Source organism: Methylosarcina fibrata AML-C10 (assembly GCF_000372865.1).
Taxonomy (GTDB): domain Bacteria; phylum Pseudomonadota; class Gammaproteobacteria; order Methylococcales; family Methylomonadaceae; genus Methylosarcina; species Methylosarcina fibrata.
In genome coordinates, this window is the sequence record NZ_KB889965.1 from 4590418 (window position 1) to 4646866 (window position 56449).

Below are 56449 nucleotides of genomic sequence, written 5' to 3' on the forward strand. Positions count from 1 at the left end.
CGAACAGTTACACTGGTTTGTAGTAGCTTATTCGCTGGCATCGCCTTGCTTCTTAACTTTGGAGTTGCGAGGAGAAGCAATCGTATTGCGGTTTCATCAAAGCTTACCGAGCTTTCAAAACTCCTAAGCGACGAACTTGTGGCACGTGTCGAGATGCATAGCTTACTTGAAAAGGAGCTTAAAGAAGCCAAAAGCTATCCGGATCAAGCAATAGCAGCTGAGAAAGTCCGATTTCTACAGGAATCGCTGGAGCGAAACATCAAGCGGCAGAATGAGCTAGATTCTGAAACCGATTATCTCGAGAAAGCATTCTTGAATCTTGATAAGGTTGACATTGGTGGCCTAGATGCAAAGATCGCACGCTCATATCGGATGCAACGGATAGCAGAATCAACACTCACAGGACTTACGCAAGGCTCATGCGTAGAGATGGATTTCTGAGCTGTTGGCAGAGGTAGTCATCGAGTAGCTTCTGTTTCAATTGATAGACCGTCCGTCCCGAGGTGTAGGCCAATTGCTTCAGTCGAACCCAAACCAGGAAAGCGCAGGCAATATGATTGCGCTGAATGCGGGCAGAGCGGCACTGGCAGCGTTCCCTTCCGGTGACCTGTTTGCCTTCGCGGTGCAGTTGCTCGATCTTCCAGCGATAGCCGCACGCCTGTTGTGCGGCCGCCGTGGAATGCTGAGTGGGCTCGTTGGTCACGACCCAATCCGTGCGGTGGGTGGACACCTCAACCCGGAACAGGTGCACCTTGTGGTGTTTGGGAAAGCCTCTGATCTTGATGGTTTTACCGTGCGCCCGCTCGGTCGGGCTCCAGATCAGCGAGTCGACCCGTTGGTAAGGTCGCTCGCCGCCGGAATCATCCACTTGGCGGTTAGCCTTGAGCGGACAATAATAGACTTTCTGCAAGGATTCGATGAATAACATCAGGTCTTTCGTGGCGTACCAGCTATCCATCAGCACGGCGTGAAACGGCAAACGCTTGTGATGCACGGCATTGCCGAGCATGTCGTGGACATGATCCAGTTTGGATTGGCCGTCGCCATCGGGATCGTAGAGCCGGTAGTCGATCAGCCAGAACTGATCCAACTCCGGATTGACATAGACGCAGGTCACGACGCCGATACCGCGAATCAGGCCATGGGCATTGCCGCTGTACTGGTGACGTACTAGGGCAATCTTTCGGGAGAAGTCCTTATCCAGCACGGTGTCGTCGAAGATCAGGTAGCCGGCCGGTGTGAGGACGATGTCGTTGCGGACGTTGTCCCATATCAGCCGCGGGGTCATCCGTTCTCGTTGCAGGTAGCGGTTGATGGCATCGTGGCTGAAGGTGTCATGGTGATCGGCAAAATAGGTCAGCGTATAATTGATCTGGCTGACCAGCAGAAATTGGCAATAATCCAGGCGAGTCATAAAAGATTTGATCATAACTTAATGTCGCTTTTGACCTCAGTCTTTGATTCATGTGCCTTCAGCGATCAGATATTTTGCGTAAGTCCTGACTCAGTTTTGCTGAGAAGCTAAAATTGCAATGAAACGCATAACGAGGCGGTCAACTGGACTACTTTTCCGCTGTCGCTACAAAGCGTCTGGTTACCTTTATGTTGAGCGAGCAATTTGTGATCTATAGCAGTCACTGGAAAATGCACAAAAGACCGGCAGAAATTGGCCGAATTGAAACCGCCGTTAGTGCCAGGTAAAATCCAAACTGAAGTTGGATTCTGCCAGATCAGGGCTAGAGTTTTGCAACTTAAGCGCATCCCGCTATTTTTTCGCTCCGTCGAGCTGAGTCCTTTCTTATTATATTAAATCGGAACCACAGCGCTTTATAACCGAAAGATATTAAAGACAGCGCCTTCTTCCGATTGAACCGCATCGATGATTCAACCGGAATAGATCAATAAGGGGTTAAAACTCAAACTTCGTTTTATGCCAGACTTTTGCTGGCGACTTCGTAAACATCCCTGGAAATCGCTTCTGTTGCCACAATCCGCTCCAGTTGCGCTTTCATCAGCGCCTGCCGGTGGTCGTCGTAGCGGCGCCAGGAGATGAGTCCGCCCAGCATCCGAGAAGCCACCTGCGGATTTAACGCGTTCAGCGCAATGATCTGATCGGTAAGAAATTGATAGCCCTGGCCGTTTTCGGCATGAAAATGCACCGGATTGGACTGGCTGAAGGCGCCGATCAGGGCTCTGACCCGGTTCGGGTTATGCAAATCGAAGGCCGGGTGCTTCATTAATTCCAGTACCCGTTCGAACGTGCCGGGCATGGGGCTGCACGCCTGGGTGGCAAACCATTTGTCGACGACCAGGTCTTCTTTCTGCCATTGTCGGTAAAAACGGTCGAGGCACTCCTGCCGAGCCGGATGCGGATGATGAACGATCATGGTTAATGCCGCCATCTGATCGGTCATGTTTTTCGCGTCATCGAATTGTTGCAAGCTCCATTGCCGGATTTCGGCATCGTCCAGTTTGGCCAGATAACCCAGGCAGGTATTTTTAATGCGCCTGCGGCCGATGGCTTCCTTATCGAAGCGCCCGGACTCGTCTCGGTGATGTTGCCGGTACAACCGCTTGAATGGTTCCTGCAGTTGTTCCGCCAGGGTCCGAATGACGCATTCGCGGGCGTGATGGATTGCATTGACGTCGACCACGCGCATCTGTTCGGTCAGATAGATCTCCGACGGTAAATTGAGTAATAAGGCAAAGAACGAAAGATCGGCCCAGGATTGTTCCAGCACTTCCTTGACGGCATCGACCAGTATCGGATTGACACGCATTTCCCGGCCGTGCTGATAATCGGCAATGAGCCCTAAAATGATCTGCAAGGCCAGTTGCTGTCCGGCCTCCCAACGATTAAAGGCATCGCTGTCGTGTTTGAGAAGGAAGGCCAATTCCTCCAGGCTGCGTTCAATCAACAGCTTGACCGGAGCCGAAAATCCTCTCAGAACGGAAACGATCGGCGGTTGCGCAAGTCCTGCAAAAATGAAAATCTGTTCAGGCTGGGTCAATTGCAGAATGACTTGGTCGTTGACGGCACCGCTGTCTTGCAACTGGCAGGGAGCGATGGATCCGTCCGGATAGAGCAGGCCGGTCGCTACCGGAATGTGCAGCGGTTCTTTGACCGGCTGGCCGGGCGTGGGGGGTGTGCTTTGCGTCAGCGTCAGGCTCAGAGTTTGCCGCGCCGGATCGTATTCCTGCTGAACCTGGACATGCGGCGTGCCCGCCTGCGAGTACCAGCGCCGGAATTGGCTTAGATCCACGTTGTTGGCCGCTTCCATCGCATTGACGAAATCGTCGCAGGTGACCGCCTGGCCGTCGTGGCGCTGAAAGTAAAGGTCGCTGCCTTTGCGGAATCCTTCGGGCCCCAGCAGGGTGTGCAGCATGCGGACCACTTCTGCACCTTTCTCGTACACGGTCAGCGTATAGAAGTTGTTGATCTCGATATAGGCGTCCGGCCGGATCGGATGAGCTAACGGGCCTGCATCCTCGGCAAACTGACGGGTGCGCAATAGGTTAACGTCTTCGATGCGCTTGACTGCCCTTGACGTTCGGTCGCCGGTGAATTCCTGGTCGCGGAAAACGGTAAACCCTTCCTTCAGGCTCAACTGAAACCAGTCCCGGCAGGTGATTCGATTGCCGGTCCAGTTATGAAAATACTCGTGGCCGATCACGCCTTCGATGTGTTCGTAATCGGAGTCGGTGGCCGTGTCGGGCGTCGCCAATACATACTTAGTGTTGAAAATGTTCAGGCCCTTGTTTTCCATCGCTCCCATGTTGAAATGGCTGACCGCGACGATCATGTACAGGTCCAGATCGTATTCGCGGCCATAAACTTTCTCGTCCCAGGCCATGGCATTCTTCAGGGATTGCATCGCATGGCCGCATTTGTCGAGGTCGTGTTTTTCGACGAAGATCTGCAAGCTGACGGTCCGTCCCGACCGGGTGGTGAACGTGTCTTCGATGCATTCCAGTTGCCCGGCCACCAGCGCGAACAGATAACAGGGTTTGTTGTAAGGATCTTCCCAGGTCACCCAGTGGCGGTTATCCAGCCGGCCGTCCGCTATTTTATTGCCGTTGGACAGCAGGACGGGATAACGTTCCTTATCGCCTATCAGGGTTGTGGTGAATCGCGTCATCACGTCCGGACGGTCGAGAAAATAAGTGATTTTTCTAAAACCTTCCGCTTCGCATTGAGTGCAGAGCATGCCGTTCGAGAGATAAAGCCCTTCGAGCGCGGTATTGGCTTTCGGGTTGATCGTGTTCTCGATAGTCAGGGTAAACGGGCGATGCTGAGGGACGTCGTGCAGGATTAATGAATCGGACGTTTGCAGATAATCTTGCCCGGTTAATTCCTGCTCGTCATTTAAAACGGCGCGGATCAAACACAGATTTTCTCCGGCCAGGGTCAGCGAGGTGTCGCTGGACCGGCTTGCCGGGTTGCGGCTCAGGGTTAACCTGGAGATCACGCGGGTGTTTTCTTCGTCAAGCTCGAATTTCAGTTCGACATGATGAATCAGATACTCGGGGACGGTATAGTCTTTCAAATAAGTGGTATGGGGCGTTGCGTCGCGCATTAGGAATACCTGCCGGAGGATTGTTTTCGGGTTGCAAAAACGGCAATCAATAACCAGGCTGTTAAAAAGCTCAGGCCGCCGAAAGGCGTGATCATGCCGAACCATTTAACCTCAAGCATCGTCATGAAATACAAACTGCCGGAGAAGAGCACTATGCCTAAGAACATTAACCACCCGGCCCATTGAAGCAGCCGGGAGTGGGGGGCCTGACGATGGATCTGGGCGATGCCGCAAAGTCCCAGGGCGTGCCATATCTGATAATTGACCCCTGTTTGATACACCGCCAGTTGTTCGGTGCTTAAGACGCCTTTCAAACCATGAGCGCCAAAAGCGCCCATGGCCACTCCGATAAAAGCGGCCAAGGCGCCGAAAAACAAAAAATTCGATCGCATCTTATTTTTCCATTAGCCGGGGCATCAACTCCACCAGATTGCAAGGTTTCGTACGGTAATCCAGTTGGTCTTTAATGAGTAAATCCCAGGCCGTGCGGCAGGCTCCGGAAGAGCCGGGCAGACAGAAGAGATAGGTGGCGTTGGCGACGCCGGCCAGTGCCCGGGACTGAATTGTCGAGGTCTTGATGTCCTGATAGGACAACATGCGGAACATTTCTCCGAATCCGTCCAGGACCTTGTCCAGCAAGGGCAGGATGGCTTCCGGCGTGCCGTCCCTGCCGGTGACGCCGGTGCCTCCAGTGGTAATGACCACCTGGACGTCATCCTGGGCTATCCATCCGGAAACGGCCGCCCGAATCCGGTAGATGTTGTCGGGTACGATTTTTTTCGCAATGACGCGATGGCCGGCAGCCTCCGCCTGTTCCACTAGCAGTTTGCCGGAAACGTCGTCGCTCTCCGTGCGGGTATCGGAAACCACCAGTACGGCAATGTTTAAAGGAATAAATTGGTTCATTTGAGTGTCGGAGCGAATTCAAAAAAACAGCACAGACTGGCATTATAAATGAAAACCAGTCCTTATTTCCTGCTGGCGCTTTTTATGCTCACGGTCAGCGCAGCACGACGAAAAAGCCTTCCTGACCGCGTTGAATGTTGATCATCAACGAATTGCCGGCATCGACGGAACGCTTGAGTTCGTCAAGATTATGGATGCGATACCGATTGGCCATGACGATCACGTCGCCGGGACGCAGACCGACGCGCCACGCATAGGAGGCGGTATGGATTTTTTCAAATAAAACGCCCTCGATTTGATCCTTTTGGGTAGAGCCTAACACCGTGCCCTGCAGAGTGGGATGCAGTTTCTCGCCGGCCAGTTGAACCCGTTCGGGTTTGCCGATGACGGCCGTCGTTTCGTTCTTTTCATTGCCGCGGAAATAGTCGATGGCAACCTCGTCGCCGATTTGCAGCAGGCCGATGATGTTCCGGATGTCATGGCTGTCTTTGACGTCTTGACCGTTCGCTGCCACGATGACGTCGCCCGGTTCCAGACCGGCTTTCGCGGCCGGCGAATTGCTCTCGATCCGGCTGATCACAGCACCCCGGCTGATTTGCAGGTTAAACGCCCTGACCAGTTCCGGAGTCAGATCCTGGGTGGTGACTCCGAGCAAGCCGCGCCTGACTTCTCCATGCTTGATCAACGAGTCTTTAATGGTGGTGACCATGTTGGACGGAATGGCGAACCCGATGCCGACATTACCGCCGGTAGGAGCCAGAATGGCGGTGTTCATTCCGATAAATTCGCCGTTCAGATTGACCAGGGCGCCGCCCGAATTGCCGGGATTGATCGACGCATCGGTTTGAATGAAATCCTCATAACCTTCTATGCCCAGACCGGAGCGACCCAGGGCGCTGATGATGCCGGAGGTCACCGTCTGACCCAGACCGAAAGGATTGCCGATGGCGACGACAAAATCGCCGACCCTGAGCCGGCTGGAATCGGCAATCGGCAGTTCAGCCAAATGGTCCGCCGGTATTTGAATCACCGCCACGTCGGCCTCCGGATCGGCGCCGATCAGTTGGGCGTTGAGTTGGCGGCCGTCGTTTAACGTGACCATGATTTTGTCGGCTTTATCGATGACATGGTTGTTGGTTAAAACATAACCTTGTCTGCTGTCGATGATGACTCCGGAGCCTAAACTGTTTTTTTGTTGTTGCCGCGACCGATTGGGCATTTCAAAGAAATGCCGAAAAAACGGATCCTGCATCAAAGGATTTTCCACGACCTGAATGTTGGTCGAGGTTGAGATATTGACCACGGCAGGCATGCTTCGTTCAAGCATGGGAGCCAGTGAGGGCAAAGCTTGTCCTTCTGCATAAGGAGGCAGTCCGATGGCTTTCGCGATCAGGGGCTGAAAACCCAGTAAAAACAGGATGACAAATAATCGTTTTACTATCTTAATGTCCATTAGGATGTTCCATGGTTGATATGAGTAGCAGCGATAGACAATATAAGGACAAAAATGTTTAATAACAAGACGTGCATGAGTTCAAGCAATTCAAACAATAGGCAGTTTATGGACTATTATTTTAGGGTTTTTCTGCTTAAATACTTTAATGTCTGTCGATATTCTTTCTGAAGAAGGACGACTTATCCGAAAGTTCGTCCCGTTTGTAACGATGCCGGCTTCTTCGTTCAATGCCTTATGTACGGAGATGGTCATTGAAGAAGTTACGGATGGCCTTTTGTTTAAAAGGGGAGAGGTCGACAGTAATTTGATCTATCTTTTAAGCGGAGAAGTGGTTCTTCAGGCGGACGATCTTGTCGTAGAGACAATCGTTGCCGATACCGAGGCAGCCAGATTTGCTCTGGCGCACCAGATTCCAAGAAAAATAGATGCAGTGGCAAAGGGAACCGTTCGTTTTTTGCGGCTTGAGGCCGCGAAGGTGATCAATTTGCCTCCCTTTGAGTATAAAGAGGAAACGAGTTTTATGAGCGTTGATGAGTCCGACGACAGCAGCGACGACTGGATGACAGCATTATTGAAATTACCCATATTTCAACGTCTTCCGCCTGCCAATTTACAAAAGATTTTGATGGGATTGGAGCTTGTCGAGTACGAGAAAGGTGCGACCGTTATCGAACAGGGCGCCATCGGGGATTATTACTATTTAATAAAGAGCGGACAATGTCTGATCAGTCGGAAGCCTTCCGCCAGCGCCAAAGAAATCAAATTGGGAATGATGGATAAGGGCGATACGTTTGGAGAAGACTCCCTGCTTACCGGCGGTCTCCGAACGGTAACGGTTACCGCGTTGACCGATCTCAGTTTGCTCCGTTTGAGCAAGCAGCAATTCATCTCTTTAATAAAGGAACCTTCGTTAAAATTTATCGAATACAAGGATCTGGAAACCGTTTCCAAACAGGGAGGAATTCTGATGGATATTCGTGCTCCGGACGAGTATGAAAAACGGCATCTGGAAGGCACGGTCAATTACCCTTTTTTTTCCTTGAGAATGCAGCTTAAGACGCTAAGCCGGGACAAGCCGGTCGTCGTCATATGCGCCGACGGCAAGGTCAGCGAAGCGGGCGCTTTTTTGTTGCTGAAAAACAAGTTCAATGCGCTCATTCTCAAAGGAGGAATGGAAGCGGTGCCGCAGAGTCTGGCTCGTGAAGCCGCGCAGTTCGCCATCGACGACGGAATTGAGACGATGGTCAAATTACATGAGCCCGAGCATCCGGAAGACCGTGCGGAATTGGCGGATCATCCTTCTGCCGGCGACGAAAACAGCTCTTGGGAAGAGCAAATAAAATTTCTTAAATCGGAAAATGAAGCGCTGAGAAGAACCGGGCAGTTGCTGAACGAAAAGTATGAGAAACTGAAAACCGAAAAAGACGATCTTGAGAAAGAATACCGCATCGTGTGTCAGAAGTTGGCGGATCTGACGCGTTTGGCCGAAAGCCGGTAAGAAAAATTCCGGGCCGATTTGCGCTTGCCGGATTATAAAGAAACGGAAGCAATTGCTTGTAAAACCACAGCCGATCGAAGCCGTGGTTTTCAGGCAATGTTAAAGAAGTCGTAAAATTTAAATGAAAGTTATTTGATTTTGGCTTCTTTATAGATAACATGCTTGCGGGCGACAGGATCGAATTTTTTGATCTCCATCTTTTCCGGCATGGTTCTTTTGTTTTTTGTGGTCGTATAGAAATGACCGGTGCCTTCGGTAGAAACTAATTTAATTTTATCGCGCATTTTAATTCCCCTTATACTTTATCGCCGCGTTTACGCAAATCCGCCAGTACGGCATCGATGCCTTTTTTGTCGATGATGCGCATGCCTTTGGTGGAAACCCGAAGGCGCACCCAACGATTTTCGCTTTCCACCCAGAATCTGTGATGCTGAAGGTTCGGCAAGAAACGTCGGTTGGTTTTATTGTTGGCGTGGGATACATTGTTACCGGTAACGGGTTGTTTCCCGGTTACCTGACATACTCTGGACATGATTAACCTCTTAGTGTGCCTAATTCAAAAGATAGCCGAACTTTATACCAAAAAATCTTTTCAAGGTAAATGACAAATTATAAAATAAAACAATTAAAATATGAACTCCTGGGTGCACCGATAAGGTGAAGAAGGATTCGATGCCCGCTTTGCAATATAATCGGCGGGCGGAAGTCGTTTTATTGCCTTCGGATTTTGCCGGAATCCCACTGTGAAACAAGCTTCTGACCTACAAAAACCGATGCCGGCAAGTCGCCGGTTTCAACAAGACAAATTCGAAGAGGCAGTTATGCCGTCCAGCCAGGCCTCACCTTGAAGGCTGTGCAATTCGCTTCACCCGAACGAGACTGCATTTCATCCTGCCTCTCAGTACGGAAGAAAAACCGCACTGCGTAGGACAAATTTAAACTATCGAAACAATACGAGAGACTCATGCCTATCAAACTCGGTATGGTGATGGACTTCATAGGCCATATCAACATCAAGAAAGACACCAGTTTCGCCATGCTGCTCGAAGCTCAGGCCAGAGGCTGGGAGCTTCATTACATGGAGCTCAATGATCTTTATTTAAGAAACGGCAGGGCTTATGCCCGTACCCGCCTCGTGAACGTGCAGCGGGATGAACATAGCTGGTACCGCTTTGACGGGGAGCAGGACATTCCGCTGGATCAATTGGACGTTATTCTGATGCGCAAGGATCCGCCTTTCGATCAGGAATACATTTATGCCACTTACCTGTTGGAGCGCGCCGAAAGTCTGGGCGTGTATGTGGTCAATAAACCGCAGTCCCTGCGCGATGCCAACGAAAAGTTATTTACGGCCTGGTTTCCGCAATGCTGCGCCGAAACCCTGGTAGCGCGGGAGCCGGCCCGAATCAGGCATTTTTTGCAGGAGCAGGGTGAAATTATACTAAAGCCTCTCGACGGCATGGGCGGCACCTCCATTTTTCATTTGCGGCAGGGCGACCCGAATCTGAGCGTCATTCTCGAAACGATGACCCAGTACAACAGCCGCTACGTCATGGCGCAAAAATATCTGCCCGAGATCAAGGACGGCGACAAGCGCATTTTGATGGTCAACGGCGAAGCCGTGCCTTATGCGCTGGCGCGCATTCCCGCCCAGGGAGAAACAAGGGGAAATCTCGCCGCAGGCGGACGTGCCGAAGGCCGGGAACTGACCGAGAGAGACTGGTGGATCGCTAATCAGGTAGGTCCCACCTTGCGGGAAAAAGGCCTGGTATTTGCCGGGCTTGACGTCATCGGCGATACGCTGACCGAAATCAACGTGACCAGTCCCACCTGCGTGCAAGAGCTCGACCGTCAGTTCGGACTCAATATCGCCGGTCTTTTGATGGACCATATCGAACAAACGATTGTCTGACATGCCGAACCCAGTCCTGCTCGAATCCCGTGCCCTGCCCAGCAACGATGCGTTGCTGCTCTGGTTGTTTATTGCCGCGGTTGTTCACGTCGGCGTTATTTTCGGCGTGAATTTTGCCGTGCCCGAATCTGAAAAGTTCAATCGTTCGATAGAGATTACCATTGTCAACACGCCCGCCAAAAAAGCTCCGAAAAATGCAGAAACTCTGGCTCAGGAAAATCAGATAGGCGCGGGAGAGCAACCTGCCAAGCCGCAGCCGCCGCAGCAGCAGATCGCCGGCGAGAGCGTCAGCCGTCCACAGCCTGCAGAAAAGATGGCGCCGAAAGAAAGCAAACCTAAATCACCGGAAAAAGTACTGACCCGTAAAAAAGCCGAGAAGCCGATCGTTGCGGCGCCGGACGACAAGATTGCCGATGAGCGGGCGGCGGAAGAACAGCGGGTGGCTGCGCCGCCGCGTTTATCGCGGGAGTTGCTTCAGCAGCAAATCACTCAGTTGGGAACCGAAATCCGGCACAGTCAGTTGAGCGGGGATCAAAGCAAGATAAAATCTGTCAATATGGTGTCCGCGCATAAATATCTTGCGGCTCAGTATCTGAAGGACTGGGAAGAGAAAGTGGAGCGGATGGGCAATAGAAATTATCCCGAAGCGGCGGCGAAGAAGAACTTTGCCGCGACCTTGTCGATGGACGTCGGCATTAAAATGGACGGCAGCATTTACAGCATGCGCATCAGGAAATCTTCGGGCATTCCGGAACTGGACGAAGCGGCTAAAAATATCGTCAGAATGAGTGCGCCTTTTGCGCCGCTGCCGTTGGAATTGCAGAAAGAACTCAATGTGCTGGTCATTACCCGCGTCTGGAAGTTTTCCGACGAGTCCGGGATGTCGGCTCGATAAATTTGCATAGTCCATCATTACGGTTAATACTTAGGCCTATGAACGGAACTACTTATTTAAACAATCAATATATCGTCGCCATGCCCAATCTGGTCGACTCGAATTTTTTCCATACGGTGACCTATGTGTGCCAGCACAATGAGGAAGGCGCGTTAGGCATTGTCATCAACCGCCTGGCAGGCATGAAGCTGGGCGAAATATTCAAGCAAATGGATATCCGGGTGACGTCCGCAACGGCCGCCCAGATCGCCGTTTTTGCCGGCGGACCGGTGCAGCAGGACAGAGGCTTCGTGATTCATACGGCGGGTGGCCGGTGGGACGCGACGATGGCCGTTTCGGATTCGATTTCGTTGACAACGTCGCGTGACGTGATAGAAGCAATCGCCGTCGGTGAGGGGCCGGAGCAGTTTCTGGTGGCGTTAGGCTACGCCGGCTGGAGCGGCGGACAACTGGAGCGGGAAATGCTGGAAAATTCCTGGTTGAATACGCCCTTTACCAAACAGGTCCTGTTCGATACGCCGATCAATCGGCGCTGGACGGAAGCGGCCAGTCAAATCGGCATCAATATCAGAGAGCTCACTTCGCCGGCGGGTCATGGCTAGCATCAAACTGAAGCCCGGCAACGATTCGAGCCCCGTCTTCGCCAAATCCGATCCGTTAGCCGCCAGGTTCAGTGACGATACGTATCTGGGATTCGACTTCGGCATCAAAAAAATAGGGATTGCCGTCGGCCAGAGCATGACCGGCACCGCAAGCCTTCTTGAAACCATTCCGGCAATGAAGCAAAATCCGGACTGGCAACGCATCGGCCAACTCATCTCACAGTGGCATCCGGCCGGGTTGGTGGTTGGTATTTCCAGGCAGAGCGACGGTACGGACAATCCGGTAACGCCGCGCATGCTCAAATTTTGCCGACAACTGGAAGGCCGTTTTCATCTTCCGGTTTATCAACAGGACGAAACTCTTTCGACCTTTGAGGCCAAACAATTACTTTACGATGATCTTGGGGTCAGCGCCACCACGCTCTGGCGGGTCCAGGATCAATTGGCGGCGCAGCTCATATTGCAAGCCTGGCTCAATCACCATAGAACGAACCGATGACTCTAATGCACAATGACATACCCGCCCTGCTGGATAAACTGGAAGACGGGCTAAGCCGGATTATCGCCGAAAGAAAACTGACCGATCCTCTCCTTATCGGGATACGTACCGGCGGCGTCTGGATCGCCGAAGAAATGCATCGGCGTCTCGGCATTCGTGAACCTTTGGGGCTGCTGGACATTTCCTTTTACCGGGACGACTATTCCCAGATCGGGGTTCATCCCAAGGTAAAGCCGAGCCAATTGCCGACTCACATCGAAGGCCGGGACGTTATTCTGGTCGACGATGTGTTTCATACCGGGCGGACCATACGCGCCGCCCTGAACGAAATTTTTGATTACGGCCGCCCCAATCAGGTGGTCCTGGCGGTTTTGATCGAGCGGGACGGCAGACAGATCCCGCTGGCCCCCGATTGCGTCGGCGCCCATATTGCCTTGCGGGCAGGCCAGCGCATCAAGCTGACGGGACCCGAGCCTTTAAGGCTTCATTTGGAATCGGTGACCGGAGTTGCCTAAAACGATGACCGAAAATCTGCAGTTGTCCTCCGAGGGAAAATTAAAACATTTTCTGACCATCGAAGGGTTGAACAAAAGTCTGTTGACCGAAATTCTGGACATGGCCGAGTCCTTCGTCGGCATGAGCGATCAACAGGTCAAAAAAGTACCGTTGTTGCGAGGAAAAACGATCGTCAATCTTTTCTTCGAAAACAGCACGCGCACCCGAACTACGTTCGAGCTGGCGGCCAAGCGCCTGTCGGCCGACGTGCTGAACATCAACATCGCGACTTCGGCCACCTCGAAAGGGGAAAGTCTGCTCGATACCATCCGCAACCTGGAAGCCATGTTCGTCGACATGTTCGTCGTCCGTCATGCCGTCAGCGGCGCCGCGCATTTCATTGCCCGGCAAGCAGCGCCGCACATCAGCGTGATCAATGCCGGCGACGGGCAGCATGCTCATCCGACCCAGGCCATGCTGGACATGTTTACGATCCGGCAGATCAAGAAGGAGTTTTCCTCGCTGAGAGTCGCGATCATCGGCGATATTCTGCATTCTCGGGTGGCTCGCTCTGAAATTCTGGCGCTCAATACCCTGGGTGCCGCCGAAGTCCGGGTGATCGCCCCGAAAACGCTGTTGCCCGCTCAAGTCGAAAAATTGGGCGTGACCGTGTTCCATAACCTGACCGAAGGATTGAAGGACATCGACGTCATCATCATGCTGCGTCTTCAGAAAGAGCGGATGAACTCCGCTCTGCTGCCGAGCGAAAGCGAGTATTTCCAGTGCTTCGGACTGACCGAAGATAAATTGAGCCTGGCCAAGCCGGACGCCATCGTCATGCATCCGGGGCCGATCAATCGCGGCATCGAGATCGATTCGAAGGTGGCCGACGGGCCGCGCTCGGTCATCCTGCAACAGGTCAGCAACGGCATTGCCATCCGCATGGCGATCATGGCCATGGCGATGCAGCCGCAAGGAGCCGCAGGTTGAGCAGAATACTGATTAAAGGCGGCAGAATCGTCGATCCGGCCAACGCAATAGACCGCATCGGCTCGGTTTTTATTGCCGACGGCAAAATCGCCGCGATCGACAATCAGCCCGAAGGATTCGTACCGGATCGGGTGATTGATGCGTCGGGGCGGATCGTCTGTCCCGGCTTCATCGATTTGAGCACCCGTCTGCGCCAGCCGGGGCAAAGCCGTAAAGCGACTTTCAAAAGCGAGACCGCTGCCGCCGCCGGCGCCGGCGTGACCGCGATGTGCCTGCATCCCGATACCCATCCGGTCATCGATACGCCGGCCGTGGCCGAACTGGTCAAGGAACTCGCCGAAAAGACAGGGTATCCGAAAATTTATCCGATCGCGGCGCTGACGCGGAAACTGGAAGGGACGGAATTAAGCTCGATGCTGTCGCTCAAGCAGGCCGGCTGCATTGCCGTCGGCAATGCCAACGAACCGGTGAAAAATCTGCTGACGTTAAGGCGTGCCATGGAATACGCGGCCAGTCATGAGCTGCTCTTGATGTTCAGGCCCAATGATTTCTGGTTGAGCAACCAAGGCTGCGCCCATGAAGGCGAGGTGGCGACCCGTTATGGCTTGCCCAGCATTCCTTCGGCTGCCGAGACCGTGGCGCTGGCCCAGTGCCTCGAACTGGCCGAACTGACCGGGTGCCGCGTGCATTTCGGCCAGTTGAGCTGCAAAGGGTCGGTCATCAAAATCCAGCAGGCCAAAAAGTACGGACTCAAGGTGAGTGCGGACGTTGCCGTCCATCAGTTGCACCTGACCGAGCACGACGTGGTTCCTTTCGACAGCGCCTACCATGTCTTGCCGCCGTTTCGCACCGAAGAGGATAAACAGTATCTTAGACGAGGCCTTAGCGGCGGCACGGTCGATGCTATCTGCTCGGATCATCAGCCGCACGATCTCGATGCCAAACTGGGCGCCTTTCCCGAGACCGAGCCCGGCGTTTCCTCGCTGGAAACGCTGTTGCCGTTGATGCTCAAGCTGGTGGACGAACAGGTGATCACTCTGCCGCAGGGTATTGCGGCGCTGACGGCAAAGCCCGCCGAAATTCTGCGTCTTGAGAGCGGTTCTCTGACTCAGGGGTATTCTGCGGACGTCTGCATCTTCGATCCGGAACGGACTTGGCAGGTGAATAAAGACAACTGGAAAAGCCGGGGAGTCAATACGCCCTTCTGGCGGCAAACCTTAAAAGGCCGGGTGACTCACACCTTACAGGACGGCCGGGTGATCTTTTGTGCGAATGAGGCCGATCCTTCCGATTGAACAGAGCAGGATCGGGATCTCCTTCATTCGTAGAGGCAATCGCTTAAATCCACGCCCCGGTCGCGGATCAATTCGCCGTCCTTCTCGAAATCCGCGCCGTATTGTTTGCAGCGGTCCATGTGGTGGGTGTGGAACATCTGCAAGGCCTTGTCGAAATCGGCGTTAAGAAAACCCCGGGCCAGATGAGCGCAGGCACAATAAAGCGCCGAATAGTCGACGGTCTTGCCCGAGGTGCAACCATGGATTTTCTCGGACAACAGCCGCATCACAGACAGCACGGAACCTTCGTGATGCCAGAGGACGGGTTGGTCGATCACATCCTCGCCCTGTATCGCGACGGCGTTCAGCGAGCAATACGCCAGGCCGGTCAAACGCCCCAGTATTTCGCCCATGTCGCCTTTTTTCAAGGCGCGCAAGACGCCGCTGCCGGCTTCCATCAGCCAGGCCTGGCGCATGACGACGTCCATGTCGGACAAGTGTCCTGCCGTTCCGAAAGCCGCCTGAGGCAACGAAAAGGTCTCTCTGAATTCTCTGACATACTGCAAATGTTTATTCATGGCTGCTGTCCTCAAATCGTTCGGGAAGGCATGATGGCCTGTTGCCGGCAAGCGTCATTCACAACCGAATTGGACTTCGGCTCCTGATAATTGTTCATCTCGTTCGGCACGCTGACGGTTCGGAGAAAACTCCAGGACTCACGCGTGCCTCGATTACTCGGCCGTCTTTAACGCCGCTTGCGGAAACTGCATGGTCATGCAGTGCAGGCTGCCGTACTGGTGCACCAGCGGACGGCAGGGCGTCGCAATGATCTTGCGGTCCGGAAAACAGCGCTGCAAACGCTCCAGCGCGACGGCGTCCATGGGATCGTCGTAGACGGGCACCATGACGGCCTCGTTAATAATCAGAAAATTCGAATAGTTGGCGGGCAGAGGGCAGCCTTCTTCGTCGAAGATCAGTCTGGGCAAAGGCAACGGAATTAAACGATAGGGATTTCCGCCTTGCGTCCTCAGCGATTCCAGTTGCGCTGCCATGACCTTGAGGCTTTCGTAATGCGGATCGGCAGAGTCTTCGCAGGCCGTATAGGCGATGGTGTCGGCCGAGCAAAAGCGGGCCAGGGTATCGATATGAGCGTCGGTATCGTCGCCGCTCAGATTGGGCTGATCTATCCAGAAAAATCGGGACGCACCGAAATGATGGCTCAGTTGGCGTTCGATGTCGGACTGGCTGAGACCCCGGTTTCTGTTCGGATTCAACAGGCATTGCCGCGTCGTCATGATCGTATCGATGCCGTCGCTTTCGACACTGCCGCCTTCGAGGATGAAATCGACGTCGCGGCTGCGAAGGCCTTGGAACGGCCCGGCCGTCGACAATCTTCGATTCAGCGCATCGTCGTCCTCATGAGGGTACTTTCCGCCCCAACCGTTGAAGCGGAAATTCAGCAGCATCGGTTCGCCGTCTTCTTCTACGGTCAAAAAAACGGTATCCCGGACCCAGATGTCGTTGACGGGAGCCTGGATAAAATCGATATTATCGTTTACGGCAACCAGTTTCTCGATATGGCGTTGATGGACGTCGTCCCGGCAGACGATCAGCAAGCGCTGGTAGCGGCTGACGGTTTCCGCGATAAAACGGTAGGAGTGCTCGACGGATTCGAGACGATTGCTGAAATCGCCGGTCGAATGAGGCCAGGCGATCAGTACGGCGGATTGTTTTTCCCATTCGGCTGGAAAACGGATCATGTGGGTTGGGTTCCTGTGGTCGTGGCTTTCGTCCGGTCGCCCGGACGGAAAGGGGTTGATGCAGTCAAGGGCAATAGCCCGGTTTCGGTAAAATGCGGCTATTATATCAGGTTTATATCCGGCATTTTTCGGCGGTAAGCTTCATTGGAGCAGGCAAATGAAATTACCTTTTCTCGTTAATCCTCCTTTCCGGATTATCGCGCACCGGGGCGCGTCGGCTTATGCTCCGGAAAACACTCTGGCCGCTTTTCAACTGGCCGTCGACATGGGCGTTCGGGAAATCGAGCTGGACGTGCAACTCTCTTTGGACAGGCGAGTGGTCGTTTGCCATGATTTGTCCCTGGAGCGCTACGGTTATCCGGGACTCGTCGAATCGATGAGCTGGGAGGAGCTGGAAGCGCTGGACATGGGCTCCTGGTTTTCGCCCTTCTTGTACTCCAACGAAAGAATGCCGAGGCTGGAGAATCTGTTTGAACGATACGGCAGCCGCGTCACTTATCACATCGAAATCAAAGGCCGATCCCCGGAACTGCCGCAGCGGGTCTGCCGTCTGGTCGACCGGTTCGGGTTGCAGGAGCAGGTCATCGTCACCGGGTTTTCCTTCGAGGCGTTGAAAGAGATTCGGCGGCTTTCTTCCGGGCAGCGCCTGGGTTGGTTGGTCAATAATTTGGGCCGGGAGATCCTGAGCCGATCTGACGAGCTTGATTTATTTCAATTGTGTCCACACGCAGATTCGGTCACTCCCGAGGCCGTCCGGGCAGCCCGGGCGGCCGTGCCCGAAGTCAGGGCGTGGGGCATCGAAGGCCGACCCGAAGACGTGCTGAGACTGATTCAAAAGACGCTCGATGCCCGTTGCGATGGCGCTACGCTGAACTGGCCGGATTGGGTTTCGTATCCTGGTTAGTTCTTTCCGTTTTACGGCAAAAGGCTGCAAGGCTCAAGGATTGAGTCCATCGATCGGCAACAAGTAATCGGCCGCGAGGATCCGGCGGATTTCGCCGGCCGAGCGGACGCAATGGGCCTGAAGGCCGGCCGACCTGGCGCCGTCGACGTTTTCCGGAAGATCGTCGAAAAAGAGCATTCTGCCGGGCGACGACGACAGTTGCCCTGCGAGCTGGAGGAAAGCTTCAACGCCGGGCTTTCTCGCGCCCAGCTCATGGGAGCAGACAATCTGCTGAAAAGGAGCCAGAAGGTCGGCGTAGCGCTGCGACCAGAATTCCTGATGCGCTGCATTGGTGTTCGAAAAGACGTGCAGAGGTTTCAGCGGCTTCAGTTCATTCAGCAGGGGCTCAATCCCGCTCACGGGCTCCAGAAAGATCGAATTCCAGCCGAAAAGGAATTCCTCGTCGGAAAGATCGAGGCCGAGGGTTTTTCTAAGATGGGAAAAATAGTCCGAGGCCTCGATTTCGCCGCGTTCCTGCGCGCAGTAAGCGTCGTCCAGCGCAAAACGGCTTCGGATCTCGGTCAGTTCCTGTCCCGAGGCGGTTGCCCAATACTCGAATGCGAGCTCAAAATCCAGATCGATCAGGACGCGGCCAAGATCGAAAACGATGCAGTCAATCGTGGAAGAAAGGAGGGTCATGTCAATGGCTCCAACAAGTGAGAACGATCCGTTTGAGTGTCCTATTGTAATGCCTATGAGTCAATGGCGGCTGGATGGCCTTGCTTCGAGCGGATCGTAAAAGGAAGTCCGTCTGGCTCGATTTCTTTCCGCCTATCTTTTTTCCGCCTGTTGCCTCAGGCCGGATGAGTGCCGGGTAGAATGGCGATAAACGAAATAAACTATTACGGCCAACAGGAGCCATACGGTCACCAGCGGGCCGATGACGCCGTCGTAAGAACTGACCCAATGGATGAATTTCGACTTGAAATCGAGATTGAACAGGCTTTTGAACATTTTTATCTGCCATACCCAGGCGGCGTGGCAACCGATACACATGGCCAGGCCGGCATGGAAATGAGTGCGGAGCAGGCACAGGAAAATACCGACCGTCAGCAGCGCGAAAAAAGCGGAATAAATGGAAGGATTCAGCAGATTGGCAAACGCTTCTCCAAGCAGAGTGAAGCCGCTGAAAACGTCCAATTCCTGGAGAGGGATTTCCGTATGACTATCTAAAAAATGGAGCGCGGCGTAGTAGCCGGAGCTGACGAGGACGGCGCCGAAAACGGGCAGTTTCTTCATTAATCCGGCAAGCAGGATTCCCCGAAAAATCGGCTCTTCGATCAATGAAATGAGCAAAGCCAGAGCCAGGGAGATGCCGATTTTTTGAACGGCCAAAGCAAAAGTCCAGTGTTTGGACTCGTCAAAGACATGGATCCCCAGCGCATACTCGACCGTCAGCACCGGCAACAACGTTGCCAGGCCGAGCGCAAAGCCCTGTGCCAGTTGTTTGAAAAACAGTTTTTTGCCGGCAAAGCCCAGATCTTCCTTCTTTAATCGCAACCAGGCCATCGCCGGAAAAATGCTGAGCACAAGAAGCAACTGGGTGATTTTCGAGATGACTTTACGGAACGGGAAAGCATCGCCCAGGCCCTGTATGATAAAGTAGCCCGCCACGCAGGCCGCCGAGGAAGCGGCGAGCAGAACCGCCAGCGGGATCAAGGCCGCCATGAGCGATCTCATCGTTGTTATTCCTCCATTGTCCCGAAATCGCCCCACAGCGTTTGTACTGCGGACAGCGCGGCCAGCGACGCGGTTTCCGTTCTAAGTATCCGGACGCCGAGGCGTACCGGAATGAATCCAGCCGCTTCCGCCCGGGACCGTTCATGATCGGAGAAGCCGCCTTCGGGACCCGTAAGCAGGGTCACCTGCGAAGGTCTCGGGCCGAGATCGGCCAATGAGGCGGACGCATGTGGGTCCAAAAATATTTTAAGTTCCTGCTGATGATCCAGCCATTCGTGAATCGTGGCGATTGGCTGAAGCTCGGGCAGGCGAGTTCGTCCGCTTTGCTCGGCTGCATGCTGAATGATTTTTTGCCAGTGCAGCAGGCGCTGCGGCTTTTTTTCGCCTTTGAACTGCACCAGGCAGCGTTCGGTCAGGATCGGCGTAATGCGGTTAACCCCCAGCTCCACGGCTTTTTGTACCGACCAGTCCATTCTGTCGCCGCGCGAAATGCCCAGGCCCAGAAAGATCTGCAGAGACGATTCGGCGCTGCGTTCGATCCGGCGGTTGATCTGGATTTCTACCCGGTTCCGGCTGACTTCGCGCAGTATCGATAAGAATTCACCACCCTCGCCATTGAACAGAAGGATTTCGGCATCCTTTTTCAGGCGCAGAACCGTTCTGACGTAATGAGCGCTGTCATCGTCCAGTTCGATGTTCCGGCCGGGCCAGAGAGGGAAGGGAATGTATAATCTTGAAATCCGCATTTCGCTTGCTTTCTGACAATAGGAACGATGATTGGCCGGTAAATCGCGTCAGACTGAAACCACGGCGATGACGCTGTCGGCCGGGTAACATCAGTGAGCCGGCCGTTGATAACGGGACAGGGCAAAGCCGCCGTCCCGGACGGCTAGCCTTGGGACGGGCGGCGGAGCTGTAAGTTTTCGATGATCTTCAAGGTCGGCGCGGATTGATTCATCGTATAAAAATGAATGCCGGGCGCGCCGTTATCGAGTAGTTGCTGGCACAGCCGGGTCACCACTTCCAGACCGAATGCCTGAATCGACTCGCGATCGTCTCCGAGGCATTCCAGCCTTTTCCGCAGCCATCTCGGTATATCGGCTCCGCACATCTCGGAAAAACGGAACAACTGGGCATATTGAGTGATCGGCATGATGCCGGGAACGACAGGTATCGTTATACCGCTTTTTTCGCAACGGTCCAGGAAATAAAAATAGGCTTCGGCATTATAAAAATACTGGGTAATGGCCGCGTCGGCGCCGGCCTCGACTTTGCGCCGAAAATTCCTGAAGTCGGCATCGGCGCTCACTGCCTGAGGATGGACTTCCGGATAGGCCGCGACATGGATCTGAAAGTAATTGCCGGTCTCCTTGCGGATGAAATCGACCAGCTCATTGGCATAGCGGAATTCTCCGACCGACATCATGCCCGACGGCAAATCTCCCCGCAACGCGACCAGTTTGGAAATGCCTTTTTCCTGATAGCTTTTAAGCATCGACCGGATATTTTCCCTGGTGGAAGCGATGCAGGATAAATGAGGCGCGGCGGCAATCCCCATAGATTGGATATCGATGACCGTATCGAAGGTTTTATCGCGGGTGGATCCTCCGGCGCCGAAGGTGACCGAAAAAAAATCGGGATTCAGCAGCGCCAGTTTGCGATGGACCACCCGCAAATTGGCGGCGCCTTCTTCCGTTTTGGGCGGATAGAACTCGAAGCTGAAAAAAGGAGGATGCATGGATCTAGATTGCAGTTCAGTTGGCGAAAAGGGACCGTTTTAACCGGTCCCCGGCCCGGTTTGTATCCGTTAATAACGATAATAATCCGCTTTATAAGGTCCATCGACAGGCACGTTGATGTAGCGGGCCTGTTCTTCGGTCAGCCGGGTCAGGCTCACGCCGAGCTGCTGCAAGTGCAGGGCCGCCACTTTTTCGTCCAGGTTTTTCGGGAGAATGTAGACCTTGTTTTCATACTGGTCTGCGTTCTTCCACAGTTCTATTTGCGCCAGCACCTGATTGCAGAAAGAATTCGACATCACGAAACTGGGATGGCCGGTTGCGCAGCCCAGATTTACCAGGCGGCCTTCCGCCAACACAATCAAACGTTTGCCGCCGGGCAAAAGGACGTGGTCGACTTGCGGCTTGATGTTTTCCCAGGGATACCGGCGCAGCGATGCGATGTCGATTTCGGAATCGAAATGGCCGATATTGCAGATGATGGCCTGGTTTTTCATGGCCAGCATGTGCTCGTGGGTAATGACGCGAATGTTGCCGGTGGCGGTAACGAAGATGTTGGCGATCGGCGCCGCTTCTTCCATCGTCACTACGCGATAGCCTTCCATGGCCGCCTGTAAGGCGCAGATGGGATCGATTTCGGTTACCCAGACGGTGGCGCCGAGTCCACGCAGTGATTGGGCGCAGCCCTTGCCGACGTCGCCGTAGCCGCAGACCACGGCGATTTTTCCGGCCACCATGACGTCGGTGGCGCGTTTGATGCCGTCCACCAGCGATTCCCGGCAGCCGTACAAGTTGTCGAATTTGGATTTGGTCACCGAATCGTTGACGTTGAAGGCCGGAACCTTGAGTTCGCCTTTGGCCATCATTTCGTAGAGGCGAAGCACACCGGTCGTGGTTTCTTCCGACAAACCCTTGACATCCTTCAGTAATTCAGGATATTTCACGTGCATCATGTGGGTCAGGTCGCCGCCGTCGTCGAGTATCATGTTGGGGCGCCAGCCGTTCGGGCCTTCGATGGTCTGTACGATACACCAGTCGAATTCGGCTTCGTTTTCGCCTTTCCAGGCGAACACCGGAATGCCGGCTGCGGCGATCGCGGCCGCGGCATGATCTTGAGTCGAGAAAATATTGCAGGAAGACCAGCGGACTTCGGCGCCTAACGCGACCAGGGTTTCGATCAGTACCGCGGTTTGAATGGTCATGTGCAGACAGCCGGCGATCCGCGCTCCTTTCAGCGGTTGCTCCCGGGCGTATTCCTTGCGCAGGGCCATCAGCCCCGGCATTTCGGTTTCGGCGATATTGATTTCTTTACGGCCCCATTCCGCCAAACTGATGTCGGCTACTTTGTAATCGGGTTGGCTCATACGATTGGTATCCTGTTGCTAGATGATGTAACCGGAGTCAAGCGGGCAGGGCCCGCCGATGGTCCGGTCCTCGGAAAATGATGCTGAGTTTTCGGTTCCGGTTAAATGCCCGCGGCTTCGATCAGCGCCTCGACTTTGTCGGTTCTTTCCCAGGTGAAGGAATCCTCGTTGCGTCCGAAATGGCCGTAGGCCGCAGTCTGTTGATAAATCGGCTTCAACAGGCCCAGCATGGCGATCAGGCCTTTCGGTCTGAGATCGAAAATGTTTCTGACGATCTGCACCAGCCGGTCTTCGGCGATTTTGCCGGTGCCGAAGGTTTCGATGCTGATTGAGGTCGGTTCCGCCACGCCGATGGCATAGGAGACCTGAATTTCGCAGCGCTCCGCCAGGCCGGCGGCGACAATGTTTTTGGCGACGTACCGGCACATATAGGCGGCGGAGCGGTCGACTTTCGACGGATCCTTGCCCGAAAAAGCGCCGCCGCCGTGTCTGGCCATGCCGCCGTAGGTATCGACGATGATTTTGCGTCCGGTCAGGCCGCAATCTCCGACCGGTCCGCCGATCACGAACTGGCCGGTCGGATTGATGTAAAATTTGGTGTCCTTGTGCAGCCATTCCTTGGGCAGGACAGGCAGTATGATTTCATCCATGACCGCTTCGTGCAAGGCTTTATTGCTGATTTCGGGCGAGTGCTGGGTGGACAGCACGACGGCGTCTATCGCAACCGGCTTGTGATTTTCATAGCGGAAAGTGACCTGGCTTTTGGCGTCCGGACGCAGCCAGGACAACGTTTTGTTTTTGCGTACTTCGGCCTGGCGTTTTACCAGAAGATGGGAATAGGTAATCGGGGCCGGCATCAACACGTCGGTTTCATTGCTGGCGTAACCGAACATCAGGCCTTGGTCGCCTGCGCCTTGCTCGTGATTTTCGGATTCGTCGACGCCCATCGCGATGTCGGAGGACTGTTTGCCGATGGCGTTCAATACCGCGCAGCTTTGCCCGTCAAAACCGATGTCGCCGTGGTCATAGCCGATATCGCAAACGACTTTACGCACCAGTTCTTCCGTATCAACCCAGGCGTTCGTGGTAATTTCACCGGCCAGGATCACCATACCGGTTTTTACCAGGGTTTCGCAAGCCACTCTCGACTTCGGGTCCTGGGCCAGCAACGCGTCCAGCACCGCATCCGAAATTTGGTCAGCAATTTTATCCGGATGCCCTTCCGAAACTGATTCTGAGGTAAAAATAAAATTATTGCTCATGACATCGCCTATTTAGTATAAAACCCAAATAAATAAAAGGCTGCCAAGGCAGCCTTTCTATGAGTGGTGGGCCCTGTAGGACTTGAACCTACGACCTGCCGATTATGAGTCGGACGCTCTAACCAACTGAGCTAAGGGCCCCTGTGACTGTTTATTTATTCGCCGTCCAGGAAGCAGCGAAGCTGTTCCGATCTGGATGGGTGCCTCAGCTTTCTCAGGGCCTTGGCTTCGATTTGACGGATTCTTTCCCGGGTGACATCGAACTGTTTGCCGACTTCTTCCAGAGTATGGTCGGTGTTCATGTTGATGCCGAAACGCATGCGCAAGACTTTCGCTTCTCTTGCGGTAAGACCGGCCAACACGTTCTGCGTGGATTCCCGCAAGCCGGCAATTGTAGCAGATTCAACCGGAGATAGCACCCTGGCATCTTCGATAAAATCACCTAAATGCGAATCTTCGTCGTCGCCGATCGGAGTTTCCATCGAAATCGGTTCTTTTGCGATTTTCAACACCTTGCGCACTTTGTCTTCTGGCATTTCCATGCGTACCGCAAGTTCTTCCGGAGTCGCTTCCCGTCCGAGTTCCTGCAGGATCTGCCTGGATATCCGGTTCAATTTGTTGATCGTTTCGATCATGTGCACCGGGATGCGTATCGTTCTGGCCTGATCGGCGATCGAACGGGTAATGGCCTGCCGAATCCACCAGGTTGCGTACGTGGAAAACTTGTAGCCGCGGCGGTATTCGAATTTATCCACCGCTTTCATCAAACCGATGTTGCCTTCCTGAATCAGGTCAAGGAACTGCAAGCCGCGGTTGGTGTATTTTTTTGCAATCGAAATCACCAGCCTCAAGTTGGCTTCAATCATTTCCTTTTTGGCGCGTCTGGCTTTGGCTTCTCCGATCGACATGCGCCGGTTGATGTCTTTCAGACCGCTGATGGTGAGACCGTATTCCGCCTCGATGTCCGCCAGGATCTTTTGCGCCTTGCGTATTTCCTTTTCGTGAGAGCGCAAGGCTTCCGCATAGGGCTGTCCCTCGCTCAGGCAGTGGTCCAGCCAGGCGGAGTTGGCCTCATTCTCCGAGAACATGGCAATAAATTCCTGACGGGACATCTTTGCGTACTTGATGCAGATGTCCATGATCAGTTTTTCCTGTTCCCGAACTTTGGCGATTCCGTTCGGAATAATGGTCGTCATTTTTTTCAGATACTGAGGCGTCCATTTGAATTCCATGAATAAATCAGCCAGTTCTTCAAAGGACTTTTCCGTTTCCTCGCTGGAATAGCCGTGTTTCTTGATGGCGGACGAGGCTTTTTTCAGTTGTTTTCTAAGTCCTTCGACTTTCTCGCTGACCTCTTCATAATTGAGCCCCTTCAGTTCCTCGTCCGCCGCGCCCGCTTCTTCGACGGCTTCATTGGCGGCGACGGCGGCAAGATCTTCAGGTTCGCTCAAATCGACAAAGCCGGTGATTAGATCGGTCAGCCGGATGCCGCCTTCTTCTCCGGAAATGGAGTCATAGGATTGCAGAAAGTCTTCCACGACCATGCAGGAACGAGAGATTGCCTTAACCAGTTGTTGCTGGCCTTCTTCAATGCGCTTGGCGATTTTTAACTCATCGGAGCGCGTCAACAGCTCTACCGAACCCATTTCCCGCATGTACATGCGAACCGGGTCGGTCGTTCTGCCGAATTCACTGTCGACCGAGGCGAGAGCGGCGACTTCTTCCGCATCTTCGTCATCGGTAGTGACTGCGGCCGAGTCGGTGATCAGCGAGTCTTCATCGGGGGCGACTTCATAAACCTGAATGCCCATGTCGTTGATCATGGCGATGAAGTCTTCGATTTGCTCAGGATCAACAATGTCACTAGGCAAGTGATCATTCACCTCGGCATAGGTCAGAAAACCCTGGATTTTGCCTTTGGCTATCAATTGTTTAAGCTGGGATTGCTGTTGTTCTTGATTCATCATTCACTCACCGAATAAGGATTCAGCCGGACTAAACTGAACAGATAATTATACTATATAAATTTAAATTTTGGCATCACAATTATTTATGAGTATGAGCCAGAAGTTTTCGTAACAAGTCTTTTTCGCGCCTATCGAGTCCCGCGGATTGTTCCTTGGCCAATAATTTATCCAATACCGAAGATCTGGATTGGGCCAGGAGCCTATCCAGCGCATCGGAAAATTCGGCTTCAAGGCCGTCAGGCGGCACCAGTAAGGGTAAAAGGGCTAGGGCTTTGACGGATTTTTCTTCGGGTTTTTCCCGGAAAATCTCGAGCAGCGCGCCGGCAGTGGCCGGTGTGTTTGCGAGAACCGCGTGCAGGATATCTTTAAACAATTCCACGCCGGGAAAATCCAGCTCATTCCAGTCAATTTCCTTTTGTTCAATCAGTTCGACCAATCGAGGGTTCTGCACTAATAAGGCCAGAGCGGTCCGCGCGGAGGACGGTCTGCCTTTTTCTTGAAGTGGCTTGCGGTCATATTTTCGCTTAAGTTTAGCCGTATTCTCCGAAACATCCAGCGAACGATACTCCGTTAGCTCCCTGAGCCTCGCAAACATCATTTCCCGGAATATGCTTTGCGGCAATTTATCCAGATAGGGTTTGGCCCTGTTGACCAGTTGGGCCCGATCTTCCAGTCTGCTCAGGTTTAATTCCGACGAAAGCCGGGTAAAAAAATAGTCCGAAAGCGTTTCGGCTGCTTGCAAACGATTGGCGAACCCCGTCTCGCCTTCCTTGCGAATCAGGGAGTCGGGATCCTCGTTTTGCGGCAACAACATGATGCGTACCTGCCGGCCATCCCTTAGACAAGGAAAAATCGGTTCCATTGCCCGCCATGCCGCTTCCCGGCCGGCTTTGTCGCCGTCAAAGCACAATACCACTTCGCCGGTGAATCGAAACAGCAGTTCGAGATGTGCCTGGGAGGTGGCTGTTCCTAACGTGGCGACGGCGTAATGAATGCCGAACTGCGCCAGGGCGATGACATCCATATACCCTTCCACTACCAGAATCCTTTGGGGTTTGGAATTCTTGCGCAGCAGTTCGTACAGTCCGTATACTTCCCTGCCTTTCTGAAATAGGGGCGTTTCCGGAGAATTCAAGTACTTGGGCAAAGAATCGTCGAGAATGCGTCCGCCAAAGCCGATGACTCGTCCGCGTTTGTCTCGAATCGGGAACATGACTCGGCCCCGAAAACGGCCATAGAGATCGCCTTCTTCGTTCCTGCCCAGTAATCCGCAGGTTTGCAGACGTTGCGAATCGAACCGCTCTTGTAGTTTTTTCCATGCCAGAGGGGCATAACCGAGCACATAATCGGCGATTACCTCGCCTGAAACGCCGCGGTTTTGCAGATATCCCAGGGCTTTTTTTCCTTCCGGATGGGTATTCAATTGTTCGGTATAAAAAGCGGCCACCTGCTCCATGGTGCGGTAAAGCAGGGGTAAATCCCCTTTGTTGCCGGAGTCGGGTTTTTCAAAAGCCTCTCTCGGCACTTCCAGACCGGCAAAGGTTGCCAGATCCTCGACGGCTTCGACAAAATCCAGATGATTAAAATCCATCAGAAAGCTGATGGCATTGCCGCTGACGCCGCAACCGAAGCAGTGATAGAACTGTTTGTTCCGGTTGACGGAAAAGCTGGGGGTTTTTTCGGTATGAAAAGGGCAACGGGCTACATAATTTGCGCCCGTTTTTTTAAGAGGGACGTGGGTATCGATCAAATCGACCAGATCAACCCGAGCTAAAAGATCGTCAATAAAGGTGCGGGGAATTCTGCCGCCGGACATGGCCGATACCGGAACGGAAGCGCCTAAGCCGATAATGCAGCCTTGATTTTGTTGCTCACTGCCGACATATCGGCGCGCCCTTGCATTCTGGCTTTCAGCAAGCTCATAACTTTCCCCATGTCCTTGATCGACCCGGCGCCGGACTCGGCAATTGCCTCGTTGATCATTGCATCGATTTCCGCTTCGGTCAGGGCTTGCGGCAGGAATTCCTGGATTATTTTCGCCTCGGCCTCTTCCGCTTCCGCCAGATCAAGCCGGCCGGCGTCGGTAAACTGCCGGATGGATTCGCGCCGCTGTTTCAGCAGCTTGTCCAGCACCAGAATGGCTCGGTCGTTATCCACCGTAATCCGTTCATCGACTTCGACCTGCTTAATGGCGGCCAGAATCAAACGAATCACGCCCAGTCTGAATTTGTCGCCGCCTTTCATAGCGGCTTTCATGTCGTCCTTGATGCGATCCGTTATTGATGATTCCATCATGGCAGCCTTGTCAAACCGCAGGACGGCCGCGACGCAGATTTTTTAGCGCGTAGCGCTCTCTCGCCAGTTTCTTCAGGTGGCGCTTGACGGCAGCGGCGCCTTTGCGTTTGCGTTCCGAAGTGGGTTTTTCATAAAATTCGCGGCGGCGGACTTCGGCCAATACTCCGGCTTTCTCGCACGCGCGTTTAAAGCGGCGAATGGCGATATCGAAAGGTTCGTTTTCTTTGATTTTTACTGACGGCATTTATCGATCCAGATGTGTTAATATGTAAAGTTAAAAATTATGTACCATATAAACGTACGTAACTTTTAATTATACCATTTTTTTACCATTTTCAAAAACTCAATGTACGTTTTAGGTATAGAAACTTCCTGTGACGAAACGGGGGTCGCCGTTTATCACGATCAAAAAGGGCTGGTTATTCACTTATTATACAGTCAAGTCGAGATGCACAGCGATTATGGCGGCGTCGTTCCCGAACTGGCCTCGCGCGATCACATCCGCAAACTGGTGCCGTTGATCAAACAATCGCTCCGCGAAAGCCGGCTGGAAAGCAAGGATATCAACGGGATTGCCTATACCGCGGGTCCCGGATTGATGGGGGCCTTGCTGGTCGGCGCCGCCACGGCCCGAAGCCTGGCCTGGGCATGGCAAATTCCGGCGGTGGCCGTGCATCATATGGAAGGACACCTGTTGGCTCCGATGCTGGAACAAGATCCGCCGGATTTTCCTTTTGTCGCCTTGCTTATTTCCGGAGGTCATACCTTGCTGGTCTGGGTTCAAGGAATCGGTCGATACGAGGTGCTCGGAGAATCGCTGGATGACGCAGCGGGTGAAGCATTCGACAAAACGGCAAAGATGCTCGGTCTGGGGTATCCCGGAGGTCCTCGTTTAGCGGCTCTTGCCGAAGAAGGACGGCCGAAGATTCAGTTTCCGCGGCCGATGACCGACCGTCCCGGTCTGGACTTCAGTTTTAGCGGCTTGAAGACGCACGCGCTCAACGCGTTTCATGCCGGTGCGAAATGCGAGCAGGATAAAGCCGATATTGCGGCCGCCTTTCAAGAAGCGGTCGCCGATACCCTGGCCATAAAATGCAGAAGAGCCCTTCAACAGACCGGACTGAACAGGCTGGTGGTCGCCGGCGGAGTCAGCGCCAATCGCGCTATCCGAGGTGCCCTGGCGGTGATGGCGGAAAAGGAAAAGGCCCGCATTTATTTTCCCCGAACCGAATTTTGTACCGACAACGGCGCCATGATTGCCTATGCGGGATGTCAGCGCCTTCTGGCCGGTCAGCACCAAGGGTTGGATATTCTGGCCCGGCCGCGCTGGCCCATGAGTGATCTGGCTCCGGTTTGAAGAAGTTGCCAAAAGCCGCCGGCCGTTGCTTGATATGAATCGGCTCTTCCGAGCCGCGCTGAGTAGGCTGCCGGCAGTCGGCTAAGATTTATTCGGATTCTGCCGCCTCGGGCAATCGATGCTGAAACGCCGCACCGGATCGCCCAGCCTCAGCGCCGTCAGTTGCCCGCCCCAGAGACAGCCCGTGTCGATGGCATAACAGTTGTGTCCTTCGTAATACCCCAGGGACGACCAGTGGCCGCAGACAATCCGTAACTCCGAGTTTTTGCGGTTCGGCGCTTCGAACCAGGGCATCAGATGATCCGGTTGCGTTCCCGGCGGGCCGTTGTGATCGAAGTCCAGCCGCCCCTGTTCGTCGCAATAACGCATGCGGGTAAGGCAGTTGACAATGAAGCGCAGCCGGGCAATGCCTGTTAAATCGGGCGACCAGAGGCTGGGCTCGTTGCCGTACATCCGGCCGATAAAAACCTGATGATCCGGCGCTCGCAAGGCTTGTTCCGCCAGCCGGGCCATTTGTAAGGCTTGTTGCAAATCCCATTGCGGCGGCAGGCCGGCGTGGATCAGGCAGTAATTGTCGCTGTAATGAAGCAGCGGCCGATGCCTGAGCCAGTCGAGCAGCTCGTCCCGATCCGGCGCTTCGAGAACCGGGTCCAGCGAATTTTTTTTCCTGGCGATGGCCGGCGCCGAGGCGGCGGCCAGTAAATGCAGGTCGTGATTGCCCAGGACGGTGATGGCCGAATTGCCCAGCGATTTGACGAACCGCAAGGTTTCCAGCGATTTGGGTCCGCGATTGACCAGATCGCCGGTAAACCAGAGTTGATCGGCCTTGGGATCGAAAGAAACGGTCTCCAGGAGTCTCAGCAATTCATCGAAACAACCTTGAATGTCGCCGATGGCATAAATGGCCATAAATCAGTGCAGGGTTCTTGGTATCGACAGGGTAAAGCGAGGGATGCGAGCGCTGAAATTATCACCCTCGTCCGAGCGCATAAGGTATTCCCCCTGCATGGTACCGACCGGAGTCTCAATCATCGCGCCGCTGGTATAACAAAAGGATTCGCCCGGTTTCAGATAGGGCTGCTCGCCGATGACGCCGTCCCCTCTGACCTCCTGGACCTTGCCGTTGGCATCGGTGATCAGCCAGTGGCGAGTCAGCAAGCGGGCCGGAACGGCGCCTGCGTTGGTGATCGTGATCGTATAGGAAAAGACGTAACGGCCCTGATCCGGAGCCGATTGAGCGGCTACGAACTGGGGAACGGCTTCGACCAATATTTTGTTTTTTTCGCTCATTCTTGGACCACAATAAATGATATTATGACTATTTCATCGTAACTTTTTGCTAAACGCAAGCGGCTATTGACAGCTTTTAAGAATATAAGAGGGAACTATTGGGGCTTAGGTCCTCTCGGAAAGGAAGTTTTTACAGTGCAGGGAAAAGGCTATTTGAAAATTTTCGGTGCGCTGGCCTGTTCTGCGCAAAGAGTTGTCGATTTTTAGCCGAATGCTCAAGCCGTTTTGTCCAATACGGCTAAAATCCGTTCAAGGTTGAGACGATTTCAATCCAGATAGAGAATATAGAAGGGTAAGACATTGCATATTCACATTTTAGGTATTTGCGGAACCTTCATGGGCGGTTTGGCCGTCATCGCCCGGCAGATGGGGCATCGCGTCAGCGGATCGGATCAAAACGTGTATCCTCCGATGAGTACGCAATTGGCGGAGCAGGGCATTCATCTGATGGAAGGTTACCGGGCGGAAAACCTCGACGACCGGCCGGATCTGATCATTATCGGCAATGCTCTGTCGCGGGGAAATCCTGAAGTCGAAGCCGTGCTCGACCGGGGCCTGCGTTATGTTTCCGGTCCCCAGTGGCTGTCGGAACATGTGTTGCAGGACCGCTGGGTATTGGGCGTTGCCGGAACTCACGGCAAAACCACAACGGCCAGCATGCTGAGTTGGGTACTGGAGCGGCAGGGCTTGAAACCGGGCTTTCTGATCGGCGGCATCCCTCTGAATTTCGGCGTTTCGGCAAGACTCGGGGAGTCGCCGTTTTTTGTCGTGGAAGCCGATGAATACGATTCTGCGTTTTTCGACAAGCGTTCGAAATTTGTCCATTACCGGCCGCGCACCGCCGTGCTGAACAACCTCGAGTTCGACCATGCCGACATTTTTCCCGATCTGGACGCGATCAAGCGCCAATTTCATCATTTGATAAGAACCGTTCCGGCGAGCGGACTGATCGTCCGTCCCGATATCGACGCCAATATCCAGGACGTGCTGTCGATGGGCTGCTGGACTCCGGTGGTGCAAACCTCGATTAACGGCAAGGCTTTCTGGAACGCGGAACTGCACAAGGACGACGGCAGCCGGTTCTCGGTTCTGCGCGAAAATGAGCTGCAAGGCACGGTCGAATGGTCCCTGACGGGCCTGCACAACGTTTACAATGCCCTTTCGTCGATTGCCGCGGCAGAGCATGCCGGCGTCGATCCGCAAGATGCGATTGCTGCTTTGAATCAATTCAAAAACGTCAAACGCCGCATGGAGGTGATCGGAAAGATCAACGGAGTGACCCTCTACGACGACTTCGCTCACCATCCGACGGCCATCGAAACGACGCTGGACGGGCTGCGCAAGCAGGTGGGCGAAGAACGCATCATCGCCATCGTCGAACCCCGCTCGAATACCATGCGTTTGGGCGTCCATACCGAAACTCTGGCAAAATCCTTGAATCACGCCGATCATGCCATTATTTTTCAGCCGGACAATCTGGCCTGGGATTTAACCGGACTGAAAAACTATGCGCAAAACATCGAAATTTGCCGCTCTCTCGAGGAGATCATCGGCAAACTCAAGCTGGAGGCCCGTTACGGGGGGCACTTCGTGCTGATGAGCAACGGCAGTTTCGGCGGAATTTACCAACGTCTGCTGAATGAACTTCGCTGACTCTCAGCGTTCCGATTCAAACGATATTATTAAGGAAGGTCTTATTTTGCTCGAAAGAACACTTCGTATCGCCACCCGCCAAAGTCCTCTGGCGTTATGGCAGGCTGAATACGTTGCAGCCAGGCTGGAAAGTCTATTTCCGGAAATCAAAACAACGCTGGTGAAAATGGTGACGCGCGGCGATAAACTGCTCGATGCACCGTTAGCCAAAGTGGGAGGCAAAGGGTTATTCGTCAAGGAACTGGAGCAAGGCATGCTGGAAGGCTCCGCCGATATTGCCGTGCATTCGATGAAGGATGTGCCGGTGGCGTTCCCGGAAGGTTTGCATCTGGCGGCAATTTTATCCCGGGAAGATCCGACCGATGCGCTGGTTTCCACTCGATACGCTTCACTGGATGAGCTGCCGGCCGACGCCAGGATAGGAACTTCCAGCTTGCGCCGGCAATGCCAGATCAAGGAGCGCTTCCCCGAGGCGGAGATTTTATCGCTCCGGGGCAATGTCAACACCCGCCTGAACAAGCTCGATGCCGGCGAATACGACGCGATCGTCCTGGCTTCGGCCGGGCTGAAACGGCTGGGGATGGCGGACCGTATCCGGCAGCGCCTCGATGCCTCCGTCAGCCTGCCGGCGATCGGTCAGGGCGCCATCGGCATCGAATGCAGGGTCCAGGACGAGGAGCTCAATCGGCTGCTCGGCGCTTTGCACGATCGGGACACCGGCATCTGCGTCGCGGCGGAAAGAGCGATGAACAGCCGGTTGAACGGAGGCTGCCAGGTGCCCATCGCGGGTTTTGCAGAAATTCTGGAAGGACGGTTGTTCCTGCGCGGACTCGTCGGCAAGCCCGACGGCAGCATTTTATACCGCAGTGAACGGTGGGGCGACCTCGAACAGGCCGAAGAGATTGGCCGGCTGGTTGCCGAAGATCTGTTGCGCCAGGGCGCGGATAAAATTCTGGAATCCTTGTTTTCCTGATGAACGTATTGAAAGGCAGGCGGGTATTGGTTACCCGCCCCGCGCATCAGGCGGACCATCTCTGCCGGATCATCGAGGATCATGGCGGGCAGGCCATCCGGTTGCCGGCCATCGAAATTACAGCGTGCGAGGGCTTGCCCGAGGCCGGCGCACTGCTCGAGAAACTGGAAAAGTTCCAGTGGCTTGTTTTTATTAGTGCAAATGCAGTAAATTTTGCTCTCCGTGCGATTAATGGCAAAATAGATCAATTGCATGCCGTGAAGATTGCCGCCATCGGAAGAGCGACGGCAACCGCCCTGGCGGCGGCCGGCATGACTGTGGCCTTGCTTTCCGAAACCGGTTTTGACAGCGAAGCGCTGCTGGCCATGCCCGAGCTTCAGAGCGTGGACGGCCAGCGGTTTTTAATCGTACGCGGTTGTAGCGGCCGTGAAGAATTGGCCCACACTTTGCGCAGCAGAGGGGCATACGTTGAATATCTGGACGTTTATCGTCGCTTGATTCCCGCCGTCGACTGTTCATCGGTCAGGGAAATGCTGAATCAAAACCGTCTGGACATGGTTACCGTGACCAGCGGCGAGACCTTGCAGAACTTGTTGGCGATGCTCGGGGATGCCTGTCTTGAACGCGTGGCTGCGTTGCCGTTGGTGACGGTGAGCGAGCGGATCGCCCGGATCGCTGCCGACAAGGGATTTAAACAAGTTGTTGTAGCAGACAGTCCGACCGACATATCAATTCTTGAGACAGTAATAAAATGTACTACAGGTGAACAGAGTGGCCGAAGAGATTGAACAAATAGAGAAGGATTCAGCAGACAGCAAAAAATCCCGCCGGTCGCGGAGCGGATTCTGGTTTGGCGTCATTATTCTTCTTGTCGTTATCGGCATAGCGGGGGCCGGCTATTATCTGCTCATGCAGCTTAGGGAACGGCAGACCAATTTGGGCGGCGAGGTGAAAGGCGAGCTATCCAAAAAAGTTGCCGATTATCAGTCGCAACTGAGCGCCATTCAGTCTCAACTGTCGACCATAGAATCCACTATTGCCGGCAAGGACGCGCATTACACCAAGGCCCTGGACGATTATGCAAAGCTTCATAATGAAAGGCTCGATAATCTCCGCAAGGAAATGAGCGACTCCATTGAGCATTTGCAACGCCAGTTGGGCAAGACGAGAGGGGACTGGCTGATTGCCGACGCCGAATACCTGCTCAGCGTTGCCAATGAGAGACTGCATCTCATCGGCGACGTCAATACCAGCCGGGAAGCGTTGGAAGCTGCGGATCAACGGTTGCGGGAAAGCGGCGACGCAGCGGTATTCAAGGTGCGCGAAGAGGTGGCCAAAGAGATTGCAGCGCTTAAAAACGTTCCGGTTCCCGATATTGTCGGACTGTTCGGCTCCGTCCAGGCGCTTCAGGGCCAGGTTGACCAACTGGCCCTGATTTTGCCTTATTCCGGAAAAACTTTGGCCCCGCCGGCCAAGGAAAAAGAGGAGAAGCCGGGAGCGGAAGGCAAAACCGATCAAGGCTCCGGTCTGGTGGATTCCGCGCTCAACGAACTGGAAGACATTGTCACCATCCGGCGCACCGATCAACCGGTCGAAGAAATTTTGACGCCTCAGCAGGTCCAGTTCGTTCGTGAACAGTTACGCGTCAAGCTGGAAATGATAAAGATTGCGCTGGTTCAGCAAAACGAAGCCATTTTTCATGCCAGCGTGCAGGATGCAAAAGCATGGACGGAGAAAAACTTTACCCAGATTGGCGAGAATCAAAAGTTCATCAACGAACTGAACCGGTTGAGCGAAACGAAAATACGGAGCCATTTTCCCGACATCAGCGCGTCGTTGAAAATGCTTAGGGACATCACCAAACTCAGGATCGAATCGGACAAAGCCATGGCCTCGCCGCCGGAAGCTCCGGCGGTGACCAATGCGCCGGCCCCCATGGAATCCGCCCCGCCGGCGCCGGCAGCAGCACCCGCCGCGCCCGCACCAGCCGCCGCAGTTCCGTCAGAAAAGCAATAACAGAGTGACATGATGAAAAATCTCCTTTATTTTCTCGGCACACTCTGTCTTGCCATCGCCGCCGCTTTTCTGGTGCATCACTCGTTGCAGGGGTACGATACGCCCGGCTACGTGTTGATAGGCATCGGCCACTGGTCCATGGAAACCTCCCTGGTCGCGTTTGCCGTGAGCCTGGTGATCGCATTTTATGTTTTATATTTCTTTTTCAGGTTTCTGGGCTGGCTGATCCGCTTGCCCGGCCATCTTAGAGCGAGGGGCAAGAGCGTCAAGTTTAACCGTTCGCAACAGGCGTTGATTGCGGGTTTGGTCGATTCTGCCGAAGGAAATTGGGAAAAGGCGGAAAAAATTCTGATCAAGCATGCTTCCCACAGCGGCGCTCCGCTGATCCACTATCTGACTGCGGCGAAAGCGGCGCAATCCAGAGGGGCTTTCGACAAACGGGATGAATATCTGCAAAAGGCCTCCGCTCAGGCTCCCGGTTCCGACGTCGCCATCGGCCTGACTCAGGCGGAACTGCATTTGTCCGGAAATCAGTTTGAGCAGGCCCTGGAGACATTGACCAAATTGCACTCCATCGATCCTTCCCATGCCAGCGTTCTGAAGTTGTTGCATCAAACCTACAGGCATGTTGGCGATTGGGAAGGCGTGCGCAAACTGCTGCCTTCCTTGCACAACCATAAGGTATTGATGGAAGCCGAAGTTAAACTGCTGGAAACCGAGACCTTCAGCCGTTTATTGAAGCAGGCCGCCGAAAAGGGCAGTGCCGAGGAGATTCGGCAGTTATGGTCCGAAGTCCCGGACCACATCAAAAAAATGCACGGCATGCCGGCCATTTTTTTCGCAGCCATGATCGATGCCGGATCGGGTGCCGACATTCTGGAAGATTTAATCGACGTTTTATCGGCGAACTGGGATGAAACCCTGCTGGTTCTGTTCGGCAGCGTCGAAGCAAAGGACGTGTCCAGGCAACTGGAAATTGCCGAACGGTGGCTTGATGCTCATCAGGATGATGCATTGCTGCTCAGCGTATTGGGCAAATTAAATCTGAGCAGCAAGAATCTTGAAAAAGCCGAAGTGTATTTATCACAAAGCATCAGCATGGAGCCGACGGTCGAGGCTTATCAGTTATTGGGCGACATTCTTTTCACCCAGGGCGATAAGGACAAAGCCTGCGAATGCTATAAAGCCGGCCTGGAGCTCTCATCCAGCGCCATCGTCAAACGGATAGACACCATTACCGATACCGATTAAACGAAAGCTCTTTCGCCGCTCGATGGTTTTGGGACGGCGGCCCGGATCTTGTCGCCGATTCCGGGCGGTTGCCGGAAAATCTTACATCGCCGGCCGTATCCGGTGTTTGCCGTCCCAGAACGACGATTTTTTTATTTGCTCTTCAATAAATTCAAGACATGCGCGGGCCAGCGCCCTTATTTGAAGTAACGATTGTTTCAACAGGCCGGCGCTCCCACTCTTTACGCTTCCGATGAAAGCAGGCAGATTATCGAACTGCGCCGTGGCAGGCTCGAGAACCCGCATTTGCAGGAGAATACGCGTATTCAAAGGCATGTCGTGCAGCGTGGATGCGATTTGCCGACAGCGAGGGATGACTTCCTGGTCAAACCAGTTGCGACAAATACGGTAAATATTTTTTAAGAATTCAAGCTGTTTTTCGGCGATTGCTTTGACCGGTTCGATGATGTTTTTTTCCAGAATCAGTCGGACACGGTCAGGACCCTGACGAACCAGACTGGAGGAAAAATGAATTCCTTCATTCAGAGAGATCTTTTTTCTGGCGATGAACTCTTTGGTCTCGGTGATCAGACCCTCGGCGGTTTCGATGTATTTTTGAATTTGAGTCAGTGTGGGCGTCACAATTTTTACGTCCATGCCGTTCCTGATTTGTTCCCGGCACTGGTAAATCTTGTCGATAGCCGTTTTTAGTAATGAGTTCTGTGCGCTGACCAGTTTTGCTTCCAGTTCGTTAATACGCACGTCTCGATCGGATAACGATTGTTTTAACTGGCTGATGGTCATTTTATTCGATTCCAGTTGCGTAGAAAGCGAAGCCACTTCGCCTTCCAGTTGCGCCAATCTGGATAATAAGTCGCTGATATTGCTGGCATGATTCGATTCCATCCTGTTCCCCCCCTTATTGTTATATTAATGTTAACATTGATTTTATCTACATACCGCTCGCTCTTATTATCAGGAGATAAAGAAAAAGTCAAGAAATCAACTCGGGATCATGGGAACAGAGCTGTAACTTAATATGGAGATTTGGCGATGGAGTTACGTTAAAATAGCCGGTCCAACGTTCGAGGATCTGAACCGGTCTGTCTTTATTGTTAATAAAGGCTATTGGGCTGCATGTTCCGTCGGGTCGCCTTTTTCTCCGGGCATATCGTAAGAAAGACGGTTAACTGTAGATTTTGAATGAGTTTTTGATTCTTTAAAAAAATCGTGGCCCTACGCATTAAACAATTTAACCCAAACGATTAAAAGTTATGAGAATACTATCCAAAAATAATAACTTAATTGCGCTCATGGGCGCCCTGACGCTGTGCCTGGCCGTTACCGGTTGTTCGGAAGAAAAAGAGCAAAAGCCGGCCGTAGCGAAAGCCGAGCGCAATCCTTTCGATCACAGTCATGACGTCCAGGTCACCGATGTGGAAAAGCATAAGTTTGAACACGATTTTGCCGAACAGTGCGTGCAAAGGGAACTGCGCAATTCGACGGACAAGGCGGCGGACGAAGCTCGATGGCAGGAACCCTGCATGTGCATCGCCACTTATCTGATGAAAGACTTGACCGCGGACGAGGCGGGCAAGTTTATCACCGAGCACAAAAACACCCAATCTCTAGTGATCAAGTTCGAAAACGCCGCGTATCACTGTCTTCAGGCCAAGGCACAGCCCCAGGGGCCGAAATTGTTCGGAAAGCCTTGATTTCAAGGCCTCAATCCGGAAACAGGGCGAACAAGCCGGTTTGTTCTTTGGTACCGGCCGGACAGTCACCGAATGACCGTGATGATATTTTTTTCGGCCAGTTCGGTTAACGTCTGCAAGCCGCCTTTCCTGATCAATTCGGGATTGGGCGGCTGTAAATTCATGACCATCCGATTTAGATAGAATTCGGCGTTCAGTCCGCTTCTTTCCTGCACCAGTTGCAGTAAACTGAAAGTGGCGGGAGTGATTTCGATAAACCGGACCTGATCCTCCAGGTTGCGATGGACGATCAGGCAGACCGGTTCCTTCGGCGGCGCTAGCGGCAAAAAGGAAGGAGCTATCCGCTGCACCGGAAAACGATAAATAAGCGGCCAGGCCAAAGAAGAGAGGCTTATTTTTTTTTCTAGCAAATCGCCGAAGTCCGGTTCATTAACGATGAGTTCGTCTTTGGCATTGGCCAGCGCCATCTCGACCCATTCGTAATGGGCCAGTTCCAGCATGAATGGAAGATCGCCGGGCTGCTGTCTCTCATCGTGCAGATAAGCCAGAAACTCCTCGGCGATTTCGGAAAAATAGGGCGTTCGGCAATCGTGCACGGCAAAAAAATCCTGAACCAGAGCCTGCCATTGCGCATCATCGAGAAGCGATCTCAAGACCGGAAAATTTCCCGACAGAAAGCTTTCGATGTTGTTGAAGAACAGCTCCCGATAAGTCGCCATGCGCCGGCTGTCGACGTCGGCGGGCGGCGGGTTGTGTCGAGGATCCCGGATATAGGCGCAAAATTCGCGCTGTTTTTCGCTAAAATCGATCGCCATGACGATTAGGCCGAGCGTTGGGTATGATGCGTTTGCCAGGCATCCTGTATCGTTCGGATCGTGCCGACTTCGTGGATCAATGCGTCGAGGGGGGGAATCTCGAAATCCCTCTCCAGCAGCGTCGGGAACACCCCGTAAAGTTCGTAGGCCTTGCCCAGCAGTTTCCACACCGGATCGATCACATCGGCGCCGTGAGTGTCGATCAGGAAATCGTCCGCTTCGCGGTAATGGCCTGCGATATGGGCATAAGCAATGCGCTCGCCCGGAATTGCCCGCAAAAAGGCTTCGGCGTCATAGCCGTGGTTGACGCTGTTGACATAGATGTTGTTGACGTCGAGCAGGACGTCGCAATCGGCTTCGTCCACGACGGCGTTGAAGAAAGTGATTTCGTCCATTTCTTGACCCGGAGCGGCGTAATAGGACACATTTTCGATCGCAATCCTTTGTTCCAGCAACTCCTGAACCCGCCGAATACGGGCCGCCACATGGCCTATCGCTTCGGAGGTAAAAGGGATCGGCATGAGGTCGTACAAGTGCCCCCCCTTGCTGCAATAACTGAGATGTTCGCTGTACAGCTTGATGCCGTGTTCGGCCATGAACCGTTTCACTTCCAGTACGAATTGTTCATCGAGAGGATCGGTGCTGCCGATGGACAGGGACAAACCATGGCAAACGAAAGCGAAACGTTCGGTCATGTGCCGGAACTGCTTACCCAGCCGGCCTCCCAGGGGAATCCAGTTCTCCGGCGCAACTTCGTAAAAATCGACTGATGCGGGAGGCGCTGCAATGATCTGGTTTAAAAAAGCGCGGCGCAGGCCCAGGCCGGCGCCATGAATAAGATTCCGGTTCGTACGCATGAGGAATGAGAAGCTGAATGTGGGAAACCGGAAGAGCCTGACTGTCCTTCTCTTCCGTGTTTCCGTTACCGATAAGGCTGTCCGCCCGTTTAAACGAGGGCTTAAACAGGCAGATGCGAATTGCTCTTTCGCAGACTTATTTCTTTTCCTGCGGCATTTCGCCTTTCATCATGGTGCCGCAGGCACCTTCTTTGCCTTTCATATTGGCGCCGCACACGTTTTCCATGCCTTTTTTCATTTTATCGCCGTCCATCATCTGGCCGCATTTGCCTTCGCCGCTTTTGGCTGTCGGGGCGGGAGCCGGTTTCTGACCGGCGCAGGCGCCTTCGGGCGTCTTGGGCTTGGTCATGCCGCCCATATTGGCGCCGCAGGCCATTTCCCCGGATTTGCCGGCTTCAGCCACCTGCATGTAGCCGTTGGACAGTTCGGTCATGCCGAAAGGATTGGCTTCCGCATTGGCGGCAGTGGCGGTAATCGTTGAAATAAAGGCAGCGCCCATTGCGGCAGCCAAAGGCGATTTGTTCATTTTCTTCATATTAACTCCGAGTGAAAGGTATAAATCTTCGATAGTGACGCATCGAATTGATCATATGTTATCAAACCCTACTGAACGATGAATGAATATTTATCAAGGCGGTTTTTTTTAAGGTACCGCGTAATTTGCCCGGCTTGCCGCCAGCGTAGTATCCCGGAGTTACCGAAACAGGCCCATGCCGGGTGTGCTTTCATATCGTCTTGTCGGGATACTCGCACAGATCTTCAATCACGCAACTCGGGCATCGGGGTTTTCTCGCAACACAGGTATAGCGGCCATGCAGAATCAGCAAATGATGAACGTCTCTTTTATGCCGCACCGGAACCCACTTTTCCAGGTTGCGCTCGACTTCCCTGACGGTTTTGCCCGGCGCCAGTCCGGTCCGGTTGGCTACCCGGAAAATATGAGTGTCAACGGCAATGGTGTGCATGCCAAAAGCCGTATTCAATATCACATTAGCCGTTTTTCTGCCGACTCCGGCCAGGGCTTCGAGTTCTTCCCGCGTTTTCGGCACTTCGCCGCCATGCCTGTCCAGCAATTGCCGGCACAATGTCATGATATGGGCCGCCTTGCTGTTATATAAATTGATGGTCTTGATGTATTCTTTCAGCCCTTCCAGTCCCAATGCCAGAATGGCTTTGGGCGTATTGGCGGCAGGAAACAGCCGGGCCGTAGCTTTGTTGACTCCCTTGTCGGTGGCTTGCGCCGACAGCACGACAGCGATCAGCAACTCGAATGGCGTGCCATAGCACAATTCGGTTTTCGGTTCGGGAATCGCGGCGGTCAGCCGATCTAAGATGGCATGTCGTTTCTGTTGGTTCATATTTTTAATAAAAAATTTCTATTCTGCCGTGTCGTTTACGGATGACTAATTCAAATTCAATTCTCTAAAGCAAGAGGTCGCGGATTAATAAGAGAAAGTCGGGATGGACAATCGGTATAAAACGATTATTCACAATATCTGTGGATAACTCTGTGGAGAAGTTAGAGATAAGTCTTTTTAAGCCCTGAAATTGCTAAGGTTGAGTTAAACTGTACGATTTTTGCTCAAAGAATTTTAATAAATATAAATCAATAGGTTATAAAATAATCTTCAAAATTGGATAATGATATTTTTTAAGTTTCGGCATTGACTTTTTCCTGTGATTTGGTGTGTATAAACCGAAATGAATTTTGAAAAAGAGCTTGCATTTTTATCTCTCTTGAGTATTTTTCAGGATCAGGGCCGTGTGCGATTTGAACTTTTACAAGCGGTACAGAAGGTTTGGAAAGCCGATCATCGGGATCGCCTGGCTATGAGCTTGTTGCGCGATGGCCGGCCGACGGAAACGCAGGAGTTCATCTCTGGCCGCCGGCAATCCCGGCAGAAAGCGGGCTTTGCGGAAAGGACGACCGGTTTCTACCTGGCGTGATTGTTCCGAACCGCTGATGCCAGTCCTTGAAATGACACGGAAAATTATAACCGCAACCAAATTTTGAAAGTTTTTCCAGCCCATGTTCCTTTTTCGGATCAATCCTGCCGAGGAATCGTCGGCTGCTTGCCGGCAACCTGTGGCTGCAAATCGAATTGTAAGAAAAACTGCCCGGATCCCGGAGGCGAGTTTTGTTCATAGTACAACGCTTTAAGCTCCAGGTTGCCTTCGGGACCCAGCATCGAGCCGGTCAGCAGCGAGCGGAAATCCTTGCCTCCGATCAGTTGATGGGTCAGGGTAAGATACAATCTCGATAGCTGTTTTTCCCTGATCATCGTGTCCAGCATGGTCGGGCCTGCGATCAGGTAAATGCTTCGGTAGCCCAACCCGCTGAGCTGCGGTATCAGGGAAGCTCCGTGCACCATGTCGTCTTCGCCGGTGATTAGTACGGTATACCCCTGGGATTGCCAGTAGCGGATGCGGTCCGGATCGGCCTTTTTTCCGGTGGCGATATAAACCGTCTGGCCGTGCTTCCGAAGGCTGTCGTGCACGGGAAAATTCAGGCTGGCGCTGGCGATGACCACGGCGGGATAAGGCGCCAGACCGTTGCGGCGTCGCCATTCCACGTGTTCGGGATATCTGGGTTGCAAAATATTGCCCAGCCGGCCCTGGCTTAGGGCCCGCAGATAGCCGCCGTGGGTGATGAGACAATCGGACTGGGCATGCAATTCCATGAACAACGCGAAGTCGGAGTCGGTCGTCAAATGTTTGGGAATGTAAGTTTCGCCTTCTTCCACATCCTCCACGGCAATTCGGCCGTCCAGGCTGGAAAGAAAGTTGGCATAAACGAAAGGAGACTCTTTAGTTCCCAGTTCGTGCAGATGATGGGCAAGATAGAGGTCTTTAATATCCGTTTCAGTGGCGGCATGAGGATAAAGGCACAAGATATGATTGGACATGAAGCGCTCGCTGAATGGGTTGAATAGTCGTCAGGAGACGAATTATTTATTGGTTTCTACGGAAAAAGAAGAGTATAAAGCGATGATACTGTATTTGACACGGAGCGCTTGCTAAATTCCCGAATTATTTATTCGATTTTTGAGGCAGAGTCATTGAAGCTCGGCAAGAGCCGACCGGCAGTTCGGACGTTTTGAACGGGTGTTCCTTGCCGTAACGTGGACTTGGCCATTATCTCCATAACCGAAGAGGCAGACCATGAACTTGAATCAATTTTTCCTGACAGCAGGGCTGCTGGTTTTAAGCCAGCCCGGATGGACCTACGGCAATGGCGGCGGCAGTACCAAATCCTGCGAGAAGCCGAGATTTTCCGAGTTTGTGCCTGCCGATAAGGCGCAGGTGGCCGCAAATTCGGAATTTTCTTTCAAAGCTTCCGCCGAAACCCATCCCGACCGCATCAAGGTGACCGTCAGGAACCAGCCGGCGGTCATCACGGTAACGCCGTTGAAACTGGGTTATCTGGTCAAAGGCCGGTTGCCGGAATCGTTAAAGAGCGGCTTCGCCCGAATCAACATCGAGGCCGAAAGTCAAAACAAATGCAAAGGCAGCGGCGGCTGGCTCGTTGATGTTTCGAAGTAGGCGGCCAAAAATCGCCGAAGCCGTGCAAGAGGATTGGATCCGATGCGTTGTGAGGTGCGACTGGCGAGAAAAGGCGCTACGGCATGCGTGGGAATTCGCCACGACTCAATCTGCAAGCCACTCTAAAGGATGATCCCGTATGGGCAAAAAACACGATGACGAGAAAAAGAGCCGGCGCGAATACAAAAAGACGCTCCGGCAGTTGCAAGTCGAACTGGTCAAGTTGCAAAACCACATCATCAAACACGACGAAAGAATATTGGTCATCATCGAAGGCAGGGATGCCGGCGGCAAGGACGGCACCATCAAGCGCATCATCCAGCATTTGAGTCCTCGGGAAACCCGGACCGTCGCTCTGGGCAAACCTTCGGACCGGGACATCAGTTGCTGGTATTTTCAGCGCTACACCGCGCATCTGCCGGCCGCGCAGGAGCTGGTTTTCTTCAACCGAAGCTGGTACAACCGCTGCGGCGTCGAACGGGTCATGGGGTTTTGCACCGACGAGCAGTATCATGAATTTCTGGAAACGGTGCCCGGCTTCGAACAGATGCTGGTGCGCTCCGGCATCAAGCTGCTGAAATATTATCTGGACATCAGCCGGGAAGAACAGCAAAAGCGTCTCAAGCAGCGCCAGGAAGACCCTCTCAAACAGTGGAAGATCAGTCCGATCGACAAGGCCGCCAACAAATACTGGGACGAATACAGTCTGGCGCGCAACATTATGTTTGCTAGGACTCACCATCTGAACGCGCCCTGGACCGTGGTCCGGGCCGACGACAAACGCTCGGCGCGCATCAATGTCATCAAGGACCTTCTGTTTCGCCTCGATTACAAAGGCAAGGACGAAGCGCTGGTGCTTCCGGATTCGGATATTGTGTTCAATTATGCGGAGAGCTATCTCGAGAATGGGATGATAGCGCCTTGAACTTGATCCGCCGCTGACGATCCGCAAGACGTCCCGGCTACAGTTTCCGATTCTTTGATTTTGACGATGCGCTTCTTGCCGTATCCAAGGATTGGCAAAGGCGGATTGCCAAGAATATCGCTTAACTCTGTTGGCTTGATGATTTCCCTCCAGTTCTGACGTAAAACGTTGCCATGCTCGATCCCGTAGGGATTCTTATTTGTTGGCTAACGGTCATGAAAATCTGTCGATATTGTTTCACAGCCACTGGTCTAGCGCCTCAAATCCGACTTTGACGACTGCGCGACGGACGTGCGGCTATCGCTGGAAGATTGAGCAAGGGCATTACGGCGACAAGAAGGCGACCGGACTGGAACTCGGCCAATACCGCATGGCCTGCATTCAAAGCAATCACATTGCCTGCAATCGGGCTAATTCAGAATTGCGCCGCCTTCGCCATAGTTTATGAACTACGTGAATTTGGGAACTAAATTACCTAAATTTATTAAGGTAATGATAAACTACAGTTAAGTGCGCTAGAGTATAAAAGTTAGCAATTTTATAATGGATGAAAATCAAATCGAAGGATCCTTGCGCAGCTACAAGTCTTAACACCGCTTAGGTCCCATCAGCTAAATCAACTCTGAGGATGTTGCTAAATGCAAAACACTATAAACACAATAAATTTGGTTTGTTTTGCTTCGGATAATTTCAGAGAATCCATCGTCAGTTCGTTACTTAAGCTTGGGATTGTTGCTTCACCGATCGATGCTCAATGTTGGTTAAACAGACGTGTTCAGGCAAACAACCTATTAACAGTCCTGGTTTTACCCGAGAAGAATATCTTCGATTTTGGAGCCGTAAACACTATCCTGGCAAATCAAAATTCTCAGTATTTCGTAATCTTCCCTTCTCCACTTACTGAACAAGCAATCTCGATATTAAAAGCGTGTCGGGATTGTTGCCATTGGCCCTGTGATCCTCTGGAACTGGTCTTTCGATTGGATCGGTTGTCGTTAAGGTCTTCGATTGTTCCCAATTTACTAACGATGGACATGGAGTCGGCCGCATGGAAGAATCTGAATTTAATCGGCCAATCTCCGCTGTTTATCAATACCCTGTCATTTATCAAAAAATCCTCTGATTGCAATGCACCGGTGCTTATAGAAGGCGAAACGGGCTGTGGAAAAGAAGTAGCCGCCAGGGCCATCCATTATCTGGGCTGCCGCAAAGATTTTCCTTTTGTTCCTGTTAATTGCGGTGCCATTCCTGATCATTTATTCGAAAACGAATTATTCGGGCACGAAAAAGGCGCCTACACCGATGCCAAAAAGAGCCATGCAGGATTATTGCAGCAAGCAAGCGGAGGCACTGTATTTCTGGATGAAATAGAAGCCTTGTCGGCTAAAGGTCAGGTAGTCTTGTTGCGCTTGATCGAGGATAACATGATTCGGCCGCTCGGTGCGGCGCAAAGCAGGAAAGTGGATATCAGAATCATTGCCGCAAGCAACGTCAGCTTGTCCGGACTGGTTGCTCAAGGCCTGTTTCGTCAGGACTTATTATTCAGATTGAATCTGTTATACCTGAATCTGCCACCGCTCAGGAATAGAAAAGGCGATATTCAGCCTCTTGCAGAGCATTTTATCCAGAAATATCGGCTTCAATATAAACAACCGGACAAGCAGCTTCATCCTGACGTGATTGCATGGATGAATGAGTATGATTGGCCGGGAAATGTTCGCGAGCTTGAGAATTTTGTCCATCGCTCGTTTTTATTATCCGATACGCCTGAAATCAGCCGGAACATCCATAAACACGAAGCGGCCGTTTCTTCTTCGAGAAGAAAATTAATTGATCGCAGGCAAGTCTTCAAGTTTGACGCCTCCTTTAACGAAGCAAAAAATCATGCCATTAACTACTTTGAGCAGCGCTACCTCACCTGGCTTATTTCAAGTTCCAAGGGGAATGTGACGCATGCGGCCACTTTAGCTCAAAAAGAACGAAGAGCCTTGGGCAAACTCCTGAAAAAACATGCCATCAATCCCACCCGGTACCGCAATGACTGATCCTGCCGAATGAGAATTACCCATCAAACTCCTAAACCGCTCCTCGCATAATCCGGTCTCGTTACACCCATACCATTAAGTCAAAGTAGGCCTCGGTGGATGCGCTTCGCTTATCCACCCTACTTGCTCCTCGCATAATCCGGTCTCGTTACACCCATACCGTTAAGTCAAAAAGCCTCGTAGGCCGGATAAGCGAAGCGCATCCGGCGGCCGTGCTCCTTATATCTCGGATTTTTTGTACAAAGGTTGCCATCGTGCCGAGCGGGTAAAAACGTACCCGCTTGAGCTTGACTTTGTCCTTCAAATAAAAGCGTCTTTTATCAATCCGATAGATCCTATCCGTGCAAAAAGCCGGGTCAAATAAAACCCGGTTTTTTTAAGGCTTCAAATTTTTTATCAATATAATCAATGATATAAATTTTGGCACAAAGATTGTTAGTAGATTAGTAATATTTGAGCCGAGACCGGAATGGCTAAAATCGACGATCATGACGTGCGGCGAATTGCCGGTCTTATTGAAGATTACTTGAACAATCATCCCAATGCAGCAGATACCGCTGAAGGAATCGCAAAATGGTGGTTGCCGTTAGAGGGCGAGGTTTCGTATTCGGTGATTGAACAAGCCCTGAATTACCTGTGCTCGAAAGCAATCGTCACAAGGAATAACCACGCCAATGGCCATACGCTTTATTCGGGTAAGAAAACCAACATAAAAACTCAATCCAACTAGCCAACAACCAGGAGATTTGCCATGCCTGCAACACTTTCGTATCCCGGTGTCTATATCGAGGAAATACCCAGCGGCGTCCGGACCATTACCGGCGTGGCGACGTCCATTACGGCGTTTATTGGGCGGGCCAAACGTGGACCAGTCGACGAACCAATTACAATTAATGGTTATCCTGATTTCGAGCGTATTTTTGGAGGTTTATGGCAAGAAAGTCGTTTAGGTTTTGCCGTTCGTGACTTTTTTCTCAATGGCGGTGGACAGGCTGTGGTTGTACGGGTATTCCACCCAACGTTCGGACCCGGAGAACAAGGAAAAGCAAAAACAGCAGCAGAAGCGGTAGCCAAAGAAGCGAACGATGCAGCCGGCAGTGACTTAACTGCGAAGCTTGACGATGCGAAAGTTACCGATATTCAAAAAAAAGCTGATGATAAAGCCAAGGAATTCGATAGCGAGTCCGATCCCGAAAAAAAAGCCGCTCAAGCAGTACTGGCAACAGTCGTTTTGGTCGCCAAAAAGGACGCCAAGGTTGGCGATGTCAAGAATGCGATTGACGCAGCGGTTAAAAACGCAGCGCCAGTTACCCAAGCGACACTTACGATAGGCACTACCAATCAACTTAAGCTTGAGGCGGCGTTTGAGGGAGTATGGGGGAATGATTTGCGTGCCAGAGTCGATCATGAACGTCCCAAAGAGCTACCGGAGAGTTACAAGGCTTTCGGCCTGGCCTTAGATGACTTATTCAATCTCATCGTTCGGGATATGAAGACAGGGAATAGCGAGGTCTATCGCAACCTGACTGTCAAATCCGGACCTCGAACGATAGACAAAGTGTTGGAAAACGAGTCGAAACTCGTCAGGGTGACACAGATGCCAAATGATGTTCCTGACGCCAGCGATCCTTCTGACATTTCTGATGCGGACAAAAAAATTGTTCCTTTTTCAAATGAAGATGTGGCCGTTAACAAACGCTCAGTAGGCGTAACGGATCGGGCGAGCGATGGTTCGAATCTGGCTCAAGATGACTTTACCGGCGATGGCAAGGAAGCAGATAGTAAAGGTCTTTATGCGCTTGAGCGGCTTTTTGCTCGGGATGGCCTCTTCAATTTGCTTTGTATACCGCCTTACAAATTCGACGATCCGAGTGGCGACGTAGATACCGACTTATGGGCAAAAGCGGCGGCGTACTGCGAAAAACGCAGGGCCATGCTGATTATTGACCCGCCCAGCTCTTGGAGAAGCAAAACCGATGCGCGCAACAATTTCGTTGGAGGAGATAACGAATTTCCCGGTATTAGGAGCAAAAACGCGGCCCTTTTCTTTCCTAGGTTGATCCAGCCAAATTCACTCCGCGACAACCAGATGGAAGATTTTGTGCCATGTGGCGCGGTAGCGGGCATTTTTTCCAGGACAGATGTCCAGCGTGGTGTATGGAAAGCGCCGGCAGGAATCGAGGCGACTTTAATGAGCGTACCAAAACTGAGTGTTCCGATGACCGACGAGGAGAATGGCGAGTTAAATCCATTAGGTATTAATTGCCTTCGATCGTTTCCCGCAACGGGCAGAATCATTTGGGGATCCCGCACCCTACGCGGCGCCGATCAACTTGCCGACGAATGGAAATACATCCCCGTCCGCCGCACCGCTTTATTCCTTGAGGAAAGCCTGTTCCGCGGCTTGAAATGGGTCGTTTTCGAACCCAACGATGAACCTTTGTGGGCGCAAATCCGCCTCAACGTCGGCGCCTTCATGAACAACCTGTTTCGGCAAGGCGCCTTTCAAGGACGCACTGCGCGGGAAGCTTATCTGGTTAAATGCGACAGCGAAACAACCACTCAAAACGACATCAATCTGGGCGTCGTGAACGTAGTCGTTGGATTCGCGCCGTTGAAACCGGCAGAATTCGTCGTCATCAAAATCCAGCAACTCGCTGGACAGATTCAAGTTTAAGGAGTTGCTACCATGGCCGCGCTAGTTGCTAAACCCAACCGTTACGATCCCTATAAAAATTTCAAATTCCGCGTTAAATTCGGAACCAGTCCCGACTATGTCGCCGGCATCAGTAAAGTCGGCGCATTGAAACGGACGACGGAAGTCGTCGAACATCGCGAAGGCGGCGATCCGAGCACCAGCCGGAAGTCGCCCGGCAGAAACAAATTCGAAGCGATTACGCTGGAGCGGGGCGTCACCCATGATACCGCCTTCGAAGACTGGGCGCGTAAAGTCTGGAACTTTAACGCCAGCGACGACGGCAAAGGAGGACAAGCGTCATCTTTGGCCGATTTCCGCAAGGAAGTTATTATCGACGTCTTCAACGAGGCGGGACAAAAAGTCATTTCCTATACGGTGCACCGATGCTGGGTCTCTGAATACCAGGCCTTGCCCGATTTGGACGCCAATGCCAATGCGGTCGCCATTCAAACGATCAAGCTGGAAAACGAGGGCTGGGAACGGGATACCGACTTCCAGGTTCTCGATGAACCGAATTTTGATTGATACAGCAGAGGCTTCTCATGGTGACCGCATCGGAGCTATTGGCAGTTTGGGAAAAGGGCATTGACCGTGCCATGTTCGAGCGGGCGTTGTTGTTGCTTGAAGCGGTATCGGGAGAATCCCGGGAAAATCTGGCCGAACTGACGATAGGCCAACGCGACCTGCGCTTGCTTGAATTGCGCGAAATGCTCTTTGGCCGTGCGCTGCCCTGTTTGACCGCTTGCCCGGCTTGCCATGAGCCGCTCGAACTCAATCTTGACAGCGATGACCTGCGGGTTGCCGAAGAAACTCGCCCGGGGCAAGCCCGCCATACGCTTGCCATTGATGGGTTAACACTCGAATACCGCTTGCCCGACAGCTTCGATTTATCGGCTGCAAGTTCTGCAGCGGACCGCCATAACGCCCGCGAAATAGTGCTGGGGCGCTGTTTGCTGGCCGCTTGCGACGGAGCTGACGAAGTGGCTTATACCGCCTTGCCACCCAAAGTGCTGGATGCGCTTGCAAGCGCCATGGCCGAAGCCGATCCGCAAAGCCATCTGGAACTGGCTTTAACCTGCCCGGCGTGCGGGCAAAACTGGTCGACGGTATTCGATATTGTCTCTTATCTGTGGAGCGAAATCCAAAACTGGGCGATGCGTACGCTCCGCGAGGTTTATCTGTTGGCGTCTGCGTTCGGATGGCGGGAAGCCGACATTTTGGCGCTGAGTCCGCTGCGCCGGCAGCTTTATCTACAGAGTGCAGGCGCATGAGCGATTTTATCAGCCATTTGTTTGACCGCAGTTTCAAGTCCGACGATAGACCGGAAAACGTGCGTCCGCGCTTGCCTTCGCTGTTCGAAAAATCGTCGGCCGGTCAAACGGAATTCAATACGCCGTTCTTCAATCACGTTGAACAAACGAATGACGAAACAGAATTTTCCCCGGTAGGGAAGAGCATCGATCGCCACCCAATGGCACCCCGCGAGCGAGACACGGCTGCCGCAGGCATTCAAGAAATTGTCAATACGTCGCCGACGATTGCGCCTGTAGTTTCCCAATTCAGGAAAGAGAATGGTCATTCGAATACGCCATTTGGAACAGATCAATTATCCGGTTCCCGGAAGAGCACGGAAAGGATGTCAAGCCCAAACGATGCGCTGGAGCAGGAATTCGTATTCCGCTCAATTCCATCCTTGTTACAGGGATCCATCGAAAATAGCTCCGATACCGCTCAACGCTTAGAGAATAAGTCAGGAAATACCATGATGCCGAATTTGCCGGTGTCGCCCCCATTGGGCGAGAAACAAGATTATAAAACGGCAAGATCTGAAACCGGTTTCAATAACTTACCGGAAAAAAATGAATTTCAACCTTTGCCGGGCAATCAACATGATGTTACCAAGTTGTCGTCGAGCTTCGTTGCCGATTCCGCACTGCTGGAGCGGCTGGTAACAGAAAAAATAGCTTTGCAAGGTAACACGGCGCGGAAACCATCATACCTTCTGGCGCCGGCGGACACGTCGAATCTCAACGTCCCATGGCCGCAAGCGGCAGCCAATAAACAGCCGTTGGATAACAACAACGGAATGGCATCGAACCCGCCGGAACCAACGATACAGGTTACCATCGGCCGCATTGAAATCCGGGCAACTCAATCCACACCTGGCAGTGTTCGCCGGAATCAAGATAAGAGGCCCGCCACGATGAGCCTGGAAGAATACCTCAACAAACGCAACGGCGGTGCAGGATGAGCAATTTTCTCGCCATTGCGACTGTCACGGAAGTCCTGGGCCAAATGATACTGACCGCGGCTGAAAATGCCATAGGGGGGCAAACGGTTGTTTTAAATAAAAAACGCCCCGAAGACCCTGCCGCAGCGGATTCACCTAACGTCTATGTGTATTTGTATCAAGTGACCACAAATGGCGCTTTACGCAATAACGACTTGCCAAACCGGTCTACCGATGGCCGTTTACAAAAAAAGCCACAAGCGGCGCTTGATCTTTATTATTTGATTGCTTTTTATGGCAATGATAGCGAATTGGAGTCGCAGCGTATGTTAGGCGCGGTGGTACGCGACCTGCATGCCCACTCGATATTGGGCCGGGAGCAAATTCGCACCGGTCTGGAGGGGAAAAGTTATCTGGCCGGTTCGGATTTGGCTGAAGCCGTTGAATTAGTTAAATTTACCCCGGTATCGCTCTCGCTCGAAGAAAACTCCAAATTATGGTCGATTCTGCTGCAAACCAGGCACGCCCTCTCGGTTGCCTACCAGGCCTCGGTCGTACTCATCGAAAGCGAGGAAACCCCGCAACAAGCCTTGCCGGTCAGCGACCGGGGCGTCACCGGCATCCCGTTCATACAGCCGCTTATCGAACAGCTCAGGGTCCTGGATAATAATGGCGCCGAACTGCCCATCAATCAAGCCATCGAATTGGGCGCAGCTCTTCTCATCAAAGGCAAGCGCTTGCAAGGGCAAGTCACCCAGATCTTTATCAACGATGCGGAAATAACCGCGGCTTCGATATCGGATTCCGAAATTCGGCTTATTCCGTTGGCCGACCCGTTGCCGGATGGGTCGGCATTGCGCGCCGGCATCAAAAGCTTGCAGATTGTCCACAGCGTGCCGCTGGGAGAGCCCCCCGAAACGCATTCTTTTAGCGGTTCCAATGTTTTTCCTTTTCCGCTTCGGCCAATGCCGACGGTTTCCATGCAAGGATCGGCCGTTCGCATCCGGTTTGCCCCTAAAGTAGGCAGAACGCAGCGGGTGTTCCTGCTCCTCAATGAACTGACGAATAATCCCAAACCTAAAGGTTATCGCTTGAGCGCACCCAAAGACAACGGCATCACGGACACCGATGTGACTGAAACCGATACGATCGATTTTCCGACAGCCGACATCGTCGACAACGGCACCTATTTAGTGCGCGTGCAGGTGGACGGCGCCGAAAGCCTGCTGCAAAAAGATGCCGGCGGCAAATACGATCAACCCCGGGTGACCGTGCCATGAACAACTTGGAGCAACAATGGCAGGATGCAAATAATGCCTATCTGGGCAAATCCCTCGAGTGGCTCAGGTTACGCCTGCAACAACAGGCCGAACGATACGTTGCGGTCTCGCAAACAACAGTAGAGCAAGAAAAAAAATCAAGCTGGTTTAGTTGTAAAACCAAAACGGAAAAAACCGCTTCACCGGCTGCGATCGATGCGGACGACCTTGCCCGGCTGGAGCAGGAGTTAATCCAGGCAGAGTCCGCCGCCCAGCCCTCCGCCCCGATCCTTTTAGGCCAGCGGCTGGGGCTGTCTCGATTCGAACAACGGCTGCTGCTCTTGTGCGCCGCGATGGAACTGGATCCCAATATGGCAGAGCTTTGCAGCCGCGCCCAAAACGACTCGCAGCGTCTGTATCCAACCTTCGCGCTGGCTTTTACCTTGTTTCCTGATCCGGATTGGAGCGTACTGGCGGCGACCAGCCCGCTCCGCTATTGGCGCTTGCTCGAAATTCATCAACCCGGCCCCCGGCCTTTGACGGTCAGCGCCTTGCACCTGGACGAACGCATTCTGAATTATCTCAAAGGGCTCAATTATCTGGACGACAGGTTAGCCGCTTATATTGCGCCGCTGGATTATTCCGATACTCGATACGGCGTGCTTCCCGCATCGCAGCAAACAGTGGTCGATGCCATTTTGTATCATGCCCAACAGAAGTTCGATGGCCAGGCGCACATCATTCAACTGCTCGGTACGGATCGCGTCAGCAAACAAGCGGTCGCCAATGCAACGGCAAAAACACTGGGACGCCAACTCTTCCGTATGCCTGCCGAACTTTTACCCGCACAAAGCGCGGAACTGGAGTCATTAGTGCGGCTTTGGCAGCGGGAAAGTTACTTGCTGCCTTTAGCCTTGTATCTGGACTGCGGCGAAGATACAGAAGGCCAGGCGGCACAGGCGATTCAGCGCTTTGTTTCCCGTCTTGACGGCTGGGTCTTTGTGGATACGCGCGAACTCAGGCCGGGTCTGGGCGCGGCCGGCACGGCGTTCGACGTGCAAAAACCGACACCCGCCGAACAAATGTCCGCCTGGCTTGCCGAGGCTTCGGCCATTAGTCGGGACGACGCCGGTCGTTTGGCCAATCAATTCAACCTGAATTTATCCACCATCCGCGACATTGCCCACGGCGCGCAACCAGAAAATACCGGCGATGGCCAAGCCCTAAGCGCAAGTCTCTGGCAAGGCTGCCTGCTTCATACCCGTCCGCAACTGGACAAGCTGGCGCAACGCATCGAACCCAAAGCGGCCTGGAATGATTTGGTCTTGCCGGATGAAACCAAAGGGCTGCTGAAACAAATCGCCGAACAGGTGCCGAACCGGCATAAGGTCTACGACGACTGGGGCTTCAGGCAAAAAATGAGCCGTGGTTTGGGCATCAGCGTGCTGTTCGCCGGCGCCAGCGGCACCGGGAAAACGATGGCGGCGGAAGTCCTGGCCAAGGAACTCGATCTCAATCTGTATCGGATCGATCTGTCGGCGGTGGTCAGTAAATACATCGGCGAGACCGAAAAAAACCTGCGCAAAGTGTTCGAGGCAGCCGAAGACGGCGGCACACTGCTGTTTTTCGACGAAGCCGACGCCTTGTTCGGCAAGCGCAGCGAAGTCAAGGATGCCCACGACCGCTTCGCCAACATAGAAGTCGCCGATTTGCTGCAACGCATGGAAGCCTACAGCGGCCTGGCGATTCTGGCGACCAACATGAAAAGCGCTTTGGATACGGCGTTTCTGCGGCGCTTGCGTTTTATCGTCAACTTCGCCTTTCCCGGTGCGGCGGAAAGAAAGCTTATTTGGCAAAAAGCCTTTACCGGTAAAGTCTTCAAACCGGAAACCGAATTTGGCGACCTGGACTTCGACCGCCTGTCCCAATTCAACCTGACCGGCGGCAACATCCACAGCATCGCCCTGAACGCGGCTTTTCTGGCCGCGCAAAACAACGAATACGTCACCATGCGCCACGTCATGCAGGCCGTGCGCACCGAATTCCGCAAGCTCGACAAGCCCATCAATGAAGCCGAGTTTCGGACGATGGAAGTCGTCAGGAGCAACGCATGAACATCAACCTGCACATCGAACGGCTGGTTCTGGACGGCGTGAACATCGAGCCACGTCAGCGTCCATTACTGCAAGAGGCTTTGCAGGTCGAACTGAGCCGTTTATTGACAAGCGGCGGATTATCCCGGGATTTTGCCGGTGGTCTTGCCGTGCCGCGAATCTCCGCGCCCAATATCCCATTAGTGGCAAATATCCACCCGGCGCAACTTGGCCAGCAAATCGCCCGGTCGATTTATGAAGGCATCGGCCATGAATAAAACAACCTTGGCTCCGCAAGCCAAAACCGCCGGTTTAATGCCGTCTTCGCAAAGAACACTTCAGCGCAAATGCGCTTGCGGCAATCATGCGATGGCGGGTGGTCAGTGTGAAGAATGTGCGAAGAAAAAAAGCATATTACAACGCAAGCTAGCGATTGGCGCGAGTAACGATCCGTTGGAGCAGGAAGCGGATAGAGTAGCCGATCAAGTCATGTCCATGCCGTTAAGTTCAAAAGTTAATGTAATTCCACCGCGCATTCAGCGTTTTAGTGGGCAAGCTAGTGAAGGTTTAGAGACCGCACCTCCCAGCGTAGACCGCGTGTTGTCCAGTTCCGGCAAGCCATTGGAACCGGCATTACGTCATGATATGGAAGCGCGTTTTGGGCATGATTTTTCACAAGTTCGGGTTTATACGGGAAGTGCTGCGGAGCAATCGGCACGGGATGTAAACGCACATGCTTATACGATGGGCAATAACGTTGTGTTTGGTAATGGGCAGTATATGCCGGAAACATTTTATGGGCGACGATTACTTGCGCATGAGTTGACTCATGTAGTGCAACAACACAGTACGGACGAACCATACATTCAGAGAACTCTTGCAGGGTGCCAGGATCTCTTGACTAATCCGAGTGTAGTGAGCTTGATTTCTGGCACACTTGTGCACCGGATAATTGGCACTCATTTTCGACAAACAGTATCGGGAGCTCGAAATGTTTTTATCCCGGGTGCATCTGCTGGTCCTCTACGATCTCAAGCTATCTGTGGCGGAGACAATCCAGTAATTGACCCACAGATTATTGGAGGTATTTCTGGTGCAGGTATACCCGATCTTGCTCGTGTTACACCGGGCGGAATACTTCAGGTTGCAGAGATAAAACCAGCTGCTATTCCCTGTCTTATCGATGGAGAAGAACAACTGTTGCGTTATATTGATCAAGGTAACGCACAAGATGTGTCACAAATATCGTGGAGAGCTTCACTTGGTGTGACAGTGGTTTCGCCAATACTTGAAAGTGCCTATACGCCTCCAAATTTCCAGATATCTGTACCAGGCATTGCAAGAGCAGAATTGAGAACTGCATGGTGTACTCCAGGATTGCTTGCATACACGGTTAATGTATCTGGTCAGCCAATTGTAGTGCCTGTACCTCAAACACGACGTAATGAGGAAAGACAACGGCTTAGAAATGAGGCTAATACTCGCGCTATTCCAGTAGCTGTCGGAATCGGTGCCACTGCAGTCGTTGCGGTTGCTGGGAGAGCGCTATGGAGACATTTCTGGCGTGCGGTTATACAACGTTTTGCTATTAGAGGAGCGATCGCTCTTGGTCTCTCCGCAGCAGATGGGCCGCTACTGT

The 56449-nt window shown here is 52.9% G+C and carries 57 protein-coding genes and 1 tRNA gene (2 of these 58 running past the window's edge); 30 read left to right on the top strand and 28 right to left on the bottom strand.

All coding sequences use genetic code 11. The annotated features are described in order from the left end of the window. Positions 1–441, top strand: the 3' portion of a protein-coding gene (locus tag A3OW_RS0121735) for a hypothetical protein (protein ID WP_020565569.1). The gene continues 12 nt to the left of window position 1, outside the view; only the last 441 of its 453 coding nucleotides appear in the window; its start codon lies off the left edge, out of view; it ends in the stop codon at positions 439–441. On the opposite strand, the gene A3OW_RS0121740 is transcribed toward A3OW_RS0121735, so the two are convergent. The 5 genes from A3OW_RS0121740 to A3OW_RS0121760 form a co-directional block, all read right to left on the bottom strand. After that, positions 407–1429 carry an IS701 family transposase gene (locus A3OW_RS0121740; RefSeq protein ID WP_020562072.1) on the bottom strand — a complete coding sequence of 341 codons (1023 nt, stop codon included), beginning with the start codon at positions 1427–1429 and terminating at the stop codon, positions 407–409. The two genes, A3OW_RS0121735 and A3OW_RS0121740, sit on opposite strands and share 35 nt — an antisense overlap. 499 nt (positions 1430–1928) lie before the next feature. Then, the gene (pepN, locus tag A3OW_RS0121745; RefSeq protein WP_020565570.1) at positions 1929–4577 is read right to left on the bottom strand and encodes an aminopeptidase N; all 2649 of its coding nucleotides are present in this window, start codon (positions 4575–4577) and stop codon (positions 1929–1931) included. Further along, entirely contained in the window at positions 4577–4969 is a 393-nt protein-coding gene (locus A3OW_RS0121750) for a DUF423 domain-containing protein (RefSeq protein ID WP_020565571.1), read from the bottom strand. Before A3OW_RS0121750 ends, pepN begins: the two co-directional genes overlap by 1 nt. A gap of 1 nt (position 4970) precedes the next feature. Then, positions 4971–5483, bottom strand: a complete 513-nt coding sequence (gene moaB / locus A3OW_RS0121755; RefSeq protein ID WP_020565572.1) for a molybdenum cofactor biosynthesis protein B — start codon at positions 5481–5483, stop codon at positions 4971–4973. A gap of 94 nt (positions 5484–5577) precedes the next feature. Then, positions 5578–6936 carry a DegQ family serine endoprotease gene (locus A3OW_RS0121760; RefSeq protein WP_020565573.1) on the bottom strand — a complete coding sequence of 453 codons (1359 nt, stop codon included), beginning with the start codon at positions 6934–6936 and terminating at the stop codon, positions 5578–5580. A gap of 523 nt (positions 6937–7459) precedes the next feature. Here A3OW_RS0121760 and A3OW_RS0121765 point away from each other — a divergent pair. Beyond that, positions 7460–8437 carry a cyclic nucleotide-binding domain-containing protein gene (locus tag A3OW_RS0121765; protein WP_232422413.1) on the top strand — a complete coding sequence of 326 codons (978 nt, stop codon included), beginning with the start codon at positions 7460–7462 and terminating at the stop codon, positions 8435–8437. A 128-nt stretch (positions 8438–8565) separates the two neighbouring features. On the opposite strand, the gene rpmG is transcribed toward A3OW_RS0121765, so the two are convergent. Both rpmG and rpmB read right to left on the bottom strand, forming a co-directional pair. Beyond that, positions 8566–8721, bottom strand: a complete 156-nt coding sequence (rpmG, locus tag A3OW_RS0121770) for a 50S ribosomal protein L33 (protein WP_020565575.1) — start codon at positions 8719–8721, stop codon at positions 8566–8568. 11 nt (positions 8722–8732) lie between these two features. After that, positions 8733–8969, bottom strand: a complete 237-nt coding sequence (gene rpmB, locus A3OW_RS0121775) for a 50S ribosomal protein L28 (RefSeq protein ID WP_020565576.1) — start codon at positions 8967–8969, stop codon at positions 8733–8735. Positions 8970–9401: 432 nt separating this feature from the next. Between rpmB and gshB the strand changes: the two genes are divergently transcribed. Genes gshB through A3OW_RS0121815 form a run of 7 tightly spaced genes read left to right on the top strand, consistent with a single transcriptional unit; the run spans position 9402 to position 15125 of the window. Next, complete coding sequence (gene gshB / locus A3OW_RS0121785; protein WP_026223828.1) at positions 9402–10349, top strand: glutathione synthase; 948 nt, start codon at positions 9402–9404, stop codon at positions 10347–10349. A gap of 1 nt (position 10350) precedes the next feature. Then, entirely contained in the window at positions 10351–11244 is an 894-nt protein-coding gene (locus A3OW_RS0121790; protein WP_020565579.1) for a TonB family protein, read from the top strand. Positions 11245–11282: 38 nt separating this feature from the next. Beyond that, positions 11283–11846: a YqgE/AlgH family protein gene (locus tag A3OW_RS0121795; protein ID WP_020565580.1), complete on the top strand. Its 564-nt coding sequence runs from the start codon at positions 11283–11285 to the stop codon at positions 11844–11846. Next, positions 11839–12345, top strand: a complete 507-nt coding sequence (ruvX, locus tag A3OW_RS0121800; protein ID WP_020565581.1) for a Holliday junction resolvase RuvX — start codon at positions 11839–11841, stop codon at positions 12343–12345. The genes A3OW_RS0121795 and ruvX overlap by 8 nt, the downstream gene beginning before the upstream one ends. Then, on the top strand, positions 12342–12860 hold the full coding sequence (gene pyrR / locus A3OW_RS0121805; RefSeq protein WP_026223829.1) for a bifunctional pyr operon transcriptional regulator/uracil phosphoribosyltransferase PyrR: 519 nt from the start codon (positions 12342–12344) through the stop codon (positions 12858–12860). The genes ruvX and pyrR overlap by 4 nt, the downstream gene beginning before the upstream one ends. Before the next feature lie 4 nt (positions 12861–12864). Next, positions 12865–13830: an aspartate carbamoyltransferase catalytic subunit gene (locus A3OW_RS0121810; RefSeq protein ID WP_020565583.1), complete on the top strand. Its 966-nt coding sequence runs from the start codon at positions 12865–12867 to the stop codon at positions 13828–13830. Beyond that, positions 13827–15125 (top strand): dihydroorotase, encoded by a 1299-nt coding sequence (locus A3OW_RS0121815; protein WP_020565584.1) that lies wholly within the window; start codon positions 13827–13829, stop codon positions 15123–15125. Before A3OW_RS0121810 ends, A3OW_RS0121815 begins: the two co-directional genes overlap by 4 nt. Positions 15126–15148: 23 nt before the next feature. Here A3OW_RS0121815 and A3OW_RS0121820 read toward each other — a convergent pair whose 3' ends face one another. Continuing rightward, entirely contained in the window at positions 15149–15682 is a 534-nt protein-coding gene (locus A3OW_RS0121820) for a nucleoside triphosphate pyrophosphohydrolase family protein (RefSeq protein WP_020565585.1), read from the bottom strand. 153 nt (positions 15683–15835) lie between these two features. Next, entirely contained in the window at positions 15836–16864 is a 1029-nt protein-coding gene (locus A3OW_RS0121825) for an agmatine deiminase family protein (RefSeq protein ID WP_020565586.1), read from the bottom strand. A gap of 157 nt (positions 16865–17021) precedes the next feature. Here A3OW_RS0121825 and A3OW_RS26670 point away from each other — a divergent pair, with 157 nt between their 5' ends. Beyond that, complete coding sequence (locus tag A3OW_RS26670; protein ID WP_020565587.1) at positions 17022–17768, top strand: glycerophosphodiester phosphodiesterase; 747 nt, start codon at positions 17022–17024, stop codon at positions 17766–17768. A gap of 33 nt (positions 17769–17801) precedes the next feature. Here the strand turns inward: A3OW_RS26670 and A3OW_RS25640 are convergent, their stop codons facing one another. The 11 genes from A3OW_RS25640 to rpsU all read right to left on the bottom strand — a co-directional run bounded on the left by A3OW_RS25640 (position 17802) and on the right by rpsU (position 28355). Next, positions 17802–18446 carry an HAD-IA family hydrolase gene (locus A3OW_RS25640; RefSeq protein ID WP_020565588.1) on the bottom strand — a complete coding sequence of 215 codons (645 nt, stop codon included), beginning with the start codon at positions 18444–18446 and terminating at the stop codon, positions 17802–17804. 132 nt (positions 18447–18578) lie between these two features. Continuing rightward, on the bottom strand, positions 18579–19487 hold the full coding sequence (locus A3OW_RS0121840) for a CPBP family glutamic-type intramembrane protease (protein ID WP_020565589.1): 909 nt from the start codon (positions 19485–19487) through the stop codon (positions 18579–18581). 5 nt (positions 19488–19492) lie between these two features. After that, positions 19493–20233 (bottom strand): 16S rRNA (uracil(1498)-N(3))-methyltransferase, encoded by a 741-nt coding sequence (locus A3OW_RS0121845; RefSeq protein WP_020565590.1) that lies wholly within the window; start codon positions 20231–20233, stop codon positions 19493–19495. A 143-nt stretch (positions 20234–20376) separates the two neighbouring features. Beyond that, positions 20377–21225 (bottom strand): methylenetetrahydrofolate reductase [NAD(P)H], encoded by an 849-nt coding sequence (gene metF, locus A3OW_RS0121850; RefSeq protein WP_020565591.1) that lies wholly within the window; start codon positions 21223–21225, stop codon positions 20377–20379. Between the two features lie 69 nt (positions 21226–21294). Further along, complete coding sequence (ahcY, locus tag A3OW_RS0121855; protein WP_020565592.1) at positions 21295–22587, bottom strand: adenosylhomocysteinase; 1293 nt, start codon at positions 22585–22587, stop codon at positions 21295–21297. Positions 22588–22688: 101 nt separating this feature from the next. Further along, entirely contained in the window at positions 22689–23849 is a 1161-nt protein-coding gene (gene metK, locus A3OW_RS0121860) for a methionine adenosyltransferase (RefSeq protein WP_020565593.1), read from the bottom strand. 64 nt (positions 23850–23913) lie between these two features. Continuing rightward, positions 23914–23990: transfer RNA gene (locus A3OW_RS0121865), tRNA-Ile, on the bottom strand. 14 nt (positions 23991–24004) lie between these two features. After that, positions 24005–25813, bottom strand: coding sequence for an RNA polymerase sigma factor RpoD (rpoD, locus tag A3OW_RS0121870; RefSeq protein WP_026223831.1), 1809 nt, complete (start codon positions 25811–25813; stop codon positions 24005–24007). 82 nt (positions 25814–25895) lie between these two features. After that, a complete protein-coding gene (dnaG, locus tag A3OW_RS0121875; protein ID WP_020565595.1) occupies positions 25896–27632 on the bottom strand; it encodes a DNA primase in 1737 nt (578 codons plus the stop codon). A 23-nt stretch (positions 27633–27655) separates the two neighbouring features. Then, positions 27656–28108, bottom strand: a complete 453-nt coding sequence (locus A3OW_RS0121880; RefSeq protein WP_020565596.1) for a GatB/YqeY domain-containing protein — start codon at positions 28106–28108, stop codon at positions 27656–27658. 13 nt (positions 28109–28121) lie between these two features. Next, a complete protein-coding gene (gene rpsU, locus A3OW_RS0121885) occupies positions 28122–28355 on the bottom strand; it encodes a 30S ribosomal protein S21 (RefSeq protein WP_020565597.1) in 234 nt (77 codons plus the stop codon). 102 nt (positions 28356–28457) lie between these two features. Between rpsU and tsaD the strand changes: the two genes are divergently transcribed. After that, a complete protein-coding gene (tsaD, locus tag A3OW_RS0121890) occupies positions 28458–29468 on the top strand; it encodes a tRNA (adenosine(37)-N6)-threonylcarbamoyltransferase complex transferase subunit TsaD (RefSeq protein WP_020565598.1) in 1011 nt (336 codons plus the stop codon). Between the two features lie 81 nt (positions 29469–29549). On the opposite strand, the gene A3OW_RS0121895 is transcribed toward tsaD, so the two are convergent. Together A3OW_RS0121895 and apaG are read right to left on the bottom strand one after the other, a co-directional pair. Next, on the bottom strand, positions 29550–30377 hold the full coding sequence (locus tag A3OW_RS0121895; RefSeq protein ID WP_020565599.1) for a symmetrical bis(5'-nucleosyl)-tetraphosphatase: 828 nt from the start codon (positions 30375–30377) through the stop codon (positions 29550–29552). Positions 30378–30380: 3 nt separating this feature from the next. Continuing rightward, entirely contained in the window at positions 30381–30758 is a 378-nt protein-coding gene (apaG, locus tag A3OW_RS0121900) for a Co2+/Mg2+ efflux protein ApaG (protein ID WP_020565600.1), read from the bottom strand. A 300-nt stretch (positions 30759–31058) separates the two neighbouring features. Here apaG and mpl point away from each other — a divergent pair, with 300 nt between their 5' ends. Genes mpl through A3OW_RS0121925 form a run of 5 tightly spaced genes read left to right on the top strand, consistent with a single transcriptional unit; the run spans position 31059 to position 36651 of the window. Then, a complete protein-coding gene (mpl, locus tag A3OW_RS0121905; protein ID WP_026223832.1) occupies positions 31059–32411 on the top strand; it encodes a UDP-N-acetylmuramate:L-alanyl-gamma-D-glutamyl-meso-diaminopimelate ligase in 1353 nt (450 codons plus the stop codon). After that, positions 32398–33384 carry a hydroxymethylbilane synthase gene (hemC, locus tag A3OW_RS0121910; RefSeq protein WP_020565602.1) on the top strand — a complete coding sequence of 329 codons (987 nt, stop codon included), beginning with the start codon at positions 32398–32400 and terminating at the stop codon, positions 33382–33384. Before mpl ends, hemC begins: the two co-directional genes overlap by 14 nt. Continuing rightward, positions 33384–34172 carry a uroporphyrinogen-III synthase gene (locus tag A3OW_RS0121915; protein ID WP_020565603.1) on the top strand — a complete coding sequence of 263 codons (789 nt, stop codon included), beginning with the start codon at positions 33384–33386 and terminating at the stop codon, positions 34170–34172. The genes hemC and A3OW_RS0121915 overlap by 1 nt, the downstream gene beginning before the upstream one ends. Further along, positions 34156–35400, top strand: coding sequence for a uroporphyrinogen-III C-methyltransferase (locus tag A3OW_RS25645; protein ID WP_020565604.1), 1245 nt, complete (start codon positions 34156–34158; stop codon positions 35398–35400). Before A3OW_RS0121915 ends, A3OW_RS25645 begins: the two co-directional genes overlap by 17 nt. A gap of 9 nt (positions 35401–35409) precedes the next feature. Beyond that, positions 35410–36651 (top strand): heme biosynthesis HemY N-terminal domain-containing protein, encoded by a 1242-nt coding sequence (locus tag A3OW_RS0121925; RefSeq protein WP_020565605.1) that lies wholly within the window; start codon positions 35410–35412, stop codon positions 36649–36651. A gap of 81 nt (positions 36652–36732) precedes the next feature. Here A3OW_RS0121925 and A3OW_RS0121930 read toward each other — a convergent pair whose 3' ends face one another. Further along, a complete protein-coding gene (locus A3OW_RS0121930; RefSeq protein WP_020565606.1) occupies positions 36733–37536 on the bottom strand; it encodes a hypothetical protein in 804 nt (267 codons plus the stop codon). 368 nt (positions 37537–37904) lie between these two features. Between A3OW_RS0121930 and A3OW_RS0121935 the strand changes: the two genes are divergently transcribed. After that, positions 37905–38345, top strand: a complete 441-nt coding sequence (locus A3OW_RS0121935) for a hypothetical protein (protein WP_026223834.1) — start codon at positions 37905–37907, stop codon at positions 38343–38345. 65 nt (positions 38346–38410) lie between these two features. Here A3OW_RS0121935 and A3OW_RS0121940 read toward each other — a convergent pair whose 3' ends face one another. The 4 genes from A3OW_RS0121940 to nth all read right to left on the bottom strand — a co-directional run bounded on the left by A3OW_RS0121940 (position 38411) and on the right by nth (position 41375). Beyond that, entirely contained in the window at positions 38411–39160 is a 750-nt protein-coding gene (locus tag A3OW_RS0121940) for an HvfC family RiPP maturation protein (RefSeq protein WP_020565608.1), read from the bottom strand. A 5-nt stretch (positions 39161–39165) separates the two neighbouring features. Beyond that, positions 39166–40017 (bottom strand): HvfB family MNIO-type RiPP peptide maturase, encoded by an 852-nt coding sequence (locus tag A3OW_RS0121945; RefSeq protein WP_020565609.1) that lies wholly within the window; start codon positions 40015–40017, stop codon positions 39166–39168. A gap of 136 nt (positions 40018–40153) precedes the next feature. Beyond that, positions 40154–40552 carry a hypothetical protein gene (locus tag A3OW_RS0121950; RefSeq protein WP_020565610.1) on the bottom strand — a complete coding sequence of 133 codons (399 nt, stop codon included), beginning with the start codon at positions 40550–40552 and terminating at the stop codon, positions 40154–40156. A 190-nt stretch (positions 40553–40742) separates the two neighbouring features. Further along, the gene (gene nth, locus A3OW_RS0121955) at positions 40743–41375 is read right to left on the bottom strand and encodes an endonuclease III (RefSeq protein ID WP_020565611.1); all 633 of its coding nucleotides are present in this window, start codon (positions 41373–41375) and stop codon (positions 40743–40745) included. 343 nt (positions 41376–41718) lie between these two features. On the opposite strand from nth, the gene A3OW_RS28050 reads away from it, so the two are divergent. Next, positions 41719–41964, top strand: coding sequence for a hypothetical protein (locus A3OW_RS28050; RefSeq protein WP_157385949.1), 246 nt, complete (start codon positions 41719–41721; stop codon positions 41962–41964). Positions 41965–42062: 98 nt separating this feature from the next. On the opposite strand, the gene A3OW_RS0121965 is transcribed toward A3OW_RS28050, so the two are convergent. Beyond that, complete coding sequence (locus A3OW_RS0121965; RefSeq protein ID WP_020565613.1) at positions 42063–42923, bottom strand: RibD family protein; 861 nt, start codon at positions 42921–42923, stop codon at positions 42063–42065. Positions 42924–43179: 256 nt separating this feature from the next. On the opposite strand from A3OW_RS0121965, the gene A3OW_RS0121970 reads away from it, so the two are divergent. The 12 genes from A3OW_RS0121970 to A3OW_RS27430 form a co-directional block, all read left to right on the top strand. Beyond that, positions 43180–43560, top strand: a complete 381-nt coding sequence (locus tag A3OW_RS0121970) for a hypothetical protein (RefSeq protein ID WP_020565614.1) — start codon at positions 43180–43182, stop codon at positions 43558–43560. Positions 43561–43699: 139 nt separating this feature from the next. Then, positions 43700–44485: a polyphosphate kinase 2 gene (ppk2, locus tag A3OW_RS0121975; RefSeq protein WP_020565615.1), complete on the top strand. Its 786-nt coding sequence runs from the start codon at positions 43700–43702 to the stop codon at positions 44483–44485. Positions 44486–45123: 638 nt separating this feature from the next. After that, positions 45124–46530 carry a sigma 54-interacting transcriptional regulator gene (locus A3OW_RS0121980; protein WP_198291348.1) on the top strand — a complete coding sequence of 469 codons (1407 nt, stop codon included), beginning with the start codon at positions 45124–45126 and terminating at the stop codon, positions 46528–46530. A 469-nt stretch (positions 46531–46999) separates the two neighbouring features. Further along, a complete protein-coding gene (locus tag A3OW_RS0121985) occupies positions 47000–47260 on the top strand; it encodes a hypothetical protein (protein WP_020565617.1) in 261 nt (86 codons plus the stop codon). A gap of 21 nt (positions 47261–47281) precedes the next feature. After that, entirely contained in the window at positions 47282–49207 is a 1926-nt protein-coding gene (locus tag A3OW_RS0121990) for a phage tail sheath C-terminal domain-containing protein (RefSeq protein ID WP_020565618.1), read from the top strand. 12 nt (positions 49208–49219) lie between these two features. After that, positions 49220–49753, top strand: coding sequence for a phage tail protein (locus A3OW_RS0121995; RefSeq protein ID WP_020565619.1), 534 nt, complete (start codon positions 49220–49222; stop codon positions 49751–49753). Between the two features lie 17 nt (positions 49754–49770). After that, positions 49771–50499, top strand: a complete 729-nt coding sequence (locus A3OW_RS0122000) for a T4 family baseplate hub assembly chaperone (protein ID WP_020565620.1) — start codon at positions 49771–49773, stop codon at positions 50497–50499. Further along, on the top strand, positions 50496–51479 hold the full coding sequence (locus A3OW_RS0122005) for a hypothetical protein (protein ID WP_020565621.1): 984 nt from the start codon (positions 50496–50498) through the stop codon (positions 51477–51479). Before A3OW_RS0122000 ends, A3OW_RS0122005 begins: the two co-directional genes overlap by 4 nt. Beyond that, positions 51476–52738 carry a DUF4255 domain-containing protein gene (locus tag A3OW_RS25650; RefSeq protein WP_020565622.1) on the top strand — a complete coding sequence of 421 codons (1263 nt, stop codon included), beginning with the start codon at positions 51476–51478 and terminating at the stop codon, positions 52736–52738. The genes A3OW_RS0122005 and A3OW_RS25650 overlap by 4 nt, the downstream gene beginning before the upstream one ends. Then, on the top strand, positions 52735–54831 hold the full coding sequence (locus A3OW_RS0122015) for an ATP-binding protein (RefSeq protein ID WP_020565623.1): 2097 nt from the start codon (positions 52735–52737) through the stop codon (positions 54829–54831). Before A3OW_RS25650 ends, A3OW_RS0122015 begins: the two co-directional genes overlap by 4 nt. Beyond that, entirely contained in the window at positions 54828–55088 is a 261-nt protein-coding gene (locus A3OW_RS0122020; protein WP_020565624.1) for a hypothetical protein, read from the top strand. The genes A3OW_RS0122015 and A3OW_RS0122020 overlap by 4 nt, the downstream gene beginning before the upstream one ends. Then, positions 55081–56449, top strand: the 5' portion of a protein-coding gene (locus A3OW_RS27430; protein ID WP_198291349.1) for an eCIS core domain-containing protein. It continues 110 nt past the right edge of the window; the window shows 1369 of its 1479 coding nt (coding positions 1–1369); its start codon is at positions 55081–55083; its stop codon lies beyond the right edge, outside the window. Before A3OW_RS0122020 ends, A3OW_RS27430 begins: the two co-directional genes overlap by 8 nt.

Excerpts from the sequence above, each read along its gene's own strand:
- A3OW_RS0121740 (WP_020562072.1), bottom strand. The coding sequence starts at position 1,429 with ATGATCAAATCTTTTATGACTCGCCTGGATTATTGCCAATTTCTGCTG.
- pepN (WP_020565570.1), bottom strand. The coding sequence starts at position 4,577 with ATGCGCGACGCAACGCCCCATACCACTTATTTGAAAGACTATACCGTC.
- A3OW_RS0121750 (WP_020565571.1), bottom strand. The coding sequence starts at position 4,969 with ATGCGATCGAATTTTTTGTTTTTCGGCGCCTTGGCCGCTTTTATCGGA.
- moaB (WP_020565572.1), bottom strand. The coding sequence starts at position 5,483 with ATGAACCAATTTATTCCTTTAAACATTGCCGTACTGGTGGTTTCCGAT.
- A3OW_RS0121760 (WP_020565573.1), bottom strand. The coding sequence starts at position 6,936 with ATGGACATTAAGATAGTAAAACGATTATTTGTCATCCTGTTTTTACTG.
- A3OW_RS0121765 (WP_232422413.1), top strand. The coding sequence starts at position 7,460 with ATGAGCGTTGATGAGTCCGACGACAGCAGCGACGACTGGATGACAGCA.
- rpmG (WP_020565575.1), bottom strand. The coding sequence starts at position 8,721 with ATGCGCGATAAAATTAAATTAGTTTCTACCGAAGGCACCGGTCATTTC.
- rpmB (WP_020565576.1), bottom strand. The coding sequence starts at position 8,969 with ATGTCCAGAGTATGTCAGGTAACCGGGAAACAACCCGTTACCGGTAAC.
- gshB (WP_026223828.1), top strand. The coding sequence starts at position 9,402 with ATGCCTATCAAACTCGGTATGGTGATGGACTTCATAGGCCATATCAAC.
- A3OW_RS0121790 (WP_020565579.1), top strand. The coding sequence starts at position 10,351 with ATGCCGAACCCAGTCCTGCTCGAATCCCGTGCCCTGCCCAGCAACGAT.
- A3OW_RS0121795 (WP_020565580.1), top strand. The coding sequence starts at position 11,283 with ATGAACGGAACTACTTATTTAAACAATCAATATATCGTCGCCATGCCC.
- ruvX (WP_020565581.1), top strand. The coding sequence starts at position 11,839 with ATGGCTAGCATCAAACTGAAGCCCGGCAACGATTCGAGCCCCGTCTTC.
- pyrR (WP_026223829.1), top strand. The coding sequence starts at position 12,342 with ATGACTCTAATGCACAATGACATACCCGCCCTGCTGGATAAACTGGAA.
- A3OW_RS0121810 (WP_020565583.1), top strand. The coding sequence starts at position 12,865 with ATGACCGAAAATCTGCAGTTGTCCTCCGAGGGAAAATTAAAACATTTT.
- A3OW_RS0121820 (WP_020565585.1), bottom strand. The coding sequence starts at position 15,682 with ATGAATAAACATTTGCAGTATGTCAGAGAATTCAGAGAGACCTTTTCG.
- A3OW_RS0121825 (WP_020565586.1), bottom strand. The coding sequence starts at position 16,864 with ATGATCCGTTTTCCAGCCGAATGGGAAAAACAATCCGCCGTACTGATC.
- A3OW_RS26670 (WP_020565587.1), top strand. The coding sequence starts at position 17,022 with ATGAAATTACCTTTTCTCGTTAATCCTCCTTTCCGGATTATCGCGCAC.
- A3OW_RS25640 (WP_020565588.1), bottom strand. The coding sequence starts at position 18,446 with ATGACCCTCCTTTCTTCCACGATTGACTGCATCGTTTTCGATCTTGGC.
- A3OW_RS0121840 (WP_020565589.1), bottom strand. The coding sequence starts at position 19,487 with ATGAGATCGCTCATGGCGGCCTTGATCCCGCTGGCGGTTCTGCTCGCC.
- A3OW_RS0121845 (WP_020565590.1), bottom strand. The coding sequence starts at position 20,233 with ATGCGGATTTCAAGATTATACATTCCCTTCCCTCTCTGGCCCGGCCGG.
- metF (WP_020565591.1), bottom strand. The coding sequence starts at position 21,225 with ATGCATCCTCCTTTTTTCAGCTTCGAGTTCTATCCGCCCAAAACGGAA.
- ahcY (WP_020565592.1), bottom strand. The coding sequence starts at position 22,587 with ATGAGCCAACCCGATTACAAAGTAGCCGACATCAGTTTGGCGGAATGG.
- metK (WP_020565593.1), bottom strand. The coding sequence starts at position 23,849 with ATGAGCAATAATTTTATTTTTACCTCAGAATCAGTTTCGGAAGGGCAT.
- rpoD (WP_026223831.1), bottom strand. The coding sequence starts at position 25,813 with ATGAATCAAGAACAACAGCAATCCCAGCTTAAACAATTGATAGCCAAA.
- dnaG (WP_020565595.1), bottom strand. The coding sequence starts at position 27,632 with ATGTCCGGCGGCAGAATTCCCCGCACCTTTATTGACGATCTTTTAGCT.
- A3OW_RS0121880 (WP_020565596.1), bottom strand. The coding sequence starts at position 28,108 with ATGGAATCATCAATAACGGATCGCATCAAGGACGACATGAAAGCCGCT.
- rpsU (WP_020565597.1), bottom strand. The coding sequence starts at position 28,355 with ATGCCGTCAGTAAAAATCAAAGAAAACGAACCTTTCGATATCGCCATT.
- tsaD (WP_020565598.1), top strand. The coding sequence starts at position 28,458 with ATGTACGTTTTAGGTATAGAAACTTCCTGTGACGAAACGGGGGTCGCC.
- A3OW_RS0121895 (WP_020565599.1), bottom strand. The coding sequence starts at position 30,377 with ATGGCCATTTATGCCATCGGCGACATTCAAGGTTGTTTCGATGAATTG.
- apaG (WP_020565600.1), bottom strand. The coding sequence starts at position 30,758 with ATGAGCGAAAAAAACAAAATATTGGTCGAAGCCGTTCCCCAGTTCGTA.
- hemC (WP_020565602.1), top strand. The coding sequence starts at position 32,398 with ATGAACTTCGCTGACTCTCAGCGTTCCGATTCAAACGATATTATTAAG.
- A3OW_RS0121915 (WP_020565603.1), top strand. The coding sequence starts at position 33,384 with ATGAACGTATTGAAAGGCAGGCGGGTATTGGTTACCCGCCCCGCGCAT.
- A3OW_RS0121925 (WP_020565605.1), top strand. The coding sequence starts at position 35,410 with ATGATGAAAAATCTCCTTTATTTTCTCGGCACACTCTGTCTTGCCATC.
- A3OW_RS0121930 (WP_020565606.1), bottom strand. The coding sequence starts at position 37,536 with ATGGAATCGAATCATGCCAGCAATATCAGCGACTTATTATCCAGATTG.
- A3OW_RS0121935 (WP_026223834.1), top strand. The coding sequence starts at position 37,905 with ATGAGAATACTATCCAAAAATAATAACTTAATTGCGCTCATGGGCGCC.
- A3OW_RS0121940 (WP_020565608.1), bottom strand. The coding sequence starts at position 39,160 with ATGGCGATCGATTTTAGCGAAAAACAGCGCGAATTTTGCGCCTATATC.
- A3OW_RS0121945 (WP_020565609.1), bottom strand. The coding sequence starts at position 40,017 with ATGCGTACGAACCGGAATCTTATTCATGGCGCCGGCCTGGGCCTGCGC.
- A3OW_RS0121950 (WP_020565610.1), bottom strand. The coding sequence starts at position 40,552 with ATGAAGAAAATGAACAAATCGCCTTTGGCTGCCGCAATGGGCGCTGCC.
- nth (WP_020565611.1), bottom strand. The coding sequence starts at position 41,375 with ATGAACCAACAGAAACGACATGCCATCTTAGATCGGCTGACCGCCGCG.
- A3OW_RS28050 (WP_157385949.1), top strand. The coding sequence starts at position 41,719 with ATGAATTTTGAAAAAGAGCTTGCATTTTTATCTCTCTTGAGTATTTTT.
- A3OW_RS0121965 (WP_020565613.1), bottom strand. The coding sequence starts at position 42,923 with ATGTCCAATCATATCTTGTGCCTTTATCCTCATGCCGCCACTGAAACG.
- A3OW_RS0121970 (WP_020565614.1), top strand. The coding sequence starts at position 43,180 with ATGAACTTGAATCAATTTTTCCTGACAGCAGGGCTGCTGGTTTTAAGC.
- ppk2 (WP_020565615.1), top strand. The coding sequence starts at position 43,700 with ATGGGCAAAAAACACGATGACGAGAAAAAGAGCCGGCGCGAATACAAA.
- A3OW_RS0121980 (WP_198291348.1), top strand. The coding sequence starts at position 45,124 with ATGCAAAACACTATAAACACAATAAATTTGGTTTGTTTTGCTTCGGAT.
- A3OW_RS0121985 (WP_020565617.1), top strand. The coding sequence starts at position 47,000 with ATGGCTAAAATCGACGATCATGACGTGCGGCGAATTGCCGGTCTTATT.
- A3OW_RS0121990 (WP_020565618.1), top strand. The coding sequence starts at position 47,282 with ATGCCTGCAACACTTTCGTATCCCGGTGTCTATATCGAGGAAATACCC.
- A3OW_RS0121995 (WP_020565619.1), top strand. The coding sequence starts at position 49,220 with ATGGCCGCGCTAGTTGCTAAACCCAACCGTTACGATCCCTATAAAAAT.
- A3OW_RS0122000 (WP_020565620.1), top strand. The coding sequence starts at position 49,771 with ATGGTGACCGCATCGGAGCTATTGGCAGTTTGGGAAAAGGGCATTGAC.
- A3OW_RS0122005 (WP_020565621.1), top strand. The coding sequence starts at position 50,496 with ATGAGCGATTTTATCAGCCATTTGTTTGACCGCAGTTTCAAGTCCGAC.
- A3OW_RS25650 (WP_020565622.1), top strand. The coding sequence starts at position 51,476 with ATGAGCAATTTTCTCGCCATTGCGACTGTCACGGAAGTCCTGGGCCAA.
- A3OW_RS0122015 (WP_020565623.1), top strand. The coding sequence starts at position 52,735 with ATGAACAACTTGGAGCAACAATGGCAGGATGCAAATAATGCCTATCTG.
- A3OW_RS0122020 (WP_020565624.1), top strand. The coding sequence starts at position 54,828 with ATGAACATCAACCTGCACATCGAACGGCTGGTTCTGGACGGCGTGAAC.